Source organism: Paraburkholderia silviterrae, assembly GCF_004353915.1.
GTDB classification, from domain to species: Bacteria; Pseudomonadota; Gammaproteobacteria; order Burkholderiales; family Burkholderiaceae; genus Paraburkholderia; species Paraburkholderia silviterrae.
On record NZ_SMRP01000001.1, the window covers coordinates 408,039 to 465,709 of the forward strand.

The 57,671-nt window shown below is 66.4% G+C and carries 45 protein-coding genes (2 of these 45 cut by a window edge); 24 read left to right on the forward strand and 21 right to left on the reverse strand.

Annotated features, from left to right (window positions below; translation table 11 throughout):
• Together EYW47_RS01855 and EYW47_RS01860 are read left to right on the forward strand one after the other, a co-directional pair.
• Window positions 1-62: the 3' portion of a hypothetical protein gene (locus EYW47_RS01855; RefSeq protein WP_240763521.1), read on the forward strand. 706 nt of this gene lie to the left of the window's left edge; the window shows 62 of its 768 coding nt (coding positions 707-768); the start codon falls outside the window, past its left edge; the stop codon is at window positions 60-62.
• A gap of 34 nt (window positions 63-96) precedes the next feature.
• Entirely contained in the window at window positions 97-984 is an 888-nt protein-coding gene (locus tag EYW47_RS01860) for a PP2C family protein-serine/threonine phosphatase (protein ID WP_133193181.1), read from the forward strand.
• Between the two features lie 66 nt (window positions 985-1,050).
• On the opposite strand, the gene EYW47_RS01865 is transcribed toward EYW47_RS01860, so the two are convergent.
• The 6 genes from EYW47_RS01865 to EYW47_RS01890 form a co-directional block, all read right to left on the reverse strand.
• Complete coding sequence (locus tag EYW47_RS01865; protein ID WP_133193182.1) at window positions 1,051-1,827, reverse strand: glucose 1-dehydrogenase; 777 nt, start codon at window positions 1,825-1,827, stop codon at window positions 1,051-1,053.
• 80 nt (window positions 1,828-1,907) lie between these two features.
• Window positions 1,908-2,663, reverse strand: coding sequence for an SDR family NAD(P)-dependent oxidoreductase (locus EYW47_RS01870; protein WP_133193183.1), 756 nt, complete (start codon window positions 2,661-2,663; stop codon window positions 1,908-1,910).
• A gap of 239 nt (window positions 2,664-2,902) precedes the next feature.
• A complete protein-coding gene (locus tag EYW47_RS01875; RefSeq protein ID WP_133193184.1) occupies window positions 2,903-3,571 on the reverse strand; it encodes a hypothetical protein in 669 nt (222 codons plus the stop codon).
• 65 nt (window positions 3,572-3,636) lie between these two features.
• Window positions 3,637-10,689: a two-partner secretion domain-containing protein gene (locus tag EYW47_RS01880; protein ID WP_165976470.1), complete on the reverse strand. Its 7,053-nt coding sequence runs from the start codon at window positions 10,687-10,689 to the stop codon at window positions 3,637-3,639.
• Between the two features lie 94 nt (window positions 10,690-10,783).
• Complete coding sequence (locus EYW47_RS01885; protein ID WP_133193186.1) at window positions 10,784-12,463, reverse strand: ShlB/FhaC/HecB family hemolysin secretion/activation protein; 1,680 nt, start codon at window positions 12,461-12,463, stop codon at window positions 10,784-10,786.
• 1 nt (window position 12,464) lies between these two features.
• Entirely contained in the window at window positions 12,465-14,798 is a 2,334-nt protein-coding gene (locus tag EYW47_RS01890; protein ID WP_240763493.1) for a CHAT domain-containing protein, read from the reverse strand.
• Window positions 14,799-15,097: 299 nt separating this feature from the next.
• On the opposite strand from EYW47_RS01890, the gene EYW47_RS01895 reads away from it, so the two are divergent.
• Window positions 15,098-17,539 (forward strand): serine/threonine-protein kinase, encoded by a 2,442-nt coding sequence (locus EYW47_RS01895; protein WP_240763494.1) that lies wholly within the window; start codon window positions 15,098-15,100, stop codon window positions 17,537-17,539.
• Between the two features lie 76 nt (window positions 17,540-17,615).
• On the forward strand, window positions 17,616-19,619 hold the full coding sequence (gene mltA, locus EYW47_RS01900) for a murein transglycosylase A (RefSeq protein WP_240763495.1): 2,004 nt from the start codon (window positions 17,616-17,618) through the stop codon (window positions 19,617-19,619).
• Between the two features lie 125 nt (window positions 19,620-19,744).
• On the opposite strand, the gene EYW47_RS01905 is transcribed toward mltA, so the two are convergent.
• Window positions 19,745-20,902: a porin gene (locus tag EYW47_RS01905; RefSeq protein ID WP_133193188.1), complete on the reverse strand. Its 1,158-nt coding sequence runs from the start codon at window positions 20,900-20,902 to the stop codon at window positions 19,745-19,747.
• 145 nt (window positions 20,903-21,047) lie between these two features.
• On the opposite strand from EYW47_RS01905, the gene EYW47_RS01910 reads away from it, so the two are divergent.
• Complete coding sequence (locus tag EYW47_RS01910) at window positions 21,048-21,539, forward strand: hypothetical protein (protein WP_133193189.1); 492 nt, start codon at window positions 21,048-21,050, stop codon at window positions 21,537-21,539.
• 82 nt (window positions 21,540-21,621) lie between these two features.
• Here the strand turns inward: EYW47_RS01910 and EYW47_RS01915 are convergent, their stop codons facing one another.
• A complete protein-coding gene (locus EYW47_RS01915; RefSeq protein ID WP_133193190.1) occupies window positions 21,622-21,957 on the reverse strand; it encodes a helix-turn-helix domain-containing protein in 336 nt (111 codons plus the stop codon).
• Window positions 21,938-22,315 (reverse strand): type II toxin-antitoxin system RelE/ParE family toxin, encoded by a 378-nt coding sequence (locus tag EYW47_RS01920; RefSeq protein ID WP_133193191.1) that lies wholly within the window; start codon window positions 22,313-22,315, stop codon window positions 21,938-21,940. Before EYW47_RS01920 ends, EYW47_RS01915 begins: the two co-directional genes overlap by 20 nt.
• A 320-nt stretch (window positions 22,316-22,635) precedes the next feature.
• Between EYW47_RS01920 and EYW47_RS01925 the strand changes: the two genes are divergently transcribed.
• The 6 genes from EYW47_RS01925 to EYW47_RS01950 all read left to right on the forward strand — a co-directional run bounded on the left by EYW47_RS01925 (window position 22,636) and on the right by EYW47_RS01950 (window position 28,936).
• A complete protein-coding gene (locus EYW47_RS01925) occupies window positions 22,636-23,328 on the forward strand; it encodes an HAD family hydrolase (protein WP_133193192.1) in 693 nt (230 codons plus the stop codon).
• Window positions 23,329-23,545: 217 nt separating this feature from the next.
• Window positions 23,546-24,001, forward strand: coding sequence for a MarR family winged helix-turn-helix transcriptional regulator (locus EYW47_RS01930; protein WP_133193193.1), 456 nt, complete (start codon window positions 23,546-23,548; stop codon window positions 23,999-24,001).
• 17 nt (window positions 24,002-24,018) lie between these two features.
• Window positions 24,019-26,187: an FUSC family protein gene (locus EYW47_RS01935; RefSeq protein WP_133193194.1), complete on the forward strand. Its 2,169-nt coding sequence runs from the start codon at window positions 24,019-24,021 to the stop codon at window positions 26,185-26,187.
• A 37-nt stretch (window positions 26,188-26,224) separates the two neighbouring features.
• The gene (locus EYW47_RS01940; RefSeq protein WP_027818583.1) at window positions 26,225-26,434 is read left to right on the forward strand and encodes a DUF1656 domain-containing protein; all 210 of its coding nucleotides are present in this window, start codon (window positions 26,225-26,227) and stop codon (window positions 26,432-26,434) included.
• A gap of 7 nt (window positions 26,435-26,441) precedes the next feature.
• Entirely contained in the window at window positions 26,442-27,452 is a 1,011-nt protein-coding gene (locus tag EYW47_RS01945) for an efflux RND transporter periplasmic adaptor subunit (RefSeq protein ID WP_133193600.1), read from the forward strand.
• Window positions 27,449-28,936, forward strand: a complete 1,488-nt coding sequence (locus tag EYW47_RS01950) for an efflux transporter outer membrane subunit (protein WP_133193195.1) — start codon at window positions 27,449-27,451, stop codon at window positions 28,934-28,936. Before EYW47_RS01945 ends, EYW47_RS01950 begins: the two co-directional genes overlap by 4 nt.
• Before the next feature lie 119 nt (window positions 28,937-29,055).
• Here EYW47_RS01950 and EYW47_RS01955 read toward each other — a convergent pair whose 3' ends face one another.
• Window positions 29,056-30,849, reverse strand: a complete 1,794-nt coding sequence (locus tag EYW47_RS01955) for a sensor histidine kinase (protein ID WP_240763496.1) — start codon at window positions 30,847-30,849, stop codon at window positions 29,056-29,058.
• Between the two features lie 223 nt (window positions 30,850-31,072).
• Entirely contained in the window at window positions 31,073-31,375 is a 303-nt protein-coding gene (locus EYW47_RS01960) for a DUF4148 domain-containing protein (RefSeq protein ID WP_133193196.1), read from the reverse strand.
• Window positions 31,376-31,637: 262 nt separating this feature from the next.
• Here EYW47_RS01960 and EYW47_RS01965 point away from each other — a divergent pair, with 262 nt between their 5' ends.
• Both EYW47_RS01965 and EYW47_RS01970 read left to right on the forward strand, forming a co-directional pair.
• On the forward strand, window positions 31,638-33,032 hold the full coding sequence (locus tag EYW47_RS01965) for a selenium-binding protein SBP56-related protein (protein ID WP_133193197.1): 1,395 nt from the start codon (window positions 31,638-31,640) through the stop codon (window positions 33,030-33,032).
• A gap of 47 nt (window positions 33,033-33,079) precedes the next feature.
• On the forward strand, window positions 33,080-33,763 hold the full coding sequence (locus EYW47_RS01970; RefSeq protein WP_133193198.1) for a hypothetical protein: 684 nt from the start codon (window positions 33,080-33,082) through the stop codon (window positions 33,761-33,763).
• A 22-nt stretch (window positions 33,764-33,785) separates the two neighbouring features.
• Here EYW47_RS01970 and EYW47_RS01975 read toward each other — a convergent pair whose 3' ends face one another.
• Window positions 33,786-34,229: a Rossmann-fold NAD(P)-binding domain-containing protein gene (locus tag EYW47_RS01975; RefSeq protein WP_240763497.1), complete on the reverse strand. Its 444-nt coding sequence runs from the start codon at window positions 34,227-34,229 to the stop codon at window positions 33,786-33,788.
• A gap of 109 nt (window positions 34,230-34,338) precedes the next feature.
• On the opposite strand from EYW47_RS01975, the gene EYW47_RS01980 reads away from it, so the two are divergent.
• Both EYW47_RS01980 and EYW47_RS01985 read left to right on the forward strand, forming a co-directional pair.
• Window positions 34,339-35,145 carry an NADPH-dependent oxidoreductase gene (locus tag EYW47_RS01980; RefSeq protein ID WP_133193601.1) on the forward strand — a complete coding sequence of 269 codons (807 nt, stop codon included), beginning with the start codon at window positions 34,339-34,341 and terminating at the stop codon, window positions 35,143-35,145.
• Window positions 35,146-35,230: 85 nt separating this feature from the next.
• A complete protein-coding gene (locus EYW47_RS01985; protein WP_133193199.1) occupies window positions 35,231-36,142 on the forward strand; it encodes a ketopantoate reductase family protein in 912 nt (303 codons plus the stop codon).
• Window positions 36,143-36,225: 83 nt separating this feature from the next.
• Here EYW47_RS01985 and EYW47_RS01990 read toward each other — a convergent pair whose 3' ends face one another.
• From EYW47_RS01990 to EYW47_RS02010, 5 genes are all read right to left on the reverse strand, one after another.
• Window positions 36,226-36,690: a PaaI family thioesterase gene (locus EYW47_RS01990; protein ID WP_133193200.1), complete on the reverse strand. Its 465-nt coding sequence runs from the start codon at window positions 36,688-36,690 to the stop codon at window positions 36,226-36,228.
• Window positions 36,691-36,855: 165 nt separating this feature from the next.
• Window positions 36,856-38,121 carry a benzoyl-CoA 2,3-epoxidase subunit BoxA gene (boxA, locus tag EYW47_RS01995; RefSeq protein ID WP_133193201.1) on the reverse strand — a complete coding sequence of 422 codons (1,266 nt, stop codon included), beginning with the start codon at window positions 38,119-38,121 and terminating at the stop codon, window positions 36,856-36,858.
• Between the two features lie 15 nt (window positions 38,122-38,136).
• Window positions 38,137-39,564 (reverse strand): benzoyl-CoA 2,3-epoxidase subunit BoxB, encoded by a 1,428-nt coding sequence (gene boxB / locus EYW47_RS02000; RefSeq protein ID WP_133193202.1) that lies wholly within the window; start codon window positions 39,562-39,564, stop codon window positions 38,137-38,139.
• Between the two features lie 58 nt (window positions 39,565-39,622).
• Window positions 39,623-41,338, reverse strand: a complete 1,716-nt coding sequence (gene boxC, locus EYW47_RS02005) for a 2,3-epoxybenzoyl-CoA dihydrolase (RefSeq protein WP_133193203.1) — start codon at window positions 41,336-41,338, stop codon at window positions 39,623-39,625.
• Between the two features lie 139 nt (window positions 41,339-41,477).
• Window positions 41,478-42,443 (reverse strand): helix-turn-helix transcriptional regulator, encoded by a 966-nt coding sequence (locus tag EYW47_RS02010; RefSeq protein WP_133193204.1) that lies wholly within the window; start codon window positions 42,441-42,443, stop codon window positions 41,478-41,480.
• A gap of 109 nt (window positions 42,444-42,552) precedes the next feature.
• Between EYW47_RS02010 and EYW47_RS02015 the strand changes: the two genes are divergently transcribed.
• The 4 genes from EYW47_RS02015 to EYW47_RS02030 all read left to right on the forward strand — a co-directional run bounded on the left by EYW47_RS02015 (window position 42,553) and on the right by EYW47_RS02030 (window position 47,902).
• A complete protein-coding gene (locus tag EYW47_RS02015) occupies window positions 42,553-43,026 on the forward strand; it encodes a DUF4863 family protein (RefSeq protein WP_133193205.1) in 474 nt (157 codons plus the stop codon).
• Window positions 43,027-43,314: 288 nt separating this feature from the next.
• A complete protein-coding gene (locus EYW47_RS02020) occupies window positions 43,315-44,958 on the forward strand; it encodes a benzoate-CoA ligase family protein (protein ID WP_240763522.1) in 1,644 nt (547 codons plus the stop codon).
• Window positions 44,959-45,497: 539 nt separating this feature from the next.
• Entirely contained in the window at window positions 45,498-46,868 is a 1,371-nt protein-coding gene (locus tag EYW47_RS02025; RefSeq protein ID WP_240763499.1) for a sensor histidine kinase, read from the forward strand.
• Window positions 46,865-47,902, forward strand: coding sequence for a response regulator (locus EYW47_RS02030; protein WP_133193207.1), 1,038 nt, complete (start codon window positions 46,865-46,867; stop codon window positions 47,900-47,902). Before EYW47_RS02025 ends, EYW47_RS02030 begins: the two co-directional genes overlap by 4 nt.
• Window positions 47,903-47,966: 64 nt before the next feature.
• Here the strand turns inward: EYW47_RS02030 and cqsA are convergent, their stop codons facing one another.
• Entirely contained in the window at window positions 47,967-49,265 is a 1,299-nt protein-coding gene (gene cqsA, locus EYW47_RS02035; RefSeq protein WP_133193208.1) for an alpha-hydroxyketone-type quorum-sensing autoinducer synthase, read from the reverse strand.
• 931 nt (window positions 49,266-50,196) lie between these two features.
• Window positions 50,197-51,423: a GGDEF domain-containing protein gene (locus tag EYW47_RS02040; protein ID WP_133193209.1), complete on the reverse strand. Its 1,227-nt coding sequence runs from the start codon at window positions 51,421-51,423 to the stop codon at window positions 50,197-50,199.
• A 380-nt stretch (window positions 51,424-51,803) separates the two neighbouring features.
• On the opposite strand from EYW47_RS02040, the gene EYW47_RS02045 reads away from it, so the two are divergent.
• From EYW47_RS02045 to EYW47_RS02060, 4 genes are all read left to right on the forward strand, one after another.
• On the forward strand, window positions 51,804-52,154 hold the full coding sequence (locus EYW47_RS02045; RefSeq protein WP_133193603.1) for a response regulator: 351 nt from the start codon (window positions 51,804-51,806) through the stop codon (window positions 52,152-52,154).
• A 178-nt stretch (window positions 52,155-52,332) separates the two neighbouring features.
• Complete coding sequence (locus EYW47_RS02050; RefSeq protein WP_133193210.1) at window positions 52,333-53,250, forward strand: LysR substrate-binding domain-containing protein; 918 nt, start codon at window positions 52,333-52,335, stop codon at window positions 53,248-53,250.
• Between the two features lie 204 nt (window positions 53,251-53,454).
• Window positions 53,455-55,620 carry a phosphocholine-specific phospholipase C gene (locus EYW47_RS02055; protein WP_133193211.1) on the forward strand — a complete coding sequence of 722 codons (2,166 nt, stop codon included), beginning with the start codon at window positions 53,455-53,457 and terminating at the stop codon, window positions 55,618-55,620.
• 165 nt (window positions 55,621-55,785) lie between these two features.
• Window positions 55,786-56,580 carry an SDR family NAD(P)-dependent oxidoreductase gene (locus EYW47_RS02060; protein ID WP_133193212.1) on the forward strand — a complete coding sequence of 265 codons (795 nt, stop codon included), beginning with the start codon at window positions 55,786-55,788 and terminating at the stop codon, window positions 56,578-56,580.
• 129 nt (window positions 56,581-56,709) lie between these two features.
• On the opposite strand, the gene EYW47_RS40710 is transcribed toward EYW47_RS02060, so the two are convergent.
• Window positions 56,710-56,880, reverse strand: coding sequence for a hypothetical protein (locus tag EYW47_RS40710; RefSeq protein WP_165976471.1), 171 nt, complete (start codon window positions 56,878-56,880; stop codon window positions 56,710-56,712).
• Between EYW47_RS40710 and EYW47_RS40715 the strand changes: the two genes are divergently transcribed.
• Entirely contained in the window at window positions 56,872-57,036 is a 165-nt protein-coding gene (locus EYW47_RS40715; RefSeq protein WP_165976472.1) for a type 2 periplasmic-binding domain-containing protein, read from the forward strand. The genes EYW47_RS40710 and EYW47_RS40715 overlap by 9 nt on opposite strands.
• A 118-nt stretch (window positions 57,037-57,154) precedes the next feature.
• Here EYW47_RS40715 and EYW47_RS02065 read toward each other — a convergent pair whose 3' ends face one another.
• Window positions 57,155-57,671, reverse strand: partial view of an alpha/beta hydrolase gene (locus tag EYW47_RS02065; protein WP_133193213.1) — the 3' portion only. The gene runs 365 nt beyond the window's last position; only the last 517 of its 882 coding nucleotides appear in the window; the start codon falls outside the window, past its right edge — the gene reads right to left on this strand; its stop codon occupies window positions 57,155-57,157.

Sequence of the window (57,671 nt, forward strand, 5' to 3'; positions counted from 1 at the left end):
GCTCACGCGTCGCGAGCGCGCTACAGTGCACGCACGACAGCGGCCACGAGATTCACGAGTGAGCACGGGGAAGCCCGCAACAGGACAGGAGCGCGCGTGCAACTGGCCTTCGCAAGCCTGACCGATCAGGGCGGGCGGCAGCGCAACGAGGACTCGCTCGGCGACTGGTCGAGCGAGCGGCTCTTCTACTGCGTGGTCGCCGACGGCGCGGGCGGTCACGGCGGCGGCGACACGGCCTCGGCCATCGTGGTCGACACCGTGCTCGCCGATCTGCGCTATCTCACGCTGGCCGAACTGCCGCCCACGGGCGAGCGCCTCGCCAGTGCGCTCGCCCATGCGAACGACAACATCGTCGAGGAGCAGTCGCACGGCGGCCCCGCGTTGCGGGACATGCGCTCGACCGCGACGCTGCTGGCCATCGACCGCGAGCGGCGCACCGCCGCCTGGGCGCATTGTGGCGACACGCGGCTCTATTGCTTCCGCGCGGGCAAGATCGTTGTGCAAACGCGCGACCACAGCATGGTGCAGGACATGGTGGACGCGCGGCTCATCACCGCCGAAGCGGCGCGCCATCATCCGCGCCGCAACGTGCTGTTCTCGGCGCTCGGCACGCTCGAAGGACTGAGCATCGCGGCGCAGCCCGGCACGTTCGGGCTATGCGGGCGCGACGCGTTCCTGATCTGCACCGACGGCTTCTGGGAATACGTCGAGGAAGCCACCATGCTCGCGGCGCTCGCGCAGTCCGGGAGCCCGCGTGCGTGGCTGGAGGCGCTGGCCGCGCATGTCCGCGCTCACGCGAGAGCCGGCAACGACAACTTCAGTGCGAGCGCGGTTTGGGTGGGCGACGATGAGGATGGCAAGGCGGCGCGGGACGTGCCGGCCGCACAAGCCACGAACAGGCAGGAAATAAGGACTGCGGACGATGAAGCGACCGTCATGCGCCCTGTGAGGGGCGCCGATAATAAACCATCGAATAGAAGCTGATCACCCCTTGGGTAACGAGCGACCTGCCGTGCTCAGCGCACGGCACGCTCGAAGATCGGCTAACGCTCAGAAGGGCGCGCCGGGCAAGCCGGGATAATACGCACCGGCGGTCATGCCGCCATCCACCGCAAGCTCTGCGCCATTGCAGTACGAGGCTTCGTCGCTGGCGAGGAAAAGCGTTGCGCGCGCAACTTCTTCCGGCAGCCCGACACGCTGCAGCGGCACGTTCGCGTAATGCTTGTTGATCTCGTCGAGCGGCGCGCCCGTCGGATTCGACATGACCGTGTTCACGCCGCCCGGATGGACCGAATTGACGCGCACGCCCTGATGACCGAGTTCGAGCGCAGCAACCTTGGTGAGCCCTCGCACGCCCCATTTGCTCGCCACATAGGGGGCGAGCGCGTTGACGCCGCGCAGCCCGTCCACCGACGAGATGTTCACGATCGAGCCGGAACCTTGCGCCTTCATCAGCGGCGCGATCGTGCGGATGCCGGTGAACGTGCCCACCAGGTTGATCGACAGGACACGCTCGAAGTCCTGCTTCGTCAACTCCGTCACGCCGCCGAACATCAAGATGGCGGCGTTGTTCACCAGCACGTCGATCCGGCCGAACACCTCGGTCGTGAATGCCGCCACGTGCGCCCAATCTGCTTCGTCCGTCACGTCGAGGCGCACGAAGCGCGCGGCGTCACCCAGCTCGCGGGCCAGCGCCTGGCCCTCCGCTTCGAGCACGTCGGCGATCACGACGCGCGCGCCCTCTTCGACGAACAGACGGCAGGTCGCCGCGCCCATGCCGCGAGCGCCCCCCGTCACGATTGCGGTTTTTCCAGCCAGTCGAGCCATGTTTCGCTATCCTCTTCAATTGCATGGCGCGTTGCGCCACCTGTCGTTTTCCCAAGCGCGCCCACAACGGGCGCACGCCTTCAACCCCAATAAGCCTGGCCGCCGTCGAGCGGCAGCGTCGCACCGGTCAGATAGCCGGCATCCGCGCTCGCCAGCCACACGATCGCGCGGCCGATGTCGCGCTCGCAGTCGCCCACTCGCCCAAGCGGAATCGTCTTGAAGAATGCGGCGGCCTCCTGCGGATGCTCGTCCACCCAGCCTTGCAGGCCCGGCGACAACGCATGCGGCGCGACCGCATTCACACGGATCCCCTCCGAACCCCATTCGCACGCGGCCGCGCGCGTCAGTGACCGGATCGCCTCCTTGGTCGCCGCATAAGCGCCATAGCCCGAGGCGTCCCAGCGCACCGCCGCGGACGACGCGAAATTCACGATCACGCCGTCGCCTTTCAAATGCGGATGGCACGCGCGCATCATGCGCAAGGTCGCAAGCGGCCCCGAGTCGAAGCCCGCCACGAAGGCTTCGTCGGTCACGTCGAGCAGCCGGCCGAGCGGCACGACCTGCGCATTGTTGACGAGAATCTGCACGCCGCCGAAGCGTGCCACTACCGCCTCCACGCAGTGTGTGATCTGTGCGCCGTCCATTACGTCGCACAGGAACGGTTCGGCCACGCCGCCGCGCTGGCGTATCGTTTCGCAAGTGGCGAGCAACTTGTCCAGCGTGCGGCCGACTACGGCGACCGCTGCGCCCTCGGCGGCGAGGGCCAATGCCACGCCTTGACCCACGCCCTGGCCCGCGCCGGTGACCAGTGCGACCTTATTGCTTAGCAGTGCCATAGATAGTCTGTATTCGGTGATTTGCCGGTGCGAAGATGTGCCGGTGCGACGCCTCGCTGGTGCGATTACGTCGGATGCACACCACGCCGGATTACTGACCACTACGGTACAGGCGCGTTCGCGCCGGTCCATCGTCCACTTGGACGATGCGCCGGATTCGCGCTGTGCTCAGCTGGGCGGTGGAAGTTACGCTTGCGATGACCGTGGCAATGGATCACGCCGCGGGGCGTCGTGGCAGTTCAAGTGCGAGCGGCGTGATGACGGCCGCCTTCGTCATATGGCCAGGCACTTTTCCCAAGAAGCGAGTCATAAACCTGCTTGAGTTCCGCACCATTGCATACATATTCCGGATTGCCAATATTGAACACCATAAAGCGATCGATCAGATGCCCCAGCTCCGTTTTCATCTGTACGCCGGGATTCTTTGGCGAAAGATAATCGTCTTGTGCACCATGCTGAAACTCCGCCTGCAATCGCCATTGCACCTTGTCCAGCAAAGACTGCGCTTCCGGCGTCAGGATCTTCGGAAGGCGTTGATCGGGCGCGCTGAAGAATACTTTTTCATAGTCCCGGCCACCCAGAAAGCGCCAAACGCACATCAGATCGTAATCGGAGACATACTGGGCGCCGGTTGCAGTCGTGACAATCCCGGTCGACGGATCCGATTTGTCCTTTATATGAAGTGGCTTGGGCTCAGCTTTGCCTTGAAAATATCGCGCCGGCCTCTTTGGACAACGGATAACCAGCAAGAGGGCCTCTTCGCGGGTGAAGTCGCACAACACATCAACATCGCAGGGCGCCATTCCCGACAGCCGCGAATAGTGAATGTCAGTGTCGCTGACTTCATCTCGCTGCCAGGCGTCATGTTCGAATTGCGCTTTTAGCCGGCTATCCAGTTTCAGAACCATGATCGTTCCCGGTGCTGTGAACGCCTCTCAGGTTCAGACATCACACATCATCCTGAGATGACGCCTCAAAAATCTCCACACCCATGCTGCCCATTGATCAGCATGCAGCTGTTCAGATTAGGCTGCGAGCGCACGCGCTTCCATTCCACCGCGAGCAGGTCCTGATTGTCTCCGGGCGCGTTGGTCGTGAACAGCGGCTGATTCGACCCGACACAGATATTGGTGCCCTGCAGGTTGTTCTCGTACACGAAGGTCTTCTCGCTCATGCCGAAGAACGACTGCATCGCATTCACCGCCGACGGCAGATCGAGCGCGTACGGCAGCGTCACCGTCAGCGTGCCCGGCACGTTCTGCACGATATAGCCCACGTTCGAGAGGAACGACAGATCGATCGCGTACTGCCCCGGAAGCGAGCCCGTTGTCGCGCTGGTCGAGAGCGTGCCGCTCAGCGTGGAGGCGGGGTCGCCATTGATGAGGCCGGTCACGGTGAAGCCCAGGTTCGGATTCGGCGCACCATAGATTTTCGTCTCGCCATCGGCGGTGACGATCACCGTGGGCCGCGCGACGTACACGAAATGGTCGCCCGTGAGCGGCACGACGCCGCCCCAGCTGCATCCCGCACCGAAGGTACAGCCATAGAAGTTCGGTTGCGCCGTGTTGGGCTGCACGTTGCCGCGCGTCTCGCCGTTCCATGTCGAGGCCCAGATGCGCCAGCCGTTGGTCGCGCTCACCGTGCCGGTGCCGTTGTCGGTGAAAACGCCGTTCTCCATCACGAGATCGATCGTGCCGCCCGCGCTCAGGTTCGTGTTCTTGCCGCCCGTGGGGCCGTTCGGTGCAGCCGTGCCGCCGCCGAGGCCGATGCCGCCCGTCGCGGCCTGGGCCAGCAGGTTACCGGTGAGACTGGAGTTGGTCGCGTCGATGGTGGTGGCCACGTTCGACGCCGCGTCGAACGACTTGCTCACGATCGGGCCTATCACGAAGCTCGTCGAGTTCAGGAAATTCACGGTGCCCGCGTTGAGCATCGCGAGCACGCCAACGTCGTTTTGCGGATCGTTCAACGTGAAGTTGCCGGGCCCTTCGAGCAGCAGGCCGGCCGCCTGGATGCCGCCCGGGTCCGTGACCGCGCCCGCCGAGGCGAGCGTGAGCGTATTGCTGCCGAGCGAGATGCCGTAGAGCAACTGGATGCCCTTGCTGCCGCTGCCCGTGTTGATGAGCGTGAGGCTCTGGTTGGCGGTGGGCTTGCTCAGCGAGGTGCACGCGCCTTGCGAGGGACACACGCCGCTCACCTCGATGAGGCCCGTCTGCGTGCTCGAGCCCAGCACGAGCGTCGAGAAGCCGGAGAATAGCGAATACGTGGCCGCGTCGATGCTCAAGCCCGCCGCGCCGGTACCGAACAGCGTGATCGGCGTGCCGTCCAGGGCGGTGAAGTCGAAAGTCGTCGGGTTGATGCTCGCGGGCATGAACGCGAGCGTGCCGCCCGAGGACGTGATGGCTGCGCCGTCGTCGACGAAGCTCGTCGCGGTGCCGTCGTTGGCGGCGCGCACGACGAGCGTGCCGTTGACGCCAGCGTTCACCTGCACGGTGCCCGAGGTGTAGAAGAAGTTGCTGCTGGACACCGGCACAGCGCCCAGGGCGACGCCCGCATCTGACGTGTTGGTCGAGCCCGCGATCGAAATCGTGGTGTTGGGCGCTGTGGCTGTGATCGTGCCGTTGTAGATGAGCGTGCCGTAGTCATACTGGGTGTTGCCGCCGCTCGCGGTCGTGGTGGGACTCGTCACCACGCCGCGGATGTCGATGGCGCCGCCATTGTTCGAGGTGATCTGCGAGCCGTCGGCGATGAGCACGCCTTGGGCGTTGGAGCCGGAGCCGCTGCCGTGGATCGAGAGCGTGCCGCTGCCGGTGGTGATCGTGGTGGGCGGCGCAGAGACGGTTACGAAGGAGGATGAGCTGGAATCGGAGTTCGCCGCGCCAAGCACCACGCCGCTCGACGAGCGTCCGGTCGTGGGCGTACCCGTCGTAAGGCCCGTGAGTGCGATGGTGCCGCTAGTCGAGGTGATGTCCGCGCCGATGAGGTTCACTGCGATGCTGCCATTCGTCGTCGCGGGTACGCTGCCCTTCACCGCAATCGCGCCGCTGCCGGTCTGGATCGTCGGCTGTGCCGGGGTGCTGCCGTTCGCGGTGTAGCCGCCGGCGAGGAGCATGCCATAGGCAGAAGCCGTTGCGCCTGTCGTCGTGCCGTTCAATGTCACACTGCCGGTGGTGGTCTGGATCGAGCTGCTGGATGCCACGATGCCGACGCCGTCCGTTGGCGATTGGCTTTGTGCATCGTTCACCGTCCCGGTCACCAGCACATTGCCGGCCCCCGAACTGACCAGCGTATTGGAAATCCCGACACCACTCCCGCTCGAACCGACATTGGCCGTGCCGGTCAGTGTGACGGCGCCGCCAGCCGTCGTTAGTGCCGCATCGCCGATACTGACGCCTTCGCCGTAGTAGCTCGTCGCCGTACCCGTGATATCAATCACGCCACTACCGCCCGCCGAAAGCGCGGTGTTGGACGAACCCGCTACCGGGCCCTCGAGATGCACGCCGAATGTGAAAGTTTGCGCACTGCTCTGCGAGGTTCCGGTGAGCGCGATATTGCCGCCGCTCGTAGTGAGCGCGCCGCCCTGCATCAGGAGGCCGTCCGCAACAAAATAGCCCGCCACCGTGCCGGTCACCCCGATCGCCCCGGTGGTGGTCTGAATGCTCGTGCCCGTGAGCGATGTGCCGTACGCAAAATAGGAATCCGTCGTGCCGGACGGCGTCGTGACCGCCGGCACCGTTCCCGTCACCTGAATCTCACCCGCCTGGCCGGTGAGCGTCGCGCCGTTGAGCGACACGCCATATGCGATGCCGGCCGTGTTGGTCGCCGTGCCCGATAGGCCGATCGTCCCGGTACCGGTTGCACTGAACGCCGCGTTGCCGGTCGGGCTGGGCTGACTGCTCACATAATCGCCCTGCACATGGACGCCGTAATTCGTCCCATTTCCGGCCGCGTTCGAGGCGCCAGTCAGGCTGATCGAGCCGCCCGCCGCGTGGACACCGCTTTGGGACATATCAACGCCCGTGCCTGGGCCGGTCGCGGTTCCGTTCAGCGTCGCGTTTCCACTGCCAGTGGCAATCAGCGAATAGCTCAGCGCAATGCCGTCGCTGCTGCCGTTGCCAGTCAGCGTCACCGCGCCGCTGGTATTGCCGATGGTCGACGTATTGAGTTGAATGCCGGCCACGGCAGTCGACCCCGATGCCGTGCTGTACAACCCGATTGCTCCGCCGTTCGCAGCAATCGACGTATTCGATAGCCGGATCCCATCGCCCGGCCCGTTTTGCACGGTGCCCGTGAGCGTGACGGCACCGGTGCCGGTAACGTCGATGGCGGGCGTGCTGCCGGCGCCCAAGCCCGAGATCGAAATGCCGTCATAACTGGAAGACGAGGTGGTAAAACTGGCATCGCCGGTGCCTGTCAGCATGACCGTTCCGTTCGTACTCCCGATCGTGCTCTGATTCAATGAAATGCCGTTGCCGTCATAGAGCGACGTGCCCGTGACGGTCACGTTGCCGCCCGCCGCGCTGATCGCAGAATATCCGAGGGCAACGCCGTCGCCGAAACCGTTCGTGCCCGTGATGTTGACGGCGCCGCCCTGCGTGTTGATGGTCGAGTTCTGGATGTTGACCGCGCTGCTGCCCGTGTCGCCGATCGTGAACGTCCCGCCGTTGGTGTTGATGGTCGTGCCGGAAATCGTCACGCCATAAGCAGCCCCCTCTCCGCCCGCGTTGGCATCGAACGTGATGTTCAGCGGGCCGGCGCCTGCGGCTGTGTTGATCGTGGCGACGCCATTGTTGTAGATGTTATTGCTGGGGTTGACGTTGACGCTGCCGGCTGCGTTGAGAGACAACTTAGCCGCGCCACTCGCCGTGCTCACGATGGGCGTATAGACATTGATATCGCCCGAAGTCGTCGATGCAATGAAATTGCCGGCCAGCGAGATTGTGGTCAGCGGACCGAACGAACTGGTAGTATCCGCCCCCGTTGCGTAGCCGAGCACGAACGGTAGAGTGATCGTGAAGCCTTGCGAATCAACGAAATTCACGTTGCCCGTTCCAACGGCAGACAAGAAATTGATTGCGTTCTCCGCGTTGGTCAGCGTGAAAGTGCCCGGTCCCGCGAGCTCCAGATGGCCGGCCCGAATTGCACCGCCCTGTGTAACCGGCCCCGCCGAGGCCAGCGTCATGTAGCCCAGCGCCACCGCGCCCGATGGCAGCGAAATGCCCTGGCTACCCGAACCATTCGATTCGAGCGTGACGTAGGTCGAAAACGAGGTCGAAGGGTATACGGTGATGAGACCGGTTTGCGTCGAACTGCCGATCACCACGGTCCCGAAACCGGAGAACAGATTCAACGCGGCCGCGTTTATGCTGAAACCGGGAGCATTGCTATTCACATTAATCGGTGTGGCATCCGAATTACTGATGCTGAAGTCCGAGTTGACGACACCCGGCAGGAGCACGAGGCTACCCGTGCCAGGCGCGTTCTGCGCTGTCCCGTAGACCGCAAAGCTAGTGGCATTGCCGTTGTTGGCAGCCCGGATAATCACCGTGCCACCCGGGCCCGGCGAGAAATCCGGGGTGCCGGTCTGCTGACCATTCAGGATGCTCGACACCTCAACGCCAAGGCTCGCCGAGTTGGATGATCCCGCAATCGAGATCGTGCCGACATCCGCCAAGAGGCTTACCGAATTGCCGATCTCCACGCCCTGATCAGTCAAGAAGCTGTCGTCCGTGCGGCCACCAAGTAGCTGTCCGCGAATATCGATCGATCCGCGGCCAGCAGCCAGAATCACCGACGCATCGTCGATTGCGACACCCGAAACCTGGTAGTTCTCGTTGCCGACCGGATCCGACCCAATACCGTAGATACGGATCGAGCCACTGCCTGAGTTCACCGAAGAGCGATCGGCCGACGCCACCACGCCTCCCGGTTGAGGCTGCACTGCCGAACTGATATACACGCCGCCTATCGGCTTGTTCGTACCACTTCCCTGATTCCCCTCGATCTCGATATCGCCCGTAGACGACACGATGGTCGAACTGAAGATGCCGACTGCGTCCAGATTGCTCTGCCCGCTGACGGGAACGGCGCCGGGTGCCTGTCCGTGTATCGTGATCGAGCCGCTTGACAGCGTCGATGACAGTCCCACTGTCGCGTTGATGTCCGCATACGAGAGCAGCACAGCCGCACCATCGAACGTCCCCGGCTTTCCCGCTTGCTCGCCAATCGTGATGTCACCGCCATTCGAGAACAGCGTGACCGGCGAACCCGATAGGCCATTCAACGAAATGACATTGCCGCTCGTCGTGTTGCCTGCGTTGGCGTCGAGCACGATGCCAAGCGCGCCCGACGACGACTCGATGCTCACCGAGGAGCCCAGCGAGATCGAGCCCCCCGCGCTCAACGTGAGCGTGGCGTCACCGCCTGTCGTCTTCGCGATGGAGACGCCCGAGTTGACGTTGATGTTGCCGTCCGGCGTGGCCAGGGTCACTGAGGTGCCGCTGTTCAGCGACGTCTGGATCTGCTGCTGGTAGACGTACGTGTCGTTGGCAGGACCACTGACCGGGCCGAACACGATGGAGGAGCCGCTCGTGGTACCGGTCGACCCCAGGCATTCCACGCAAACGACGATGTTGTCCGGATCGAGCAGCCATTGGCCGGCCTTGCCGCGTGCGGCGGAAGCATCGATCGTCGCGCCGTTCACGTCGAGCGCCGCACCCGAGGTTTCGATCAACCCACCATCACCGCCCTGCGGCCCACCACGCGCCGTAAGCGTGCCGTACAGTCGCGCCGCCGTGAGGCCATACGCCACGATATGCCCACCATTGCCATTCGTGATCGCATCCGCACGAATCTGCGCGTTCGGATCCATCCACACCGCGTTTGCATCGCGTATCGTCGGATCCGCTCCCGCGGCACCGCCGCCAAACCGCACGCTGCCCCCACCTGCCGCGCCGCTCGCATTCACATTCGCGCCCGCCAGCAACGCGACGTTATACCCCGTCACATCCACCTGCCCGCCCGTAAGCCCCGCACCGCCCGTCGCATCGAGCGTGCCGGAAACAAGCGTCTCTCCATTCATCCCGCCATCGAGCACGATATGCCCGTCACGCTCTGCAAGACTCTGTGCGCGCACGATGCCCTGCTGGTTGATGACCGTGCCCGCCAGCGCGTCGGCGGTCTGCGCGCTCATCACCACAGTGCCGCCGTCGGCGGCGAGCGTGCCTGTATTGCCAAGGAACGCGTTGGCCGTACCCGAATTGACCTTCAGCGTGGTGAGCCCGTCCCCCGCGAAGTCGAGCGTGACATCACTGCCTGCGCCCACCGCCACGGTACCGAGCTTAGCCGCCACCATGCCGCTGTTGGTGACCGAGCCGCCGAGCAGCGCGATGGTGCCGCCATCGCCCGCCGTGATCGACCCGGCATTGACCACGGCGCCAGGCGAGTTGCCGACGAAATGGAAATTGCCCGCAAGAAAATCCGCATTCGAAATACCGAGCGTGGACGCCACGAGCGAGCCCACGTTCACCGAAGACCCCGGTGCAAAGATCACGCCCGCCGGATTGACGAGAAAGACGCGGCCGTTCGCGCTCAAGCGTCCGGCGATGCTGCTCGGGTCGTTGCCCACCACGCGGTTGAGCAGCGCGGCCGTGACCGAGGGCTGCGCGATATTCACGGCCTCGCCCGCGCCGATCGAGAACGTGTTCCAGTTCACGATGGCGTTCGGCGTGCTCTGCGTGATGTTCATCTGCGAGGAACTGGGCGAGCTCACCGTCACGCCGCCCGCCACCACTTGCGCGCCCGTGGGGTTGGCCAGCACCGACGAAGCCCAGATGGCCTCGAACAGCGCCACCACGACGCTCGCGATCGCCTTCGCCTGGAGCGGGTGCGCGTGCCTTGTCGCCGCCCGCGCATGGGCACGGCGCCGGAGGTTCGCCGTATCCGAGTGTCCCTTGCGTCCCGTCTCACACGCGCGCTCAGTGGCCCGTTCAGTGGCCGCACCGGGCCGATTGCCGCCACGCTCGTTCATCGCACACCTCACGAACCGGGCCGCACCCGGCACTGTCCCTGTCTCGTCCCACCGCGGCGTTGCGCGGCTCATCGGCCCAACCCGGCCGGCCGCTTCAAAACGTCTTGCTCAACTGCATATAGAACGTCGGCAGCTTGTCGTTGCCGGTCGTGTCGGGCGAGGTCGTGCGCCACGCCACAGTGCCCTGCCACGAGAACCCATACGGCAGCGCGAGGTACGCGCCAATGCCCGCGCCGCTGCGCGTGATGTTGTTCGGCCCCTGGTTCGGGCGCGGGTTCGCGTTGTACCAGCCGGTGCCGAAGTCGAAGAACGTGAACGCCGTGATCTTCGAGTTCACCGCGTAACGCACTTCGGCGGTCGCAACGAACCCTTCGTCGACAAGTCCTTCGGAGGCCGAATAAGCGCGCACCGCGTGCGGCCCGCCCAGCAGGAAGCGCGACGAGTTGTCGAGCGTGGTGCCCGCCCATTGCCCCGAGAAGCCGACGAAGACGCTCACCTTCTCGGTCACCGCGTTCAGCCGGTTGGCGAAGAAGGTCGCGCGCACTTCATTGCCCGCGGTATTGCGCCCGAACGCCGACTGGTCGATGGCGTAGTTGGCGGCGTCCTTGAAATGCAGGCTGCCGATCAGCAGCTCGACGTCGGCACTGTTGAAGCCGCCGCCGAACAGCGCGTCGCGGCTTTCATAGGTGAGCCCCACGCTACCTTCGACCATCGAGCGACGGTTGTGGTCGTCGACGATGCCGATGTTGTCCGAGAGATCGCGGTACTCGAAATTCGCGCGCGCGAGCAGGTTCTGGTTGCGTGTGCGCAGCAGCGGATGCGTGACCGTGAGGTCGACCACGGTGGCGTCGCCGGTGGCGTCGAGCGAGGAAAACTCCTTGCCGAGCGTGTAGTTCAGGCGCGCCACCGCCACGCCCACGCGCGTGCCGTATGCGTTCACGGGCGCCTCGTAGCCGACGCGGCCATACACGGTGTCCAGACGCTCGGCGCCGAGGATGCGCAAATCGAGGTTGTCGCCGATGCCGAACGGCGAGTTCAGCCGCGCGAGCGCGCCCAGGCGCCAGGTGCCGCTCGTGGAGGCGCCGTAGTTGTCGAGGTCGACGGCGAAGGTCCAGCGCTTCGCGGGCGCGACGCTGATCGTGAGATCGACGGTGCCCGGCTCGCTGCCCGCCTCGATGGCCGAGGTCACGGTGATGCCCGGCAAGTCGGAGAGCAGCAGCATGGTGCGCTCGAGCGCCTGCTGCTGCAGCGGCGCGCCCACCGGAATCTGCTCCACGCGCTCGCGCAGCAGCGACTCCTTGATCGGCGTGCCAGCGGCCACGTTCAGGCGCACGTGCCCCACGCGCCCTTCGAGCACGCTCATCGTCACGTAGCCCGAGGTCACGTCCTGCGGCGGGATCACGACTTGTGCGAGCACATAGCCGCGCGCGCGATAGATCTGCGTGATCTGGGCGGCAATGGCCTGCAGGTCGGCGAAGCTCACCTCGCTGCCGATCTTGCCCTGCACGGGTGCCAGCAGCTCATCGCTCGGAATGGTGTCGTTGCCCTTGAGCGCGATGCCCTTGAGCACGAAGCTCGCCCCGCCCGGCTGCGCGGGCGCCGCGTTCTCCTGCGGCACCGCGGGCAGCGCGCCCGCGCCGCCCGGGGGCGCTGGGCGCGTCTCGCGCGGCTGCGTCTGGTTCAGGATCGTGCCAGTGTTAGGCAGCGTCTGTCCCCAGGCGAAAGCGCTGCTCGAGCAAGCGAGTGCGGCAATCGTTCGGATTCCTTTTTTCATGTCATGATCCGCGCGCGATGGAAAGACGCCAGCCGCCCATCAGGTCGAACGGCGCCCAGAAGAACGGATGCGCGAAACGCGGCTCCTTCATGACGGCGAGCTGCGCGGCGCGCATGGCGTCGATCGCTTCCTTGCCTTGGGCAAGCTGCGAATAGAACGTGCGCATCGTGATTGCCGTGGATTCGTCGGCCACCGGCCACATCGAGACGATCAGGCTCGTCGCGCCCGCGTAGAAGAACGCGCGCGTGAAGCCGAGGATTTCGTCGCCGCGCGCGATGCGCCCAAGCCCGGTTTCGCAGGCCGAGAGCGTGACGAGCGCGACGTTGTTGAGCTTGAGGTTGTAGACGTCGAGCGCGAGCAGCGAGTCGGGGCCGTCGGCGGGCTGCGCGGCGGGCGCGAGCAGGATGCGCGAGTGCAGCGGGTCGATGGTGTCGGCCTGGGCGTGCGTGGCGACGTGCAGCACGCGTCCGCCCGGCGCGCTCTCGCGGAACTGCGCGCGCGTGGCGGCGCTTTGCAGGAACAGCTCCTTGGTCGCGAAGAGCGGCGCGATGCCCTCCACTTCGGCCTGCGCGCCGGGCAGCGCATAGGCGGGCGCGATCTGCGGATTGCCGAACGCCACGAGGTTGCTCGCCACCTTCTGGCGGCGCGCTTCGAGCTGCATCGCAATGCTCGCCGACGGCTCGAGCGCAATGGGATGCTGCTCGATCAGGAATCCGCCCGGGCCATGCAGTGCCTGGAACGGCAAGTAGTGCAGCGCCCCGTGCGGCACGATGATGAGGCGTTCCTCGGGCTGCAGCGCGAGCGGCGCGATGAGCAGCGCGTAAAGCTTGTCGCCGTAGGTGATCGCGTTCTTGCTCCGGTGCACGATGGCGTTGCGCACGTCGGTCACGGCCGTGTCGATGTCGGCGCGCTTGATCGGCAGCGTGTGGCCCGAGAGGCCGCTCTTGCGGATCACCCACACCACGAGCGTGTCCTTCAGGCTGTGGTATTCGACGATGGCCTCGTCTGGCCGCAGCGCGTCGCGCACCGCCTGGAGCGTCGGCACGGTGCCGTTGAGCTGCTGGTCGTCCACGCCCGCGTCGACGCGGTTGCGCACCACGTCGAGCAGCGCGCGCGCCCGGCTGCGCTCGGAGAGATTCCAGGCGCCCTCGTAGTCGCCCGCATCGACGGTCAGCTTGATCGCCTCTTCGAATACCGACTGCGTGTCGCCGAAGAGGCCCGTCTTGAACTCGTCGCTGCGAAAGCGCGCGCGGATCTTTTCGGAGTCGTCCACGGCCTGCAGGTAGGCTTCGCGCGCGTGGTCCTTGTCGCCGAGCGCGAGGTACGCACGGCCGATGCCTTCGTGCACCCAGAGGTTGTCGTAGCTGGCTTCGCTCGTGCCCGCGCTTGCGAGCTGCGCCTGAAAGACCTTGAGCGCGTCGGCGGGCTTGCCTTCGGCGAGCAGCAGCCTGCCCTCGATGCGGCCGTAGGCGGGCGCGAGCTCGGCGCTCGCGGGCGGGCCGGCCGAATCGAGCGTCTTGCGCGCGGCGGCCGTGTCGCCCGTGGCGATCTGCGCGTTGGTGATGGACAGCAGCACGAGCGGCTTGAAGCGCGGCGAGGCCGTTTGCAGCGCGTCGTCGTAAGCCGCGAGCGCCGCTTGTGCGTTGCCGCGGCGCAGGGCCACGTCGCCGAGCACCTTGTTGGCCGGCGCGAACACCTGGTCGGGCTGCTTCGGATGCGAGTCGAGCGCTTCGCGCGCGTATTTGTCGGCGTCGTCGAGATCGCCCGCGTAGCTGTAGGCGATCGCCAGATCGCGCTTGGAGAGCGCGACGAGGTCGGCATTGTCGGTGCGCTCGGCCACCACGAGCGCGCGCGCCGCCGCGTTGATGCTGTCGCGGAAGTCGCCCCGCTCCGCCGCCGCCACCGACATGCTGCAGTAGTCGTAGGCCGGCAGCGCAACGTGGTCGCGCGAGAGCAGGAGGCGCCCTTCGTCGGTCAGCGACTTGAGCGTTTCCGCATCGCGCTCGCGCTCGGCGGCCTCGCGAAAGCCCTGGGACTCGGGCGCGAGTCCGGCGGCGGGGGCGTCCGCGCTGGACCGGATTGCACCGGTGGCCGCGCTGGTCGTTGCGCCGTTCACGGTCTTTTTGGCGGCAGCAGGCGCGGCCGCGTTTGCCCCGTTTGCCCCGCTGGTTCCGCTGTCGGCGGCGTTGGCGCCGGGCGGCACGGCAATGCCGAGCAGCAACGCGCACAGCGCCGCGACCGTGACCTTTGCGAGCGGCGCGTGCGCCGTCCGCGCGCGCGATGTGCTCCCTGCGGCAGCCTGCTCTGCGGCCAATAGATGTTCGAGTTCGTTCACTTCGCTTTCCTGCAGGAAAGAAACATCACGCGACCGGGCCCTGAGCGCGCAGCCGGAGCAGGTCCGGCGGGCCATTTCATATGTGTTAAACGAACCGGGTCCAGGCTTTTTGAAAGCACGAGGAGAATTTCGTGTGAGGTGCGCACACACGCAAGCGCCCCCGGCCCGCGCGCGCAGCCACTACACTTTCAAAAACGGCCGTGTCGAATCGTCTAGAAGTTGGATGGGCGAGCGCCCAGCCTGCGCGGCCGCGCGGCCATTTCATGCGCACAGCCTCGCCTGCCAGGGAGCTTCGCCAGATGAGCAGCAGCAGCACTGACGACAAGACGGTCATCGTGTCCGCTTCCAGCGGGCAGGACGCGCCACGCGTGGACGACGCAACGGGCGCGACGGTGATTCAGGACGCATCGCGGCACGCGCCGCCAGTCGATGAGGCGGCGGCGAAGGACAGCGGCGCGGACCCGGAGCAGGCGCCGGAGCAAGCGCAGACGCCGGAGCAAGCGCAGACGCCGGAGCAATCGCAGACGCCGGAGCAATCGCAGACGCCAGAGCAATCGCAGACGCCGGAGCAAGCGCAGACGCAAGCACCGGCCAGCGCGCAAACGCAGCCGGCCGAGGCGGGTTCGGCGGGTTCGGCGGGTTCGGCGGGTTCGGCGAGTTCGACCAGCGCCACCACCGCCACGGCCGCGCCCGAAGCGAGCCATCAGGCGCTGCCCTTCAACACGCGTATCTCCGAGTTCGAGATCGTCGGGCTGATCGGCGAAGGCGGCTTCGGCATCGTCTACCTCGCCTGGGACACGCTGCTGCGTCGCCACGTGGCGCTCAAGGAGTACATTCCGGCCGCGCTCGCCGCGCGCGTGGCGGGCAGCGCCGAGGTCACGGTGCGCTCGCAGCGCCACGAGGACACCTTCCGCGCGGGGCTCAAGAGCTTCATCAACGAAGCGCAGCTCCTCGCGCAGTTCGATCATCACTCGCTCGTCAAGGTCTACCGCTTCTGGGAGGCCAACGGCACCGCCTATATGGTGATGCCGTACTACGAAGGCGTGACGCTCAAGGAGACGCTGCGCCAGCTCGACGCGCCGCCCACGGAAGCCTGGCTGCGCACGCTGCTCGCGCCGCTCATCGACGCGCTCGCCGTACTGCACGCCGCACAGTGCTTCCACCGCGACATCGCGCCCGACAACATCATGCTGCTCAAGGGCAGCCAGCGTCCGCTGCTGCTCGACTTCGGCGCGGCGCGGCGCGTGATCGGCGACATGACCCAGGCGCTCACGGTGATCCTCAAGCCCGGCTATGCGCCCGTCGAGCAGTACGCCGAAGTCCCGTCGATGAAGCAAGGCCCGTGGACCGACATCTACGCGCTCGCCGCCGTGGTCTATTACGCCATCGAGGGCAAGACGCCGCCCGCCTCCGTGGGCCGGCTGATGGGAGACACCTATGCGCCGCTCGCGACCACGGCGGCTGGGCGCTACAGCGACGCGTTCCTGCGCGCCATCGACCATGCGCTCGCGGTGCGGCCCGAGGACCGCCCGCAGGACGTGCGCGCGCTCGCGGCGGAGCTGGGCATCGCACCCGGCGGCGATGGCGCGGCGGGGCACGCGGGCGCGGGAATCGAATTCCTTCAGCCCTACACCCTGCGTGAAGGGGAGACGGCGCTGCCGCTGCCGGGGGCCGGGGCCGCGGCGGGTTCGCAGGGATCGGCGCAGTCGTCTGGATCGTCTGTTGGGTCGCCTGCTTCGTCTGCCAAGGCGGCAGGATCGGCGGCAGCGGGACCAGCGGCAGCGGGATCGGCAGCAGCGGGATCGGCGCCGGCACGCGCCGCTGCCGGCGCGACGCCGCCAGCCCCCCGCAAACGCCGCACGCCGCTCGCGGCACTCGGCGCCGGCGTGGCCATCGTCGCAGCCGTGGCTGCCTGGTTGGCGCTACGCCCCACGGGCGCTCCGCCGCTCGTGGCCCGGCACGTCAACGCGCCGGCTGCCCAGCCGGCTGCACCCGCCACCGCGCAGACCACCGCACCGGCCACGACGCCGACGCCCGCTAGCGCCGCAGCCAGCCTGCCGCCCGTGCCGCCGGCGGCCACGACGGCTTCACCGGCTCCCGAGACGACCGCGTCGGCCAGCCCAACCGCAGCGCCGCCCACTGCACCCACTGCACCCACTGCGCCCGCGAACGCCGCGCCGCAAGCCGCCGCGCTGGCGCCTTACACGCCGGCCAGCGAGTTCGAGCGCATCGTGACGCTCGCCGACCCGTCCATCGATGTGCGCACGACGTTGCGCAGCACCACCGCGCGCATCAAGAAGGACTTCCTGCAGTTCAAGGTGACGAGCAGCCGCGCGGGCCGCGTCTACGTGTTCATGGTCGATCCTCAGGGCAACTATTTGATGCTGCTGCCCAACGAGCGCGACAAGGCCAACACGATCGCCGCCGGACAGACGCTCACGCTGCCGCGTCCGAGCTGGCCGATGCTCGCCGACGCGCCCGCCGGGCCGATCCACTTTCTCGTGATCGTGTCGCCCGAGCAGCGCGACTTCTGGGACACCGGACTGCACCCCGGCGACGTCTTCGCCGATTTCCCCGGACACGCGCAACGCGCCGCCGCCGCGCAGCGCGCGGCGGATTACTCGCCGTTCGCGGGCAAGGCGCGCTGCGCGAAGCCGGCTGCGGGCCAGCCCGCGAGCTGCAATAAAGCGTTCGGTGCGGCGACGTTCGAAATCGACGTGGTCGGCGGCAACGGCAGTTAACCTGCCGGCCGCAGCGTTCCCGAGGGCGGGCCGCGTGGCGGGATTCGGCGTTGCATACGAGACACAGGAGACCGTCATGGACCGTTCGCTCTTTCTGCTCGCGGCGGCAGCAGCCGCGCTCGCCGGCTGCGCGAGCGACAATCCGGCCAGCTCGGTGGTGATCGGGCCGGCAACGCAAACGCAGGCCGCAAAGGCACAAGCAGCAACGCCGGCGCAGGCCGCAATGGCACAAACAGTAACGCCGGCGCAACCCGCAGTCATGGCGCCGAGCGCGAACGCACCTCCATCGCCATCGGCGCCAGGCGTGGCCGTGAGCCCAGCTGCGATGGCCGCACCGGCAATTCCGGCGATGCCGTCGGCAAGCGCCACGTCATCCGCCACATCATCCGCCACACCATCCGCCACCCAGGCCGCCACATCGACCGCACCGGCCGCTTCCGCACCGGCGCCAGCCACCACGCCCGCAGCCGCCTTCGCCACCCGCCACGCGTGGTACCAGGCCGCGCGCTTCTCCGACCTGCCCGGCTGGAGCACCGACGACTTCGGCGGCTCGCTCGACGCCTTCAAGCGCAGTTGCGGCGTGCTCGGCGCGCGCAATGGCTGGGCCGCTCCCTGCGCCGCCGCGCGCAGCGTGGACGCCGCCAGCGCCGCCGCCATCCGCCGCTTCTTCGAGACGTATTTCGACGTCTACCAGATCCGCAACACCGACCGCAGCAGCGACGGCACCATGACCGGCTATTACGAGCCGCTCCTGAACGGCAGCCGTCAGTCCGGCGGCGCCTACGTCTACCCGGTCTACGGCGTGCCCGAAGACATGCTCTACCTCGACTCGCGCCGGCTCGGCGGCGCGGCGCGCGGCAGCATCACGGCGGCGCGCGTCGAAGGGCGCACCGTGGTCCCGCTGCCGGGCGCCGTGCCGGGCAGCGCGAAGGGCGTCTACGCGCTCGACCTGCGCGACAGCGTGCCCGATATCCGCGACAAGAAAATGCGTTTGCGTCTGGACGGCGAGCGCATCGTGCCGTACTACGCGCGCGCCGAGATCGAGCGCGGCGCCGCGCGCGCGCCGGTGCTCGCGTGGGTGGACGACCCCGTGCTGCTCTATTCGATGCAGATGCAGGGCTCGGGCAAGATCCGCATGCGCGACGGCACGATCCGCCGCGTGGCCTATGCCGAGCAGAACGGCCGGCCCTTCGTGCCGCCCGTCGCGCGTGCGGGCGCGAGCGGACGCAAGCTCAAGGTGCGCGGCATCGAGATGGACATCGACGTCGCCGATGACGACAGCAGCAGCGGCTCCGATCTCGTCGCCGACGCCAATGGGCCGCAGGGCGCGCCGGGCGCGTCGGATAGCGGCGCGTCGTCGACGGGCGCGAACGAAGGCGAGGACGACCAGCCCGTTTCGCCGCTGCTGCGCGGCTTCAAGCTCGCCAATGCCGGCCCGGCGGCGAGCGGCACGGCCCGTCCCGCCGTAGCGAACGCGCAGCAGAGCGCGAAGAGCGCGAGCGTAGGCGCGGGAGGCTCCGGTGGCTCGGGTGGCAAGGCCGCGAGCGGCAGCGCGGGCACGAACGGTGGTGCGGGGGCGAGCATCGCCACAGCGCTCGGCGCGAACGCGTATCCGCAGCACGCCTTCGCGACCTCCGACCCGAGCTACGTGTTCTTCCGGCCCATCCCCGACTCGCCGAACGGGCCGATCGGCGCGCTCGGCGTGCCGCTTTCGGCCGGGCGCTCGGTGGCCGTGGATCCGCGCACGACGCCGCTCGGTGCGCCCGTGTTCGTCGCCACGGGCGACGCCCCGCAAACACCCGGCACCGTGAATCGTTTGATGATGGCGCAGGACTCGGGCGGCGCGATCCAGGGCGCGGTGCGCGCCGATTATTTCTACGGCTTCGGCCAGTTCGCGCAAGCCGAGGCGAGCCGCACGAAGGAGCGCCTGCGCATGTGGTTGCTGTTGCCGAAGGGCTTGCACGTGGCCGCGCAGGAGACGGCCACGAAGACGCGCGGGCTGTCCAGTCAGTCGAACGCGGACTGCCTGGTGGAGGACCCGCAATTGTGCGTGGACGACGATAAGGGGACCGGACAGTAGGTGGTGATCAAATGCGCGCCGGGCCCGCCTGGGCCGCGACGCGCAAAGCGCCTTGTGCAAGGGCGCATCTCGCGCTCCGGTGAACGCGCGATCCGGCGCATTGCACGCCGGATCGTCCAGCGACATCAGAAGGTGTGACGCAGACCCGCCGAGACGGCAACCTGATCCTGCGTGGACGAAGCCGAGCTCAAGCCGTTCAAGTGGGCGCCGAAGCCGTACGGATTGGCGCTCACGTGCTGCCAGTCGCCCTGCATGTACAGGCTGGTCCGCTTGGACATCGCGTACTGGGCCTGCAGGTTGACCTGGTTGTAATTGGGGTTCTCGCCCGCGCCGAAATTCGTGCGCGTGTAGGTGTACGAACCGGCCAGCGTCACCGTGGGGGTCAGCGCGTAGCGCACATTGCCCTCGATGTTTTGCAGATGGGCACTGTTCGCCTTGAGGCGGATCGGCGCCGCGGTACCGGCCTGCGCCGCCGAAACCATGCCGCCTTGCGCATTGCTCAGATTCGTCTGCGTATAGACGGCGCCTGCCGTCACCGGGCCAAACGTATAGCTGAGGCCGCCGCCGGCCGTGCGTTGCGTGCCCACAGCGAAGGTATCGGTGCCCGTGACCGCGCCGGGGTTGCCGGCCGCGATCGCCAGATTATTGATGTCGTTGTTCAGTTGCAGATAGCCCACCGCGACATTCAGGCCGCCATAGCGATAGCTGGCGCCCAAGCTGTATGCGCGGTTATTGGCAAACGCGCCCGCCGTATTGGAAAAGCCGTACAGACCACCGAACTTGAAGCCGCCGTAATTCACGCTCGTGTATTTGACCGAATTGTTGATGCGGTCCGAGCTGTTCAGGTTGTCGTTATCGAAGGGGTGTGCGGCAATCGTGCCGCCATAGGGCGAAGCCGTGAGCGAGAGCGGAGCGACGAAGTCGATGACGCTGTCGTACTGGCGGCCGAGCGTAAGCGAGCCGAACTGGTCGCTGGCCAGACCGACGAATGCCTGGCGACCGAACAAGCGGTTGTTTTGCAGGGAATTGCCGTTGCTGATACTGAAACCGCTTTCCAGCGTGAAGATCGCCTTGAGGCCGCCACCGAGGTCCTCGCCGCCGCGCAGGCCCCAGCGGTTGCCGTTGACCGTGCCGCTCGTCTGCTGCCAGTTGCTATGGCCGGCCTGGTTGTTCGTGTAGGTAATGCCCGCGTCGATCAGCCCGTAGAGGGTGACGCTGCTTTGCGCGTGTGCAGCCGTCGCGAATACGCCGGTCAGAGCGACAGCGATAATGGTCTTTTTCATGAGTTAACCCGTACTATTACGATTATTCTGAATTTATTTAGAATAATTCGAAATTCTAAATAAATATCAACTCGCGTCTTTTGCAAACGCTTTACAGCCGCAATAGAATGCGGTGCTCTCACGATCTCGAAAGGCTGTTGTTGCGGTGAAAAGACATGAAGCATTGGCGCCGGTCAAGAATCCGGCCGAGAAAGCGCTAATACCCCGCCGGGCCCAATGCGAAGGCGAACTTGTGCGCCAGCCCGACACCGCCTTCGACACCATGCTCTTCGAACGCGTACTCCAGCAAGCAAGTCGCGATGCCCCGAAAATCAAAACGCTTCGCTGGCACGATCTTGCGCACGTGGCGACATCCCGGCTTATTGATAAAGGCTTGCACCCCACGAAGGTCGCGTCGATAACGAGGCCACCGCAGCATGCAAATGTTGAAGCGATATACCCGCCTCAAACCAGAAAGCCTGTTGCCTCGCCTGGCCTGGAAGAGCTGCGCAACGAGCGGCTGCGCCGCTCCAGCCCAGCGAACGATCGCCAAATGGAACCCCTAAGTCGATCGGCTTTGGATCTCGAACGAAAGGCGCATCCGAGCCCCAAATCGATCATTCGTGGCGTCGCACACGCCGCAGTCGTGTCTCGATGAAGCTTTGCGGTAGCGAAGAAGGACGTTGCACAACGACAAGCAGCCTGAACCCGCAAGTTAAAGGCAAGTAGAACACGAAGGATTACGCCACCGCCAACGTCAATTGCCCGACAGGTTCAGCCGCGGGCTTAACCGTGATCTCGATGTCGTAGCCGAGCAGGTTCAGGCAGTCCATCAGCTTACGTTCGGACAGGTTGGAAAAGTCCCCCCGCAGCAGGCCCGATACCTTGGGCTGGGAGATACCCGTGCGGCGAGCGGCTTCCTCCTGCGTCAACCCGAGCTTGCGCACGGCCTTTGTAATTTCGATCACCAAGCCAGACTTGATCTTCAATTTGTCCGCATCGGCAAAGCCCAGGTCGGCAAAGACGTTGCCGGAGCCTGACTCGACTTCGATGCCTTCAACGACCCGCTTTTTCATCTCGTAACTCCTGCGCCAGCGCTTGGGCAACCTTCAGCCTCGCGCGAATGATGTCCATGTCTTCCTTTGGCGTGGCAATTCCACTCTTGCTCTTCTTCTGGAAGCAGTGCAGCACAAAGATTGCCTCCTGAAACTTCACGGTGTAGACGGCGCGATACGTACCGCCAACGTCGTCTTCGACGACCTCAAGGACTCCTGCCCCGCCGAAGCCTTTGAGAACCTTGGCGGCGTCATGCTGGCTACCCCGCTGGGCAAAATCCAGTGCGTGTCCGAAGAACTTGCGCACTTCAATCGGGAACGCGATCAAGTCTTTCTTGCTGCTGCCGATCCAGAGGAGTAACTTTTCCCGGGTTGTCATGCTCACTTTATACTATAAATGGTATAGACGCAAATCACGAGGCAAGCGGGGAGCGGCGGGCGTCAGGTAGTGGCTACGTCGATCGCACGGTCGCCCCCGCGACTCTGTGCAATGTCAGAGCGCGACGTGTTGCGTCCACGGAAATCGGGTCATTGGGTGATACAGGTCAGACGCAACCCCAAGCGGATTGCCGCTGCCGGCTCCCTGGCCTTTGTGCGCCAGTCCGACACTCCCGCGGCATCCTGGTTATCATCGCGCGCTTGTGTCCGCCTCGCGCCCACCGCGCGGCGGAGCCAATTCCGCAGACGATCCATCCAGCCATGCCCCACTCCCCCTTCGACGCCGTGCTCTTCGACTGCGACGGCGTACTCGTCGATTCAGAGCGCATCACGCATATCGTGCTGGTCCAGATGCTGGACGAACTCGGCTGGACACTCTCCGTCGACGAGGCAATGGGCATTTTCGTCGGCAAGATGGTGAAGGACGAGGCGGCGCGCATCGAGCGGCACACCGGCTTTCGCGTCTCGGAGGCGTGGCTCGAAGACTTTCGCGCGCGCCGCAACGCGGCGCTGGAACGCGATCTCGTCGAAATACCGGGCGCGCCGGTCGCGGTGCGCGCCGTGCACGCGGCGTTTGACGGGCGTATTGCGGTGGCCTCGGGCGCGGACCGCCGCAAGGTCGAGCTGCAACTGCGCAAGGTGGATCTGCTCGACTGCTTCGAAGGGCGCATCTTCAGCGGCCACGAAACGCCGCGCAGCAAGCCCCATCCCGACGTCTACCTCGCGGCAGCCGCGGGCCTGAACGCCGCGCCGCAGCGCTGCGCCGTGATTGAAGACACCGTGACGGGCGCGCGCGCCGGTCTCGCCGCGGGCGCCACCGTGTTCGGCTACAGCCCCGGGACGCCGGGCCACAGCAGCGCGCAGGCGCTGCGGGACGCGGGCGTTGCGCACGTGTTCACGGACATGGCGCAACTGCCCGCCCTGCTCGCGGGCTGGGGCGCGCACCAAGCCTGATCGGCAGACCGGCGCCCGGCAGCGCCGTGAATCTCTCGTGAAAATCGCCCGCCGGCGTCGCGTCCGCGTCACACGGGCAGCAAAAATGCAGCATCCAGAACGCACGCTTGCGCCCATTCCACTACCATCCGCAGATAGCGTTACAGGCTGGAAAATAGTAAAAGGCAGCCGAGAAAGATAGTTTGCTACCGAATCGCTTTACGCTATCATCCCGCCGATGTCGAATCTTCATACCTTACGCCTTGCCGTCAGCAGCACGCTCGTCGTGGCTGCGCGCAAGTGGCGGCGCACGAGTCACGGCGCGCTGACCGCCTACAACGTCTCCGAAGCCTGCGCCGCGCCGCTGCTCACCGCCGGGCGTCTTGGCGAGGCCGTGCGCCAGGTGACGCTCGCCGAGCACGTGGGCATCGAAGGCCCCTCGCTCGTGCGCCTGCTCGACCAGCTCTGCGCCGCGGGCCTCGTGCGCCGCGACGAAGACCCGGACGACCGCCGCGCCAAAACGATCTCGCTCACCGACGAAGGCCGCGCCGTCACCGCGAAGATGGAGGAAGACCTGCGTGCGCTGCGCGCGCGCGTGCTCAAGGGCGTGAGCCGCGCCGAGCTCGAAACCACGCTGCGCGTGCTCAACGCCTTCAACGCGCCGGACCCGGCCGACGCAACCCTTCATGACTGAAAGCTGAAAGCGGCCTCATGACTTACCCATCCATGCGCGACTGGCTGTTCTCGGTCAAGACGTTTGCCGCGTCGATGCTCGCGCTCTATATCGCGCTGGTGTTCCAGCTGCCGCGCCCGTACTGGGCAATGGCGAGCGTCTATATCGTCTCGAATCCGTTCGTGGGCGCCACGCGCTCGAAGGCGCTCTACCGCGCGCTCGGCACCGCGCTCGGCGCGGCCGCCGCCATCACGCTCGTGCCGCCGTTCGTCGAGACGCCGCTGCTGTTCAGCGTGATCGTGGCGTTGTGGACCGGCACGATGCTCTATCTCGCGATCTCGGACCGCACCGCGCGCAGCTACGTGTTCATGCTCGCGGGCTACACCATGCCGCTCATTGCGCTGCCCACCGTCACCGATCCCACCACGATCTTCGACGTGGCCATCGCGCGCACCCAGGAGATCACGCTCGGCATCATCTGCGCGAGCGTGGTGGGCAGCAACTTCCTGCCGAGCCGGATCGCGCCCACGCTCATCGAGCGCGCCGATGCCTGGTTTCGCGACGCCGCCTTCTATGGCCGCGAAACACTCTCCGGCCAAATCACGGGCAAGGCGCTTTCGGCCTGCCGCCAGCGGCTCGCCGCGACCGTGAACCAGCTCGAATTCCTGCTGAGCCAGCTGAGCTACGACCACGCGCACCCGGAACTCCTCGCGCGCGCCCAGGACCTGCGCGGGCGCATGCAGCTCTTTCTGCCGATCATTTCCGCGCTCGCCGACCCGCTCGTCGCCTTGCGGCGCGATCTGCACACGTGGCCCGCGGGCCTCGATGCGTTGCTCACCGATGCGGCCAAATGGTTCGACGCCCCACTGCCCACGCGCGCCGCCGATATCCACGACGACGCGGGCGACCCCGTTGCCGAGAGCCTGCGCGCGCGCGTGGCCGCGCTGCAGCCTCCGCACGACGCGCTCACGAGCTGGGAAGGCGCGCTGCTGTCGAACGCGTTGTGGCGTCTGGGCCAGGTGATCGACGTCTGGCAGGACTGCCGGACGCTGCGTGCGCTAATCGCGCACGAAGCGGGCGCGTGGCGGCCGCGCTACCGGCACTGGCGCCTGGGCGGCACCGAACGCTTCTATGACCGCGGCCTCATGCTGTTCTCGTGCCTCGTGCCGATGGGCGCGATTCTCGTGGCGTGCTGGCTGTGGGTCAGCTCCGGCTGGCACGACGGCGCGGCCGCCGTGACGCTCGCGGCCATCGCCTGCTGCTTCTTCGCCGCGCTCGACGAGCCCGCGCCCTTGGTGTTCCGCTTCTTCCTCGCGACGACCGCGAGCGTGGTGTTCGCGGGCCTCTATCTGTTCGTGGTGCTGCCCAAGGTGCATGACTTCGCGATGCTCGTGCTGCTGTTCGCGGGACCGTTCATCCTGATCGGCACCTTGATTCCGCGCCCCGCGTTCAACATGGTGACGATGCTCGTGGCCGTGAACACGGCCACCTTCATCAGCATTCAGAGTGCCTACGAGGCTGATTTCTTCGTCTTCCTGAACAGTAATATCGCGGGCGTCGCGGGCCTGCTGTTCGCCTATGTGTGGACGCGCGCCACGCGCCCGTTCGGCGCGGAGCTCGCGGCCAAGCGCCTGCTGCGCTCGAGCTGGTCGGACGTGGCGCTCTCCGCCGGCGCCGGGCCGATCGACGACCAGCGCAATCTGGCCTCGCGCATGGTCGACCGCCTGATGCAGCTGATCCCGCGGCTCGCGGCGTCCGACGAGCACCGCCATCCTTCGATCGAGAGCTTCCGCGACCTGCGCATCGCGCTCAACGCGCTTGACCTGCGCCGCTCGCGCCGCAAGCTCGACGGCGAGTTACCCGCCGCCATCGACCGCGTACTCGCGGGCGTGAGCGATCATTACGCGCGCTGCGCCGAGGCGAGCGCGCGACAGGACGCCCCGTCCGCGCTGCTCGCCACCATCGACGACGCGCTGCACCGGGTGGCCACGCGCAGCCTCGCTCAGGAAGCCGCCGATTCCGCCGACGCCGCCGATACGGGCCCCGCAGGCGCTACAGGCGCAGGCGCCCAAACGCCGCCGCCAGCGCGCTTCTCGCAGCGCTGGCTGCGCGACACGCTGCACGCGCTCGTGGGCCTGCGCCTCTCGCTCTACCCCGCGCTGGCCGGCCAGCGCCCGGGCGCCAACCCAACCGGGGCCAATGGATGAGCGCACAACCTTTTTATCTACTTTCGACCACCGCACCATGATCGGCGAAATCGACATCTTCGGCGTGTTCGTGCCCGCCGTGCTCGTGCTGATGCTGATCGCGTACCTCATTAATGTCGTGATCGGCAAGGTGCTCACCCGCGTCGGCTTTTACCGGCTCGTGTGGCATCGTTCCATTTTCGATCTCGGCATTTATGTCTTCGTGCTGGCCGCCGTCATCATCGTGTCGCATCGCTTCGTGAACTAACGTGAACGTGAAAAAAACCTGGTTCTCCGCAGGACAGATCCTGCTGACGCTCATCGTCGTCGTCGTCGCCGCAGTCGTGCTGTGGCGCATCGTCAACTACTACATGTTCTCGCCGTGGACGCGCGACGGCCGCGTGCGCGCCGACGTGATCCAGGTCGCGCCCGACGTGGGCGGCCTCATCACCAATGTCGAGGTGGTCGACAACCAGCCGGTCAAGAAAGGCCAGGTGCTGTTCGTGATCGACCAGGCGCGCTACTCGCTCGCGCTGCGCCTCGCGCAGGCCGCGCTGGAGAATCGCCAGGCCTCGCTCGCGCAGGCCAGGCGCGAATACGCGCGCAATCTCGCGCTCGGCAACCTCGTCGCCAGCGAAACGCTCGAGGAAAGCCGCACCAAAGTGGACCAGGGCGAGGCCGCCGTGGCCGACGCCCAGGTGCAGGTGGACACCGCCAAACTGAACCTCCAGCGCACGACCATCGTGAGCCCCGTGGACGGCTATCTGAACGACCGCGCGCCGCGCGTGGGCGAGTACGTCACGGCGGGCCGCGCCGAGCTCTCCGTGGTCGACATGCATTCGTTCCGCGTGGACGGCTACTTCGAGGAAACGCGCCTGCACGGCATCCATATCGGCCAGCCGGTGGAGATCACCGTGATGGGCGAGCCGAAGCCGCTGCGCGGCCACGTGCAGAGCATCGTCGCCGCCATCGAGGACCGCGACCGCCAGCAAAGCCCGAACCTGCTGCCGAACGTGAACCCCGCGTTCAGCTGGGTGCGCCTCGCGCAGCGCGTGCCGGTGCGCGTCGCGCTCGACGAGGTGCCCGACGACTTCCGCATGATCGCGGGCCGCACGGCCACCGTCGCGGTGCGCACCGAAGAGCACGACAAGCAGAAGACCCAGGCCGGCGCAGCGGCGGGCGCAAACAGCGCAAACAGCGCAAGCAACTCGATCAGCGCCAGCGGCGCAGTCGCCGCAACGAACGCGGGCGTCGCGCCCGGGATGGCGAGCGGAGCTTCGCAATGACGCGCCGCGGTCTCTGGCGCACCTTCGCGCTCGCGCCGCTCACGCTTGCGCTGGGCGCGTGCATGAACCTCGGCCCCAACTACACCGTGCCGAAGGACGCGCTCGTGAACGCCCCGCTCGCGCAAGGGCCGATCGCAGGCGCCGACCATGCGCCCGTTTCGCAGAGCGAAGTACCCAACGACTGGTGGCGTCTCTACAACGACCCGACGCTCGATCAGCTCGTCCAGCAAGCGCTGCAGTCGAACACGAGCCTGCGCGTGGCCGCCGCGAATCTCGCACGCTCGCGCGCCGCCGTGGAAGTCGCCAACCAGCAAGGCGGCTTCTCGGGTAACGCGAGCGCCGGGGTCCAGCGCGCCCAGGTATCGGCAGAGCAATATCTTCAGTTCAGCAAAGTGCCGGTGGGGAACCTCGGCGATCTCGGCGTCAACGTATCCTATGAGTTCGACCTGTTCGGCAAGCTGCGCCGCGGTGTGGAGGCAGCGCAAGCGGATGACGAAGCCGTGCTCGCCGCCGCCGATCTCGCGCGCATCAGCGTGGTCGCCGGCGTCGTGCAGGCCTACGTCGAATCGTGCTCGGCCGGCGAGGAACTGGCCATCGCGCAGGAGTCGCTCAAGCTCCAGCAGCAGCGCGTGGCGCTCACGAAACGCCTGCGCGATGCGGGCCGCGGCAACCAGCCCGACGTGACGCGCGGCCAGACCCAGGTTCAAACGCTCGCCGCCGACATTCCGCGCTTCGAGGGCCGCCGCCGCGTCGCGCAGTATCAACTCGCCATGCTGCTCGCGCGCGCGCCGTCCGACCTGCCGCCCGCCGTGCTTGCCTGCAACCGCCTGCCGAAGCTGACCCAACCGATCCCGGTTGGCGACGGCGCGGCGCTCTTGCGACGCCGCCCCGATGTGCGCGAGGCCGAGCGCCAGCTCGCCTCGTCCACGGCACGCATTGGTGTCGCGATGGCGGAAATGTATCCATCGGTCAGCATCGGCGCGGGCGTGGGCTCGATCGGCCTCACCGACGATCTGTTTTCGTCGAAGACCAACAGCTGGTCGTTCGGACCCCTGATCAGCTGGACCTTCCCCGTGAACGGCCAGCGCGCGCGCGTGCAAGGCGCACAAGCGGCTACGGCGGGCGCGCTCGCGCAGTTCGACGGCGTGGTGCTCAACGCGCTGCGCGAGACGCAAACGAGCCTCGCCACCTATGCCGCCGACGACCAGCGCGCCGACGCGCTGCGCACGGCCTATGCCTCGGCGCAGCAGTCCGCCGACGAAACGCACCGCCTCTACGCGGCGGGCCGCGAGCCGTTCCTCTCCGACCTCGACGCCACGCGCACGCTCACGAGCGTGCATGCGCAGGTCGCGTCGGCTGAAGGCCAGGTGGCGCTCGATCAGGTGAAGCTGTTCCTCGCGCTCGGCGGGGGATGGCAGCCGGATCAGGAGAAGCCGGCGCCGGCCGTGCCGGGGCAGGCGGATCAGGCTGATCAGGCGAAATAGGCGAAGCAGGTCAGTCAATAAGCCGGGCTGAGGCACGCGGCAGCGAATCAATGCCGACGCTCCAGCCGGTAAGCGCCTGGAGCGCCGTCAAGCCAGCGCCGCTCTTGCCGGCGCTGGGCTCATGCCTGTGCGATCGCCTGTGCACTCACCCCTGCGGCCCGAGCGGCATGTCTAGCTTCACACGCGTGCGCCCCGGCGCCGACTCGATGCTGAACGCGGCGCCCAGGCGCGCCGCGCGCGCGCATGCTGCGCATGCCCGCGCCGCCCGGCGCTGTTTCGCCGGCGTCGAACCCCACGCCATCGTCCTCAATCGCGAGACTGAGCGCGCCGCCTTCGCGGCGCAGCGTCACTTGCGCGCGCGTGGCGCGGCTATGCTTGAGCACATTGGTGAGCGCTTCCTGCACGATGCGCATGAGATCGAGCCCGTGCGCGCCGGAAACGCGGCAGGCGTCGAGGCCATCGAGCGTCCAGCTGCACGCCATGCCCTGCTGCTCGAAGCGCCGCATGAGCCGGTGCCTGAGCGCGCCGATCTGCGCGGTGAACGCATCGTCGCCGAGTTCGTGGCTCGACGCCGCGTCGACGATGATGCGCAGGTCGTCGCGCAATTCCTTGAGTATCGATAGCGAGCGCCCCGCCGGCAGCACGGGATTGCCGTACTCGTGCTCCGCAATCGCGCTCACGAGCGTGCCGCCAAGCCCGTCGTGCAGATCGTGCGCGAGTTGCACGCGCTCGGCGAGGCGCGCATTCGCGATCTCCAGTTCGTGCTGGCGCGCGAGCGTCTGCGCGAGCTCGCCGCGCGCCTGCGCGATGCCCTGGCTCAGGTCGTCGTTGTAGCGCTCCACGCGGCGCAGCGCGGTCACGAAGCGCCACGCGAGCATGAGCGCCATCGAGATCATCTGCAATTGCGCGGTCAGCGCACCGTAATAGAAGTTGTCGTCGAGCACGCCGAAGAACGAGAGCAGATCGTGCGCGCCCGCCGCAAAGAATACGGCCACGCTCGCCGCCACGATGCGTTGGTCCGCACGCCCATGGCGCCACACGAACGCGAGAAATGCGCCGCACGTCATGAAGAAAACGACGGCCTGCGCGATCGTGGTCACCGCGCGCGCGACGACAATGCCCGGTTCCGGCACGACCACGAGCGCCAGCACACCGACCGCGACGAGCGACCAGAGCAGGCGCTCGATGCGCGGCAAGCGCCGGTCGCTGTAGCGCACGATAAACATCGTGAACGACGCGGTATAGACGAGCAGCGCCGCCGAATTCGCCCGCTCCCAACCGTGCGTGCCAGCGAATGGCCAGGGCGACCTGGCCACCTGATTGAGCGCCTCCCACCACCACGCGAGCGACATCACGCTAAACCAGCCGTAAGCCGATTCGCCGGGGCGCATGAGCCACAGCGAAAGAAAGAAGCAGCCGAGCGTGGCCGTGACCGCGAGGCTCACGAGTTGCAGGTCGTAGCGCATCGTGCGCGCGTGCGCCCAGGCGGCGGCCAGCGCGGGCGGATCGCCGATCGTGACCGTGCCCAGTCCCGGCTGGTACGCCGAGAGACCCGAGACGCGCACGAGCAGCACGTTCTCGCCCGCATGCCGGAGCGCAGCAGGCAGGAGCAGGTAACGCGGCGTGTTCCATGCGCGGGTGAGCGGCTCCACAAGCGAGGCATCGCGCTGCAGCAGCGTGCCGTTCAGATAGATGGCGCCCGCCATGTTCAGATAGTCGACCAGCACCGCGAGAGCGCGCGCGTCGGCATCTTCGGCACTGGCGGCGCGTTGTTGCCAGCTCAGCCGATACCACACCACGCCGTCGAACCGTGGCCAGCGCGTGGCCCAGACATCGGGCAGCGTCACGCTCACCCAGCCCGTTGCAGGCGCGCTCGTGGCGTCCCAGCGGCGCTGACGCGCGCGCTCAGTCACCGCATGTGCAGCGCGCGCGGCAGCTCGCTTCGACTCAGCGAGCTGCCGCACAAGACCTTGTCAATGCTGAGGATTCCAACACATCGCGTCCGCAGCATTTCATACGAAAACGCCGCACGAACGCTTCCGTTCGTGCGGCGCAACGCGCTCGCGCACGTCATACCCGCGCGTATCAGCGCGGCTTCATTGCCTCATCGTGCCATGAAGCAGCGCTCACGCGAGCTCAATGCACCATGCGCACCGGCGCCGAGTAGCTGCTCGCCTCACCGCTTTGCGACGTGCCTTCCATCGAAGATCCATAGCCGCTGCTGTCACGGGCGTCCAGACGCGCCTTGGCAGCCTGGTAGTCCGAGGGATAGAACGGAGACGCCACGTTCGGCCGCCAGCCCACCGACTCGAGCGCCTTGAGTTCGTTACGCACCTGGTCGCGCGTGACAGGGCCATTTTCGGGTTGCGACTGAGCGAAAGAGACGGCCGGCACCGCGAGCACGGCGGCAAGCGCAACAGCCTTGATAAGCGACTTCATGACAGTACCTCCGGTAACTTGATGTATCGGTCGGGCCCAAGCCGCAAACCGTTAGATACAGTGTAGAAACCCCGGAGCGCGGGATAAATGGTGGCGCGGCGAATTCACTGTTTTCGCAGAACGTATAATCGCGCGCCTCATCACCGTGGCTCATAAGCTTCTTTGCGCCAGGAATAAAGCGCCGCAACGCGGAGCCCGGCCTGCAAGCACGCGCGCACGGGTGCAAGATAGGTGTTTCGGCACCCCCGAAAAGGAGCTTGCGATGGCGACATGGAAGCCTGATCCCAGCTTTTACCCTTCCGCACGCCTGGCGGCCATGGCGACACCTGAAACGCTCGCATGGGTCGCGAGTTTCGATCCCACCAGCCGCGTGCCCGACTCGCTCGACGTGGTCGATCTCGATCCTGGCTCGCACGAGTACGGCCAGATCGTGCATCGCCTTGCGATGCCCAACAGCGGCGACGAACTCCATCACTTCGGCTGGAACGCGTGCAGCTCGTGCCTGTGCCCCAACGCCCCGCACGCGCATACCGAGCGGCGCTACCTGATCGTGCCCGGAATACGCTCGTCGCGCATTCATGTCGTCGATACGAAGCCCGACGCGCGCCGCCCGAAAATCGTGCGCGTACACGAGCCGGAGAGCGTCGCCCAGCGCGCCGGTTACACACGCCCCCATACGGTGCATTGCGGGCCGGACGGCATTTATGTGACAGCGCTCGCCAACGCCGAAGGCGAAGCGCCCGGCGGCATCTTCCTGATGGACCACGAAAGCTTCGACATCCTCGGCCAATGGGAAATCGAGCGCGGCCCGCAGCAGCTTGCCTACGACGGCTGGTGGCATCTCGGCTATGACACGCTCGTGACTAGCGAATGGGGCCTGCCCGCGACCTTCGAGAACGGCCTCGTGCCCGAAGTGCTGCTTGGGGGCCAGTACGGCCATCGGCTGCACTTCTGGGACCTGCACACACGCCAGCATAAACAGGTGCTCGACTTCGGCGCGGAAAACCAGCTCGTGTTCGAGTTGCGGCCCGCGCACGATCCCACCAAGCCCTACGGCTTCGTGAATTCCGTCATCAGCCTGAAAGATCTCTCGGCCTCGATCTGGCAGTGGTACCGCGACGGCGACCAATGGGCGGCGCGCAAGATCATCGAGATTCCCGCCGAGCCCGCCGACCCGGAGAGGCTCCCGCCCCTGCTCAAGGGCTTCGCCGCGGTGCCGCCGCTCGTCACCGACATCGCGCTCTCGCTCGACGACCGCTTTGTCTATGCCGCATGCTGGGGCACGGGTGAACTGCGCCAGTACGATGTTTCGGACCCCGAAGATCCAACCTTGACGGGGAGCGTGCGTATCGGCGGAATCGTGTCGCGCGCCACGCACCCGCGCGCGCAAGGCCGCGCGCTGAACGGCGGCCCGCAAATGGTGGAGGTGAGCCGCGACGGCCTGCGCGTGTATTTCACGAATTCGCTGTACGGCGTGATCGACGGGCAGTTCTACCCCGATGGCATCGACGGCTGGATGGTGAAGCTCGACGCCGGCCCTGATGGCGGACTCAGTTTCGACGAACGTTTTTTCGTGGAGTGGCCCAAGACGCATCGCCCGCATCAGGTCCGGCTGGAAGGCGGCGACTGCTCGTCCGATTCGTACTGCTATCCCTGAGTGCGCGCGAAACGCGCCAAGCAAGCGAAGGCACGAGGCGACGCGGCATGAGCGGCCTGTTTGAGACATTCGGGACATTCGGCACATTCGGCGCGCACTGGGCCGCCTGGAGCGCCGTGATCGCCAGCGGCGTTTTTCACGGTGCGAATCCCGCAATGGGCTGGCTCTTCGCCACCGCGCTCGGACTGCAGCGCGGCAGCCGCACGGCCCTGCTGCTGGCGCTGCCGCCCATCGCGCTCGGCCATGCCGCGTCCATTCTGCTGTTCACGGGCTCGGTTGCGATGCTGGGCGCGTGGCTGCCTGTGCTTATGCACAGCGGCTTGCGCTGGGTGCTTGGCGCCCTGCTGATTGGCTGGGCCGCCTGGCAGCATGCCTGGGGGCACCGCCATCGCGTGCGCGTGGGGATGACGGCTGGCTTTTGTGGGCTCGCGGCATGGTCCGCGCTGATGGCCACGCTTCATGGTGCCGGCCTCATGCTCATGCCCGCGTTGCTGCCGATGTGCGGCGGCGCGGCGGCGAGCGGCGGCGCTGGGGCTGCCGGGCCGCTTGCGATGTCCGTGGCGGTTACCGTGCTGCACACGGTCGTTACGCTTGCCACCACCGCAGTCATTGCGTTCGTTGCCTATGAATATGTGGGACTGGGCATGCTTCGGCGTGGCTGGATCAACTTCGACTGGCTCTGGCGCGTTGCGCTGGTAGCCACCGGGACGCTGATGATTGCGACGGCGTGAGTGGTGCGCATCGCGCTTCCAATCACGTCCCAGCCGGGAAATCCGTCCCAAGGCTAGTTTCGCGCCACGCCTCGGTATCGGCCAGCGCCGCCCGCAGGCGCTGCGAGACCGCGTCCACACCAAACGCGCCCAATACCAGATGGCGAGGCGGTTTCCCCACTTCGGTGATGCGTATCATCGCCTGGGCGGCACGCGCAAGGTCGCCCGCCTGCTTGCCTCTGCCCTCAGCCGTGCGCTTCATGCGCGCGCCCGCCGTATCGGCATCGTCGGCGATCCGGTTCGGCGTCTGCACGAGCGAGCGGCCCGCCCGGTCCGTGCGGAACGGTCCAGGCTCCACGCAGGTCACCTTGATGCCGAGCGGCCAAGCCTGCGCGAGCAGCGCGACGCGCGCGGGCCATGTACCATACGGCGCTCGCGCTCGTGCGCAACGCATCGAACTGTATTTGCCGGAGAAGAACCCAATCATGTCCACCGTCACCACGCCCGAAACGCCCGGCGCGGCCACGCTCAGCACCGAAAACACCGCAAGCCGCGCACGTACAGCTCACGCGGACCACGCGGACCACGCAACCGCCATGCGCGCCCTCGAAGCGCGCTACGGCGCGCCCTGGAGCGCGCCGCTGCCCGCCTGGAACGCGACGCTCGACTCGCTGCTCGCGCATCGCTCGGTGCGCAATTACACGAATCAGCCCTTGCCCGCCGGCACGCTCGAAACGCTGATCGCCGCCGCGCAATCGGCTTCGACCTCCTCGAATCTGCAGACGTGGAGCGTGGTCGCCATCGAGGACCCCGAGCGCAAGGCGCGGCTCTCGAAGCTCGCCGCCGACCAGTCGCAGATTCGCGAGGCGCCGCTCTTTCTCGTCTGGCTCGCCGACCTCAACCGGCTCGAAGCCGCCGCGCAGCGCACCGGCGCGAGCGCGGAGGGCCTCCACTATCTGGAGACGCTGTTCGTCGGCGTGATCGACGCGGCGCTGGCCGCGCAGAATGCCGTGGTGGCGCTCGAGTCGCTCGGCATGAGCGCGGTCTATATCGGCGCGATCCGCAATCAGCCGGAACAGGTGGCCGCCGAGTTGGGCCTGCCGCCGCGCGTGCTGCCCGTGTTCGGCCTGTGCGTGGGTTACGCCGATGAGTCGCGGCCCACGCAGGTAAAGCCGCGCCTGCCGCAGCCCGTTGTCCTGCATCGCGAGCAGTACGACGCGCCTTCGCAGCACGATGGCATCGCGCAATACGACGACGTGATGGGCGCATTCCAGAGCGCGCAGGGCTTGAGCGCGGCGGGCTGGACCTCGCGCTCGCTCGCGCGCTGGCGCAGCCGCGAATCGCTGCATGGCCGCGACCGCCTGCGCGATGCCCTCCAGGCGCTCGGCTTCGAGCTGCGTTGAGACGGTTCGCGCCAGTCGATACGATCCAGTTAGTTGAGCACACAACCAATCGGCAAGTGAACAGGCAACCGAAGGAGCAACGCAGATGAAGATCGCCATCATGGGCGCGGGCGCAGTGGGCTGCTTTTACGGCGCCATGCTCGCGCGCGCGGAACACGACGTCGTCCTGATCGGGCGCGCGCAGCACGTCGAGGCCATCGAGCGCGAGGGCCTGCGCCTCGAAGCGCTGACGTTCGACGAGCGCATCGGCCGCCCGCATCTCACCGCGAGCACCGAAGCAGCCGCCGTGGCCGGCGCCGATCTCGTGCTGTTCTGCGTGAAGTCGACCGACACGGAAAGCGCGGGCGCCTCGATCGCGCCCCACCTGCGCGCCGATGCGCTCGTGCTCACGCTGCAAAACGGCGTGGATAACGCCGAACGCCTGCGCACGGTGATCCCGCACGACGTGGCGGCCGCCGTCGTGTATGTGGCGACGGAGATGGCGGGCCCGGGCCACGTGCGGCATCACGGTCGCGGCGAACTGGTGATCGAGCCCGCGCGCGGCAGTCTGGCCGCCGCGCAAGCCCTGAACGACGCGGGCGTGCCCACCCAGATCTCCGCGAACGTGCGTGGCGCGCTCTGGGCGAAGCTCATCGTGAACTGCGCGTACAACGCGCTTTCGGCGATTTCGCAGTTGCCTTATGGGCGGCTCGTGGAAGGCGCCGGCATACTCGACACGATGCAGGACGTGGTCGCCGAATGCGTGGCCGTGGCGCGCGCCGACGGCGTGACGCTGCCGCCCGACGTGGAAGCCGGCGTGCGCCGCATCGCCGAAACCATGCCGGGGCAGTACTCGTCCACGGCGCAGGACCTCGCGCGCGGCAAGCGCAGCGAAATCGATCATTTGAACGGCTTCGTCGTGCGGCGCGGCGCGGCGCTAGGCGTGGCCACGCCGGCCAACCGCCTGCTGCATGCGCTCGTGAAGCTCATCGAGGACAAGGCGCACGGGGCAATCTGAAGCGTGCACCTTAGTGCACTTTGAGTGCACTTTCGTCATGAAGCCGCCTGCGCCCCGCTGCACGCGGGGGCGCAAGCGGTGCGTCATGCGCCGGACGCTGCGCGTTCGAAGACGAGCAGCGTCGAAGTCGCCGATGCGTAGAGCTTGCCGGCGGCGTCCGTGATCGTCGCCTCGGTGAAGGCCGCACGGCGGCCGATGCTCAACACGCGGCCTTCGGCGCGCACGGGGCCGGTGCTCGCGGTCATGGGCCGGTGATAGGCCACCTTGAGCTCGAGCGTCGTGTAGGCCTGATGCGCGGCGAGACGCGAGTGCGCCGCGCAACCACAGGCGGAATCGAGCAGCGTGGCCGCATAGCCGCCGTGCACCGTGCCAATGGGGTTGTACGCGTGCAGTCCCGGCACACCTTCGAAGACCACGCGGCCCTCCTCCACTTCTGCAAGGTTGAAGCCCAGCGTTTCGCCTATGGGCGCGATGCGGCCGCTCGCGAGCATGCGCTGCAGTTGTTCAAGGCCGGTGAGGCCGGCGGGCAATTCGGCAACGAGGTTCATTTGAAACGTGTCTCCGTCGGGTAGAGTGCGCGGCGCGCCTGGATGCACCCGAATGCAGCCGGCGCGCCAACGTCCCGACATGGTAACGCCTTACGAACGATCGTGCTGAAACAACCCGGCGAACCGAGGAGGCACTCTTTTGCTGCATGTGGCCCCGATACGGCCTCAATAAGTTTCGAGGTGCAGCCGCCCTTCGCGCTTGAGCCGCTCCCACAGCGCGTCCCACGCCATGCCATGCGCTTGCGCGATCTCGCCGAGCGCCTGCAGCACGCCGTCTTCCATGCCCTTGAGCCCGCACACGTAAATATGCGTGTTGCTGTCTTTGAGCAGTTGCGCCACGTCCACGGCGCGCTCGCGCATCGCATCCTGCACGTAGCGTTTGGGCTGCTCCGGCGTGCGCGAGAACGCGAGATTCGTGTCGATGAAGTCCTTCGGCAGATTCATCAGCGGTCCGAAGTAAGGTAATTCCTGCTGCGTGCGCGCGCCAAAGAACAGCATGAGCTTGCCCGTCGCGCCCTTGAGCCTGCGCCGGCGCCGGTATTCGGTCATTGCGCGCATGGGTGCGGAGCCCGTGCCCGTGCAGATCATCAGCAGATGCGAGTTCGGATGGTTCGGCATCAGGAAGGTGTTGCCGAACGGACCGATCACGCTCACCACGTCGCCCTTCTTCAGGTCGCACAGATAGTTCGAGCACACGCCATCCGCGGCGTTGCCGCTATGGTCGCGCGTCACGCGTTTCACGGTGAGCGAGACGTTGTTGTAGCCGGGCCGCTCGCCGTCGCGCGGGCTCGCAACCGAGTACTGGCGCGCGTGATGCGCGCGGCCGTCTGCGCTCGTGCCGGGCGCCAGGATGCCGATCGACTGCCCTTCGAGCACCGGAAACGGCATCGAGCCGAAATCGAGCACGATGTGGTGAATGTCGCTTTCCGTGGAGTCGTCCGTGAGCCGGTAGTTGCCCACCACGGTGGCCGTCGTGGGCGCCTTGTGCGTGTACAGATGCACATAGGGCCGTGCCGCCGACCACGGCGGCACGGTTGCGCCGCGCACCATGTCGGAGCCGGAGCCGGGCGCTTCGTCGCTGTCGCTTTGCGTTGCGCCGGCCTGCGACGCGTTGGAAGCGTTGGACCCAGCCGATCCATCAGGAGCGCTCACGGTCGGATTCTGCGTGGGCAGTTCGTCCCAGCCGAACTGCTCTTCGATGCTGTACGCCTCGGCCTTGAGCACGTTGCGCCAGTTGTCGATCGCGCCGGTCGGGCACGGCGGCACGCAGGCCATGCAGGCGTTGCAGACGTCGGACTTGACGACGTAATTGACACCGTCGTGCGTGATCGCATCGACCGGACAGGTCTCTTCGCAGGTATTGCAGCGAATGCAGATCTCAGGATCGATCAGGTGCTGCCTGAGAATCTCCACGGGAACCGGACCGCTCATGATTGCCTCTGCCGTTCAATTGAAGCGCACATACTCGAAATCGACGGGCTGACGATTGATGCCCATTGCCGGCGGCGCGATCCAGTTCGCGAACTTGCCCGGCTCCACCACGCGGCCCATGAGCGACGCGACATAGGCGCGGTCCTCGGGCGTCGGCAGCCACTTCGCTTCGTTCGCGGCCCATTGCGCCTCGTCGATCACGCGGCCGTCCGGCGCGACGCGCACGCCCGCGAAGGTGCCGATGCGGCGATTGAATGCCTTGTGCGGCACACTCAGGCGAAACTCGATGCCGGCCTTCTCCAGCACCTTGTTCCAGCGGTTCACGCCCGCCACCGAGTCCTTGATGTAGTCGTCGCGCAGCACTTCGTTCATGGCGTTGAGCATCGGCACGTCGCGCTCGACGAGCTTGCCGTCCTGCACGTCGAGCAGGCGATACGTCTGGCCTTCGAGCCGATGGTCGTCGTCGCGCTTCGTTTCCTCGTAGCGGCCCTTCAGGCCCGCGCTGTAGAACGTGGCCGCGTTCGACGAGTGGTCGGCGCCGAACAGGTCGATCGTCACCGCATAGTGGAAGTTAAGGTAGCGCTGGATCGTTTCGAGGTCGATCACGCCCGCGGCACGCAAGCTGGCCACGTCGTCGGTCTTGAGCTCATTCATCGCCTGCGCGGTGCGCTGCACCACGCGCGAGACACCCGACTCGCCCACGAACATGTGATGCGCCTCTTCGGTCAGCATGAACTTCGTGGTGCGCGCGAGTGGGTCGAAGCCCGATTCGGCGAGCGCCGAAAGCTGAAACTTGCCGTCGCGGTCGGTAAAGTAGGTGAACATGAAGAACGCCAGCCAGTCGGGCGTTCTCTCGTTGAAGGCGCCCAGGATGCGCGGGTTGTCGTCATCGCCCGAGCGCCGCTCGAGCAATGCTTCGGCTTCCTCACGACCGTCTCGACCGAAGTGGCGATGCAGCAGATAGACCATCGCCCACAAATGCCGCCCCTCTTCCACGTTCACCTGGAAGAGGTTGCGCAGGTCGTAGAGCGAGGGCGCCGTGAGGCCCAGATGGCGCTGCTGCTCGACCGAGGCGGGCTCGGTGTCGCCTTGCGTGACGATGATGCGGCGCAGGTTCGCGCGGTGCTCGCCCGGCACGTCCTGCCAGGCTGCCTCGCCCTTGTGCGCGCCGAAATGGATCTTGCGGTCCGCCTCGCCGGGCGCGAGGAAGATGCCCCAGCGATAGTCGGGCATTTTCACGTGATCGAAATGTGCCCAGCCGCCGGCGTCCACGCTCACCGCGGTGCGCAGATAGACGTCGAAGCCATGCGAGCCCTCGGGCCCCATGTCGCCCCACCACGAGAGAAAATTCGGTTGCCACTGCTCCAGAGCCCGCTGCAGGGTACGGTCGCCGGCGAGATTGACGTTGTTGGGGATTTTTTCACTGTAGTTGATGGTGGACATCTCGGTTCCTTGCGGCTATGACGGAGCGGGCGGGAATCTGGCTGCGGCCAGGCTGCAATCACACGCGAGCGGGGTCGAACTGCGCCTTGCTGCCCTTGCCGTACACCTTGAGGGCGCCCTTCTCGCCTACCGCGTTGGGGCGATTGAAGATCCAGTTCTGCCACGCGGAGAGCCGGCCGAAAATGCGCGTTTCCATGGTCTCGGGCCCGTTGAAGCGCAAATTCGCTTCGAGGCCCGTGAGCGCGTCGGGCGACATGGCCGCGCGCTCTTCCAGCGCGATGCGGATCTCGTCGGCCCAGTCGATGTCGTCGGGCGCGGCGGTCACGAGGCCCAGCTGCTCCGCCTCGAGCGGCTTGAGCGGCTGGCCGATCCGTGCACGCGCGGCGTCGAGCGGCTCGGCCTCTTCATAGAAGCGCCGCGCGAGACGCGACTGATGCGTGACCATTGGATACAGCCAGAAATTCGCTTCGGATAACGTAATATCAGGCTCTTCGTCCTGGTTCGAAGGCAGCGCCGCCATATAGCTGCGGTCGGCGGCAAATGCGAGCTCAGCGAATGTGCCTGCGAAGCACGAGCCCGGTTCGATCAGCGCGAAAAGCGAGCGCGACGAGACGTCGATACGCGCGAGCGTGCGGCGCAACATGCCGATGGTCTCGCGCACGAACCAGTGGTCGCGGTGTTCGATGAGCGCGGCGTCGGCGGCCAGCACGCCGCGTGCGTCGCCCTCCGTCTTGAAGATCCACGTGCCGATGTCGAGCTCGTTGGTGCGCATCGTGAGAATCGCATCGTCCAGTTCGCGGGCGAACTGCAGCGGCCACCATGCCGCGCCGGCCGCGACGATCGCGTCGATGCCTTCGGGCAGCGGCGCTTTCGCGGTGTCGGGCGCCTTCGCCGTGAAGGTGGCCGTGCGCTTCGCGCGGTCGATCGACACCTCGACGCTCGCGTAGCTCAAACCGTTCGCGTGTTCGATGCGCTCGATGCGCGTGAGCGCGATGCCCTGCGCGCCCCGAGCAACGTCGGGCCGGTCGCTCAGCGCGGCGAGTTCGAGCGCGCGCGCCTGCACCGCCTGGCTGAAGCGGTTGGGCTTGACCACGTCGTCCACGAGGCGCCACGCCTTCGCGCGCTCGCCGCGGATGCCCTCCGCCACGGTGCAGAAAATATCGGCGCGGTCGTGACGGACGCGGCGCTTGTCGGTGAGGCGCGTGAGGCCGCCGGTGCCGGGCAGCACGCCGAGCAGCGGCACTTCGGGCAGCGCCACCGTGGACGAGCGGTCGTCCACCAGCAGGATTTCGTCGCAGGCGAGCGCCAGTTCATAGCCGCCGCCGGCGCAGGCCCCGTTCACCGCGGCAATGAATTTCAGGCCCGAGTGCCGCGACGAATCCTCGATGCCGTTGCGCGTCTCGTTGGTGAACTTGCAGAAGTTCACCTTCCACGCGTGGGTGGAGAGGCCCAGCATGAAGATATTGGCGCCTGAGCAGAACACCCGGTCCTTCAGACTCGTGAGCACCACCGTGCGCACCTCGGGGTGCTCGAAGCGGATGCGCTGGAGGGCATCGTGCAGTTCGATGTCGACGCCGAGATCGTATGAATTCAGCTTCAGCTTGTAGCCTTCGCGAATGCCGCCATCTTCGGCAATATCGATGCCGAGCGTGGCGACGGCGCCGTCGAAGCTGAGCTTCCAGTGCCGATACTGCGAGGGGTCGGTACGGTAGTCGACACGCGGGACGGTCGGTTCAACGACCGGCTGGGCGACGGCGCTATCTACTGCGGCCATGGGGCGTCTCCTTATGCACTTCGTTTCAATGAACGATAGTGCAACGTCAACCCCGTGTAAAGCACTTTAGTGCATATTCAAACTACAGCGGGTAAACCATGAAATACAATGCATCACCTGCCAAACCACCCAGTGCGCCTCAGTCGATGCGCACCGGCTCCGCGCCCAGACGCGCCGCAAGACGATCGCGCAATTGCAGATAGGCGTCGGCGAGCGTCTTCTCGCTGGTGTCGAAGCGCATGTCCGCACGGCTGTACAGCTCGCTGCGGCCTGCCAGAATGCGCTTGAGGTCATCCATGGCCTCGCGGTTGCCCGACATGGGCCTAAAGTCGCCTTGCGCGACCACCCGGCGCATGTGCTCCTCGGGCGCGGCTTGCAGCCAGACCGTGAAGCAGTGCGCAAGCAGCGTGTTGAAGGTGGCCGGCTCGGACACGAGCCCGCCCGGCGAGGCAATCACGGCGCGCGGGTGCTCGGCGATCACGGCCTCCAGCGCGCGCTGCTCGTAGCGGCGGTATGCACTCGCGCCGTAGAGCGAGTGAATCTCCGAGGGCGGGCAGCCGGCCAGTTGCTCGATCACGCGCGTGAGCTCGACGAACGGCACCTTGAGCTCCTGCGCGAGCATGCGCCCGAGCGTGGACTTGCCTGCGCCACGCAGGCCGATGAGCGCAATGCGCTCGTTGCGGTGCGGATCGGCGCTCGCCTGCGAGAACATTTCCGCAAGCGCGATGCGTGCGCGCTGCAGCGCGGCCGGGTCGCGCCCCTGCAGCAACTCGCGGATCAACAGCCATTCGGCCGACGAAGTGGTGACGTCGCCGATCACCTCCGCCAGAGGGCAGCTGAGCGTGGCCGCGATCTGCCGCAGCACCAGTACGGAGGCGTTGCCCACGCCCGATTCCAGATTCGCCAAATGGCGCTCGGACAGCCCGGTTTCCGCCGCCAGCGTCTTGCGCGTCATGCCGCGGCGCGCGCGCAACATGCGTACGCGCTCGCCCATCGCGGTCAGGAACGGGTCGCGTTCGCTGCGCTCGCCGCGCACCGCGTCAGTGGCTTCGTGGGCGTCCGTCGACTCATCAGGCTGCGGCTCGGCAATGTAAGTTTGCTTCATCTTGAGTGACCTCCCAAACCGGCTTTATGTACTATAGTGCTTGACACGCATTTTACTAACCGCTAATTTTCGCCAAAAGACGGGCCGCAGACAAACACAGGAGACACGCATGTCCCCGCAAGACTTCGAACACCTGATTGCAGGTGTCACGAACCAGATTGCCGGCCGTCCATTGGATGATGCACTCGACGCCTGGCTCAACGCTACCTGGCCAAATGGCAGCCCGACCTTCGCGGCGCTCGAAAACGCTTGCCGCCAGGGCGTCGCGGACGGCTGGATGTGTCAGCGCGAGGCCGGTGGGCTGCGCTACGGACGCGTCATCAAGCCGCTGCCGGCCACGCACGGCTTTTCGGTCGATGTCGTGCAGATGAAAGATCTTGCCGGTCCGCATCATACGCACCCTCACGGCGAAATCGATCTCCTCATGCCGATCACGCCCGGCGCGACGTTCGACGGCCGGCCCGCGGGCTGGTGCGTGTACGGTCCAGGCAGTGCACACCACCCAACCGTCGCCAACGGCGAGGCGCTCGTGCTCTATTTGTTGCCGCAAGGCGCGATCGAGTTCACGCCGGCGCCGGCCTGAGCGGCTGCGCCGCCCCACGCACGCGAATCGGGCTTCGTGTCGCCGCCGGCACACCGTTTCCTGGTAGCCAGCGGTATGGCGAATGACGTGCTGCGTGACGTGGTGCATAACGTATTGCCAGGCAATCCGAATCGAACGGCGCAGCAGCTTCATGGCGACCGAAGATCGACGGCGCAGCGCGCATGCAAGGCCATTTCACGCAAGGCAGCGCGGTCGCGGCAGATCGAGACAGATCGAAGCACACCAAGCGGAGACAGCATCGTGGATACCCAAGCAGCGTCGCTGGCCGTGGCCCCTGCGGCACCGCAGATATCGAGCGCGCCGGCCCCCGTGCCGCCACCCGCGCAACTGAACTTTGCAGCGCACCTGTTCGCCCTGAACGCGGCGCGCAGCGCCAAACCCGCCTATATCGACGACACCCGCACGCTCGCCTATGGCGAGCTCGAAACGCGCGCGCGCCAATTCTCCGCGGCGTTGCGCGAGCTGGGCGTGCACGCCGAAGAGCGCATCCTGCTCGTGATACTCGACAGCATCGAGCTGCCGGTCGTCTTTCTCGGCGCGTTGCATGCGGGCGTCGTGCCCGTCATCGTCAACACCCAGCTCACCGCCGCCGACTATGCCTACATGCTCGCGCACAGCCGAGCGCGGCTCGTGATTGCGTCGGGCGCGGTGCTGCCGGTCGTGAGCGCCGCGCTCGCACAAGCCAATTCCCAGGGCGATGGCGAAGACTGCGCGCTCGTGGTCTCGCAGCCACTCGCCGGCGCGCCGGCCTGCCCGCGCGGCACAATCGTGCTCCATGAGCTGATCGAACGCGCCCAGCCTGCTGCGCACGCGGCTCGAACGAGCGGCGACGACATCGCGCTCTGGCTCTATTCGTCGGGTTCCACGGGCAAGCCCAAGGGAACTGTGCATACGCACGCCAACCTCTACTGGACCGTGGAGACTTATGCCAAGTCCGTTCTCGGCATCCGCGAAAGCGACGTGGTGTTTTCCGCGGCCAAGCTGTTTTTCGCGTACGGGCTCGGCAATGCCCTCTCGTTTCCGCTCTCGGTAGGCGCGACCACGGTGCTGATGGCCGAGCGCCCCACCGCCAGCGCCGTCTTCACACGCCTCGTCAAGCACCGCCCGACTATCTTCTACGGCGTGCCCACGCTGTACGCGAGCATGATGGCCTCGCCCAACCTGCCCGCACGCGCGGAGCTCGCGCTGCGCATTTGCGCCTCGGCGGGCGAGGCGTTGCCGCGCGAAACCGGCGAGCGCTTCAGCCGCCACTTCGGCAGCGACATCCTCGACGGCATCGGCTCCACGGAAATGCTGCACATCTTTCTCTCGAACCGCCCGGGCGAAGTCGAATACGGCACCACGGGGCGCCCCGTGCCCGGCTACGAAATCGAGCTGCGCGACGAGTCGGGCCGGCCCGTGCCCGACGGGGAAATGGGCGAGCTCTATATTCGCGGCCCGAGCGCCGCCTTGATGTACTGGAGCAATCGCGAGAAGTCGCGCGCGACCTTTCTGGGCGAGTGGGTCAAGAGCGGCGACAAGTACCGGCGCCTGCCCAGTGGCTGCTACGTCTATGCGGGCCGCAGCGACGACATGCTCAAGGTGAGCGGCCAGTATGTCTCGCCCATCGAGGTGGAGATGGTGCTCGTGCAGCACGAAGCCGTGCTCGAGGCGGCCGTGATCGGCGTGGATCAGGACGGGCTCGTAAAGACCTGTGCATTCGTCGTGCTCAAGCAGGAGGCGAATGCGCAAGCGCTCGCCACCCAGGACGGGCATGCCGCGCTCGTCGACACGCTGAAGGCCTTCGTCAAGGCGCGGCTCGCGCCGCACAAGTACCCACGCGACATTGTTTTCGTCGACGATCTGCCGAAGACCGCAACGGGCAAGATCCAGCGCTTTCGTCTGCGCGAACAGTATCGGCCCCGCTCGTGAGGCGATCGTGAGGCCCTGATAAAGCCGCCGGGCGGCCATTCTCCGCATCGCCACGCCCAGGCGGCGCTCGACGCAGCCATCCCGCCATTCGCTCTCGCGGTTCTCGCGGTTCTCGCGGTTCTCGCGGTTCTCGCGGTTCTCGCGGCTCTCGCGGCTCTCGCGGCTCTCGCGCCGCGCGCCCGCACGGTCACGGCCTGAGCCTCACGCCAGGAGCCGTTCGCACGCCTGCCGATTCATCCACCCGCCCCTTCAGGCCGTCACGCGCCATCCACCGCCTGCTCCGTGCACACGCGGCATCGTTCGTCGATGCTGCTTGAGCGCGGTGCGCTCCGATGTGACGCCCGAGGCCCCTGCAGCCCGCATCGGCGCCCCACAATGATGTTATTGTCTGCAATGGCCACAGCAGTCCGACCCCACCTGCCCTGAGACCGCTTTGCATCGGTGCTTTGCATGGGACCGGAGTAAGCGCAAAAGCGCTAATACCGGTCGACAAGAGACACACGCGCAGCCAGGGCCGGCGGCGAATCCGGCATCGAACCATGAGCGATTCCACCCTGATGAACGTATCGAGTATCACGATGCGCGCGCGCCGCGGCTGGGCGGCGCTCAAGCCGCGCATGGTACGCGCGTTCGCGCCCGCCATGCGCAACCTCCAGTATGTGAAGCGCCGCATGCGCCCGCTCGCCGTGGTCGCGAGCATCGGCTTTCCGCTTTACTACTACGTCTGGAAAGACCTTTTTCCGCAGCCCTACGAAAATCTCACGCTGCGCCTGATCGGCGCCGCGCTGTTCGTGCCGATTCTCGCCTTCGAGCGCTGGCCCGCCGCGGCCAAAAAACTGCTGCCCTGGTACTGGTATACCGCCACGCTCTACGCGCTGCCGTTCTTCTTCACCTTCATGCTGCTCAAGAACAACGGCAACGAGGTCTGGGTCGAAAGCGCACTGATCGCCGCCTTCGTCATGGTGCTGCTGCTCGACTGGCTCATGCTCGTGCTGCAGTTTGTCGTAGGCATCGGGCTCGCGCTCGTCGCCTATGTGCTCACTACCGACCCGATCGTCCTCAACTCCATCTATCTCACCCACCTGGCGATCTTCTCGTTCGCCGTTGCCATCGGCGCGGTGGCGAACTACGACCAGGACCGCATCCAGATCGAACAGGAGCGCGCCATGCTGGCCACGGCGGGCAGCGTCGCGCACGAGCTGCGCACGCCGCTCGTCGCCATCCGCGTGGGGGCGGCGGGCCTCATGCGCTATCTGCCCGCACTGCTCGACACCTATGCGCTCGCCCAGCGCAACCGCCTGCCGGTGCCGAAAATACGCGTGGCGCATCTTCATTCGATGCAGGGCGTGGTGAGCCGCATCGAGCAGGAAGCGCTGCATTCGAACGCGATCATCGACATGCTGCTCGCCACCGCGCGCTTCTCCGGCACGAACATGCAAAACGCAACAACGTGCTCGATTGCGCATTGCGTCGAAACCGCGCTTGCGCGCTATCCGTTTCGCGAAGGCGAGCGCGCGCGCGTGCATTGCAATCTGCGGCCCGATTTCGAGTTCGCCGGCTCTGAAATGCTCACCGTGCACGTGCTGTTCAATCTGCTCAAAAATGCGTTTCGGCACATGGGCAGCATCGACGGCGCGCATATTTCGATCCGGCTCGAAGCGGCCGATCGCGGCAATCGCGCCAACCGGCTGATTTTCAGCGATACCGGCTCCGGTATTTCGTCTGAAGTCTTGCCGCACATCTTTACCCGCTTTTATACTTCTTCCACCACCACCGATGACGTGTCGCTCGGAGCAGGAATTGGGCTGGCATTTTGCCGCGATGTCATGCAAGCGATGGGGGGAGCCATTGCCTGCTCTTCGGTGAAAGGCAAGTACACCGAGTTTGTTTTGACATTCCCATCGCCATGACGAAAGCCACTCCGAAAGCCATTCAGCCGTTCTCCTGGCCGACCACCGCCGCCTTCGTCGACGACAGTGCGGCGTTTCTCTCGAATCTGAGCCTGCAGCTCGACCCGGAGCTGGCGTTCCGGCTGTTCAGCTCGCCCGCTGAAGCCCTGAAGTTCCTGAACGGCCGCGCGGCGCAAGACCAGCCGGCCTCGCCCATTTTCAGTCCCTATCTCGACCGCACCGAGGAAAACGATGCGCATCAGGTCATTGCCATGCGCGTGGACGCGATCCGCTCGCTCGTGCACCGGCCGGAGCGCTTCGAGTCCGTGTCGGTCGTGGTGGTCGACTACGACATGCCCGAGCTGAACGGCATCGAATTCTGCCGCCGCCTTACCAATCCGGCGCTCAAGAAAATCGTGCTCACCGGCAAGGCCGACGAGCACGTGGCCGTCAAGAGCTTCAACGAAGGCCTGATCGACCGCTTCATCCGCAAGCACGAAGTCGACGCAGTAGAAACCCTGAATCAGGCGATCCGCGACATGCAGGCCGCGTATTTCAACAAGGCCTGCGGCACGGTGCTCGACGCGCTCGCCGTTTCCGAATACGCGTTTCTCAAGGATGGCGCGCTCGCCGCGCACGTGCAGGGCATTTTCGACTCGCTCGGCATCGTCGAGCACTATCTCTCGTATCAGCCGCACGGCCTGCTCATGTTCGATGCCCAGGGCACGCCCTCGCTGCTCATCCTCCACACCGAGCAATCGCTGCGCGGCGTGCACGAGATCGCCGTCGAGCAAAACGCGCCCGCATCGTTTCTGGCCGAGCTCGACAGCCAGCGCAGCGTGCCCTACTTCTGGCGCACCGAAGGCTACTATCCGGCGCAATGCGAGCAATGGCAGCCGTACATGCATCCCGCATCGGTGTTCGAAGGCGAGCGCCGCTATATCTATGCCGTCGTGAAGAACCCCGCGGGCCTCGCGCTCGAGAACGTGCTGCCCTATGAAGCCTGGCTGCAGCATCTCGACCGCGAAATCCAGGCGGCGTGGGACTCGCGCTGAGCCGCTCACGCCGCCTGCCTGTCATGCCCGTGTCACGCTCGCGCCACCTCTGCGCATGCCGGCCTCACGCGGCCACCGACAGTTCGGCCAGCGCACGCGGCTGACGCACGCGCGCACGCCCGGCGCCGCGCTCCACCAGGCGGCGCGTCGAAGGCCAGTTCCACATTTGCACTTCGTCGCGTATCGCTTCGCACACTTGCACGATACGCTCGAGCTCCGCCTCGGAGAGCGCCGCACTGATCGACAGGCGCACGAGCGAGCGGTTCTGCGCCGTGGCCGGCGCGCAGAACACCGAGCCGAAGATGCCGTGCGCCTCGAGCGCATCGCGCAGCACGATGGTCTGCGGTTCCGGGCCGGCCTCGAGCGCGATGATCTGCGTTTCGCTACCGTTGAGGTTGTACCCAAGCTCTGCGAGGCGCATGCGCAGATAGCGCGCGTTCGCGGCCACGCGCGTGCGGCGCCAGTCGTCGCGCTCGATCACGTCGAGCGTGGCCGCCAGACCCGCGCTTTCGTGCGGCAGCAGCGTCGAGCTGAAAATGGCCGGCAACGCCTCGCACTTGAAGTATTCCTGGAAGCGCCGCGAGCAGCTGATGATGCCCGCGCGGCCCGCGAACGCCTTCGCGAGACTCGCCGTGCGAAAGTGCACGCGATCGGTCAAGCCCAATTGCGCCACCATCCCCGCGCCATGCGGACCGTGCGTGCCGAGCGAATGCGACTCGTCCACCACGAATACGCAATCGTGCTCGGCGCACACGTCCGCGAAGGCCTGCAGCGGGCACACGCTGCCATTCGTGCTGTACACCGAATCGACGATCACGATGCCCGGCCCGTAGCGCTGGATGCGTTGCTCGAGATGCTCGACATCGTTGTGGAAGAAACTGATGGCCTTCGCCCCCGCGCTGCGAATGCCTTCCCAGAGTGACATATGCGCCATCATGTCGACGTACACCGGCGTCTGCGCATTCGCGATCGACTGGATCAGCCCCGTGTTGGCCGCGAACCCCGACTGGCACAGCACGCTCGCCTCGGCGCCCATGAAGCGCGCGAAACGGTCTTCGAGATTGAGCTGAGGGCAATCGTCGCCATGCAGGAACACACCCGACATCAGAAGGCCGTTGCCCTCGGAGCGGATGCTCATGCACATCGCATCGAGTATCTCGGGATGGCGAGCGATCGACAGATAGTCGTTGCTCGAAAGATGCAAAGCGTCGGCATGCGCAACGCGCCCCTTCATGATGTGTCCCCCCGACCAGCTCTGCTGCACGCGTTCCGTGTAATAGCGGTCAACGCGTGCGGCAAGAAAGGCCGGCAGTGCCGCGTCGTTGTTATGTGCATTCCGCCAATTGTTATTGCCAACTTTCATCTCAGGCTCCTTGTGGTTGATGGCCACCCACCCAAGCTGATGCGCGACTTCCCCCGGAAATCCTGTTGGACGGCTGGCCAGTAGTTGGCCCGCGCCGGAGCGCCATGCGCGAAACGCATGGCGAGGGAATTCCGGTTGCGGGCTTATAAATGCGGTGACGAATGCGAGCGGAGCAACGCCTCGCGCGCGTGCGCAGGGCGCGTGGGGCGAGACGCGCGGCGCGCACCGGCTGCGCCTGCGTGCACATGCACGTGTCGCGCTACAGTGCGAGCGGCCCGGACCTGTGTCGGGCAGCCGGCGTCTTGCGGTGCGTTTGCTCCTGCGCGGACTGGCGTCGACGCGTCTGGCATGCGCTTCTACGCGCACGAGAGGCAGCGGATTCGAAGGCAAATAAAGGTGCGTGACGCCGCAAGCGGGCGTCTCGATATCCGCACGAAATCCGCCTGGAGTGATCGCCACGGGTTACCAAGAAAGAGACGCCTGCCCCGGAAAAAGCGGTGCCTGTTTCCGGCGGCGAGAACAAGGCAACGCGCGGCCGGCTGGAACGAACGTTGTTGAACGTCATCCCTGGCTGGGATTGATTATCCTTTAAAAACAGCGAGGTGGCTTATCTGAATTGCATTAGCATGCGCTATGCATACCGAAATGACTGCATAGGTTTAACGCCCCTCAACGATCCGTTGTCGAGGCATTCAATTCGCATAATCTCACGAGAAGAGACAGGATGACGAAATAAGTCCATTGCGCAAAGAGGGGAAACACCAAGGTGCAATGGATTACCGGCCTGTTTTAAGGGCCGGTTTTAAGGGCCTGTCCGGCACGGCCGGTAGGGTGGGAGCCGCGTGTGGCAATGCGGATGTAAAAATCGCCTGGCATTATTTGAATTTTTTATGACGCCGTCGGCGCATCCGCGCGCAATTGCGCTTTGTCTTTATTGCGCCGTTGCGCTCACCACCCGGTCGCGGCCGCGCGTCTTCGCCTCATAAAGCGCCGCGTCCGCACGCGCCATCAGGCTCGCCAATGTGTCGCCGTCCTGATAGACGTCCACGCCGGCGCTGAACGTCAGGCCCGCGTGCGCCGCCGGGGCATCGTCCCCGGCGCCCTCCCCGTCGTCCTGCGCGCTGCCCGACGGCGAGGCCTCGTGCGCTGTGGCGCAGCCTCCGCGCCGCACCGCGAGCGCGGCCACGCGCAGGGCGTCGAGCCGCATCACCGCGTCCTCGCGCACCATCGCCGGAAAAAGCAGTGCGAACTCCTCGCCGCCCAGCCTGCCGAACAGGTCCGACTCGCGCATGCCGGCAGCAATCACGCGGCCGAACTGGGAGAGCGCGCGATCGCCGGCCGCGTGGCCGTAGCGGTCGTTGATGCCCTTGAAGTGATCGATATCGACGATGGCGAGCGCATGCGGCGTGCCCGCGGCGCGCGCGGCGTCGAGCGCCGCGGTGGCCTGCGTGAGGAAGGCGCGGCGCGTGAGCGCGCCGGTCAGCTCGTCGCGGCTCGCGAGGTGTTCGAGCCGCTCGGCCATGCGGTCGTGCGCGAGCAGCACCATGCCGATCGAGAGCGCCGGCAGCACCAGAATCCCCAGCGCCAGATACGCGACGTTAAAGGGCGTGAAGTCGAGCATGGTGCTCTGATGGATCAGCCCCGTGCCGTAAATGATGCCCCGCAGGCCATGCGCGAACGCGCCAAGCCAGGCGGCGCAGGTGACGAAGCGATAGCTATAGGCCGGCCGTCCCGCCGGGCGATGGCGCAGCGCCAGCCAACCGATGGCGCTATAAACCGAGCCATGAAACACGGAAACGAGCGCGATGCGCGCGGCCAGATCCGGCGTTATCCAGTACCACCAGGCAATCCCCGCGCCCACCGCCGCACAGCCCGCCCGGGCGAGCGGCGCGCGCGGGCTCAGCCCGAAGAACTCGCGGCAACCCTCGAGCACCCGCGTAATGGCGCACGCAAGCAGCGTGTTCGAAACGAAGATCGTGAGGAGCGGCACGCCCATGCGCTGCATGCCCGCGAGCACGAGCGCGCCGCTCGCCATCACGTAGGCGCCCATCCAGCGGCTCACCCCGGGAATGCCCGCGGGCCGCAATGAGCCGAGGATGGCGAGACTCATGATGCTCGATAGCACCGTGACGAGGAGGATATTGACCGGATCTAACATGGGCGGCGCATGACGCAGGGTCGTTCGGATGGCGGCCGGCTAACGCGCTGTGTACGTGCGGGCTGGGCCTTGCGTAAGTTAACGGCAGAAAATAAAACGACTTGAGCCGGCCCGGGAAACACGACGTCGCCACGGGAACGCCGTCTGCTATGTCATGCATGCGTCATTTCAGTGACTCGCCCGCGCCACGCCGCCGATCGAGGGCATGGCCGCTCCGAGCGCATCGGGCATGGAAAATGCGGCAGAGCCAGTAAGCTCCGACACCTGCAAGCGCCGGAGCAAGCCTGCCCGGACGAAGTTGGGCCATGGCGAAGAACACACTCGCACGGCGTAGCAGCCGTGCAAGAACGGCGGGCGCGCGCCGCACAGGTAAACCACGTATGGCTACCGTATTACTCGTCGACGACGACATCAACGCGCTGAACGCCCTGAAAGAGCTGGTCGGTCAGGAAGGTTATCGGGTCAGAACCGCTGAGGACGGGACAGACGCGCTCAGGGCCGCGCTCGCCGACCCGCCCGATGTCGTGATCTCCGATTGCATGATGCCGCACATGGACGGTCTCGCGCTGATGCGCGAAATGCGCCGCAACAGCGTGCTCGCGCGGGTACCGCTGGTGCTCGTCTCCGCGCTCGTCACGCCGCCCGCCGATGCGGATCTGATCGGCTTCCTGCGCAAGCCCTTTGCCGTCACGCAGTTGCTCGACATTCTGCACCGCGTGGCGATGCCTTGAGGTCTTGAGCGCGCGGCACGCCGCAGCGGCTCGGGGCGCCCGTGGTTGCGGCGCGCGCCCTGGCTGGCCGCGCCAATCGTTGTGATGCGTTGCGAATCGTTGTGATGCGTTGTGTTGCGTCGTAACGAATCTGACGCGAAGCTGCAGTAAAGTCGAGGTCATTTGCCGCAACGAGACCATGCTCGTCCCACCACTCGCGCCGCTCGTCGCCGCGTTCTACGAAACCGTCCGGCAAGGCAGCATCGTCGCCGCTGCACGGCATCTCTCGGTCAGCCAGCCCACCATCACGGCGCGCATCCAGCAGCTCGAAAAGCACTACGGTGTGGAGTTATTTCATCGCCGCGGCAACCGCGTCGAGCTCACGCAAACGGGCGCCGCGCTCATGCCGCTGATCGACCGGCTGATGCTGAGCGAACGCGAAATCGACGCCGCCCTGCGCCACGAACGCGAGTGCTACACCGGCAGCTTTCGGTTGGGGACGACCGGCCCCTACTACATCCTCCCCGCCGTTGCGGCATTCCGGCGCCGCTATCCGAACGTGCAGATCGGCATGGAGGTGGGCAATTCGAAGGAGGTGCTCGACGCGCTCGTGGAGTATCGCGTGGACGTGGCCGTTTCGTCGAACCGCGTGGACGACCCCGCGCTCGCGCGCCACCGCATCGCCGGCGATCTGCTCGTGCTGGTGGTCGATCCCGCGCACGCGCTCGCTCAGCGGCGCGGCACCGACCTCGGCGTGCTCGCCAGCGAAACGCTATTGCTGCGCGAGCCCGGCTCGCGCACGCGCGAGGCCACCGAGACCGCACTCAAGCGGCGCGGCGTCGAGCCCGCCGCCGTCATCGAAATCGGCAGCCGGGAGGCCATCTGCGAGGCGATCCGCCAGGGGCTCGGCTGCTCGCTGATGCCCGCTGGCGAAGTGCCGCGCGGCGCCTCGCTCGTGAGCGTGCCCATCGAGCCCGACGGCCCCGTGATGCATGAATATCTCTATCATCTGAAGAGCCGCGCGAATGGGCATCTCATCGCGGCGTTCATGGGCACGCTCGAAGCGCTGCGCGCCGCACACGGCGAGGCCAGCGAAGCCGCCTCATTTAATTCGTAAAACGAAATAATTCAGGCACGCCTCGCACACCAACAATCCTCGCGCCTCTCATGCCTCGCGCGCGCACCGAAGCGCGCAAACTGGCCTTCGACCACACCGCGCGAGTACGTGCGAGGCCGCCTCACGCGCAGCAAGCGCCATTGCCCCCAACGTGTCATGCTCGCGGGTACGAACCCAGAACAACCCCGCACGACCTTTGGCACCATGACCTCGAAGGACCGCCGCCAATTTCTGCGCAGCGCCGGCGCGCTCGCCGCGCTCAGCCTCTTTCCGCCGGCCATCCGGCGCGCGCTCGCGATACCTGCGCACAACGCCACCGGTACGATCCGGGACGTCCAGCATGTCGTGATCCTCATGCAGGAAAACCGCTCGTTCGACCACTATCTCGGCACACTGCCTGGCGTGCGCGGCTTCGGCGACCGCATGACGATCCCGCAGCCACAAGGCGCAAGCGTCTGGCAACAGAGCGACGGCACGCGCAGCGTGCTGCCCTTTCACCTCGACAAGACCAAGGGCAATGCGCTGCTCGCGGGCGGCGCGCACGAATGGGCCGACGCACACGCCGCGTGGGACAACGGCCGCATGACGCAATGGCCACAATCGAAAGGCGATATTTCGATGGGCTATCTGCGCGAAGCCGACCTGCCGTTTCACTTCGCGCTCGCGAATGCGTTCACGGTTTGCGACGCCTACTTTTGCTCGCTGCTGGCCGGCACCAATTCGAACCGCCTGTTCCTGTGGACCGGCACGAACGGTCCGGGCGGCGGCGGGCCCTCCCCGCATGCCGTGGTGAACAACAACGGCTGGGACTGGCTCGGGCCCTCCGGCAATGGGCTCCAGTGGACCACTTATGTCGAGCGCCTGCACAAAGCGGGCGTGAGCTGGAAAGTCTACGAAAACCAGCCCGATAACTACAACGACAACCCGCTCGCGGGCTTCGCCACGTTCCGCAAGATCCACGAGGCGCTTCCCGGCTCGCCCAATTTACCATGGACGGCCGGGCTGGATGCGCGCGAGCCGCTCTACAAGGGCATTGGCAACACGATGCCCGATGGCGGCTTCCTGCAGGCGCTCAAGGACGACATCGCCGCCGGCCGGCTGCCGCAGGTGAGCTGGATCATCGCGCCGCAAGCCTCGTGCGAGCATCCCGCCGCCTCGACGCCGGGCCAGGGGGCGTGGTACATGCAACAGTTGCTCGATGCGCTCACGGCGAACCCGGAGGTCTGGAGCCAGACCGTGCTCTTCGTGAGCTACGACGAGAACGACTGCTTCTTCGATCACGTGCCGCCGCCCGCCGCGCCCTCGCCCATCGGCGACGGCGCCTGGGCGGGAAAATCCACGGTCGGCACGCAGCACGAGTACTTCACCGTGCCGAACCCGCCCGGCGAAGAAACCCCGCACGCGCCGGACGGGCAGCCCTACGGCCCCGGCCCGCGCGTGCCGATGTTCGTGGTCTCGCCCTGGAGCACGGGCGGCTTCGTCAACTCCCAGGTGTTCGATCACACCTCGGTGCTGCGCTTTCTGGAACTGCGCTTCGGCGTAAAGGAGCCCAATATCAGCGCATGGCGGCGCGCCGTGTTCGGCGATCTGACCTCGACCCTGAACTTCAGCACCCCGAATGAAATACCGGTCGCGTCCTTCCCTGCCCCGAGCAAAGCCGCAGCCGATGCCCAGAATGCACAGCAGCATGCGCTAAAGGCCGTCTTGCCGCCTCCTGTTGCCGAGCAGTCGATGCCGGGCCAGGCGCGCTTCGCGCGGCCTTCGCGCGCCTTGCCGTACCGCCTGCATACGGAGGCGAGCGTGGCGGCGAAGCGCCACGCGGTGCGCCTCGTCTTCAGAAACGAAGGCAGCGCCGGCGCGGTCTTTCACGTCTACGACATCTTGCATCTCGATCGCGCGCCGCGCCGCTATACCGTCGAAGCGGGCAAGCGGCTCGACGACACGTGGACACCCGAAACGGCGGACGCCAGCGCGTACGATCTCTGGGTGCTTGGGCCCAACGGCTATCACCGTGGCTTCTCGGGCAACGTGAGCGCCACGCCGCGCGGCCCCCACCCCGAAACGCGCCTGCGCTACGACGAGGCCCGCAACGCCCTCACGCTCACGGTCGCCAACGCGGGCCCCGTGCCGGCCGTTTGCACCGTGCAAGCGAACGCCTATCGCACGGACGGGCCGTGGACGCTCGCTGTCCCCGCGCACGGCCGGGCAGAACAGACCTGGCCGCTCGACGCATCGGGCGGCTGGTACGACTTCACGCTGCGCGCCGCCAATGGGGCAAACAGCGCAGGCGAGGTCATACGCCGCTTCGCCGGCCGCATGGAGACCGGCAAGGACAGCATCAGCGATCCGGAAATGGGGGGCGCGCACTGAGCGGCGTGCGGCTGTGCCGCGTGCGTCGCGCGATTGCCGCACGACGGCTGCGCGACGGCTACGAGCAATGGAAGAACGCCCGCAGTACACTGCCGGTTCCCCTCACGCCGGCCGTTCGCACGGCGGCGCGTCTCACCCAGGCAACGCACGCAACCGGAGTAAACGATGAAGATCGATTTGTCAGGAAAACTCGCGCTCGTCACTGGCTCGGCGGCGGGCATCGGGCTCGCCACCGCCAAGGGACTCGCTGGCACAGGCGCCACTGTGATCGTCAACAGCCGTCACGAAGGCAGCGTGCGCGACGCCGAAGCCGCCGTGCGCAAGGCCGTGCCCGGCGCGCAGGTGCAGGGTTTCGCCGGCGACCTCTCGAACGCCGCGGGCTGCGACGCGCTCGTAAAGGCATATCCGCAGGTCGACATCCTCGTGAACAATCTCGGCATCTTCGCCCAGCAGGACTTCTTCGCGATCCCCGACAGCGAATGGCTGCGCTTTTTCGAAACCAACGTGATGTCCGGCGTGCGGCTCTCGCGTGCCTACGCGGACGCGATGGTCAAGGCGGGCTGGGGCCGCATCGTGTTCATCTCCTCGGAGTCGGGGCTGAACATTCCCGCCGACATGATCCACTACGGCATGACCAAGACGGCGCAGATCGCGGTGGCGCGCGGCCTCGCCAAGCGGCTCGCCGGCACCGGCGTGACGGTGAACTCGGTGCTGCCTGGCCCGACGCTCTCGGAAGGCGTGGAAGCCATGCTCAAGGACGAAGTCGCGAGGACGGGCAAGCCCGTGGAGGAAGTGGCGGCGGCGTTCGTGCAGCAACACCGGGCCTCGTCCATCATCCGCCGCGCGGCGAGCGTGGAGGAAGTGGCGAACATGGTGGTCTACGCGTGCTCCCAGCAGGCGTCCGCGACCACCGGGGCGGCATTGCGCGTGGACGGCGGCGTGGTCGACACGATTGCCTGATATTGATACGGCATCCTGATCGAATTATCAGCCTCATGCAGCCTCCCGCATCCGGATGCGCGCCCGATTGCGATGCATTTGGTCCGCAGTGCGCCGGCCTCAGCGTGCGCGGGCCAGCACGCGGCTCTCCTAGTCGACTTCGAGGGAGACCGTCTCGCCTTTGCGTGCCGCAACGTCGAGTCGCGCGATGACGACCGGCCCCGCATCGGTCCGAACGCTCGCGAGGTGAACGGCGCCCGGCTCGCTCGCACCCACGCGGTGGCTCACCACGGTCGCCGCGAGCACCGTGCCGTGCGCCACCGCCTGCTTCGTCCATTGCGCGCCGCCGCCATCTACGAGCTGCCGGTGGAAATGCCGAGCGTGGAAGTCACCGTGCACTGGCACGAAACCTTCGACAACGACGAAGGCAACCGCTGGTTTCGCGAACTGACGATCGAGACATTGCGCCGGGTGTGAGGCGGAATGTGAAGCGCGCTGTCACGCGCTCAGCCTTTTTCGGCGAGGCCGTTCACTGCGGGATTGGACGTCGTTCTCCGGCGCCGCTTATCGATCAGTCATCCGAATCGAATCGCCATCAGGCCTGCTGCGCATGCGGGTGCCAGCCGCTCTGCCGGAACGACGTGGCGAAGAACAGGACCTGGTAGCGAATGGCATTCGACCAGTACGACCATGTATGCCCGCCGGGGCGCTCGGCATAGTCGTGCGGCACGCCCAGCGCAATGAGCTTGTCGTGCAGCACGCGGTTCGACTGCACGAAAGAGTCGTTCACGCCGCAGTCGATCGTGAGCGCGATATGCGCATGCTCGAAGCTGTCCGCGCCCTCCACGATCGCGTTGTGCGTCCAGAAGTCGGCATGGCGCGTGGGATTGCCGAACACGCGGTCGATGCCGGGCTCGTCCTCGCAGTTGCGCGGATCGACCGCGCCGCTGATGCTGCCGGCCGCGCCGAACGCCCCCGGATGATCGAGCGCGATGCGCAGCGCGCCAAAGCCGCCCATGCTCAGGCCCGTGATCGCGCGCGTCTCGCGCGAGGCCAGCGTGCGGAAATGCGCGTCGATATACGACACCACTTCAGTGCCCACATAGGTTTCG

Coding starts and splice junctions, on each gene's coding strand:
- EYW47_RS01865 (WP_133193182.1), bottom strand. CDS start 1,827: ATGGCTCGACTGGCTGGAAAAACCGCAATCGTGACGGGGGGCGCTCGC.
- EYW47_RS01870 (WP_133193183.1), bottom strand. CDS start 2,663: ATGGCACTGCTAAGCAATAAGGTCGCACTGGTCACCGGCGCGGGCCAG.
- EYW47_RS01875 (WP_133193184.1), bottom strand. CDS start 3,571: ATGGTTCTGAAACTGGATAGCCGGCTAAAAGCGCAATTCGAACATGAC.
- EYW47_RS01880 (WP_165976470.1), bottom strand. CDS start 10,689: ATGAACGAGCGTGGCGGCAATCGGCCCGGTGCGGCCACTGAACGGGCC.
- EYW47_RS01885 (WP_133193186.1), bottom strand. CDS start 12,463: ATGAAAAAAGGAATCCGAACGATTGCCGCACTCGCTTGCTCGAGCAGC.
- EYW47_RS01895 (WP_240763494.1), top strand. CDS start 15,098: ATGAGCAGCAGCAGCACTGACGACAAGACGGTCATCGTGTCCGCTTCC.
- mltA (WP_240763495.1), top strand. CDS start 17,616: ATGGACCGTTCGCTCTTTCTGCTCGCGGCGGCAGCAGCCGCGCTCGCC.
- EYW47_RS01905 (WP_133193188.1), bottom strand. CDS start 20,902: ATGAAAAAGACCATTATCGCTGTCGCTCTGACCGGCGTATTCGCGACG.
- EYW47_RS01915 (WP_133193190.1), bottom strand. CDS start 21,957: ATGAAAAAGCGGGTCGTTGAAGGCATCGAAGTCGAGTCAGGCTCCGGC.
- EYW47_RS01920 (WP_133193191.1), bottom strand. CDS start 22,315: ATGACAACCCGGGAAAAGTTACTCCTCTGGATCGGCAGCAGCAAGAAA.
- EYW47_RS01925 (WP_133193192.1), top strand. CDS start 22,636: ATGCCCCACTCCCCCTTCGACGCCGTGCTCTTCGACTGCGACGGCGTA.
- EYW47_RS01930 (WP_133193193.1), top strand. CDS start 23,546: ATGTCGAATCTTCATACCTTACGCCTTGCCGTCAGCAGCACGCTCGTC.
- EYW47_RS01935 (WP_133193194.1), top strand. CDS start 24,019: ATGACTTACCCATCCATGCGCGACTGGCTGTTCTCGGTCAAGACGTTT.
- EYW47_RS01940 (WP_027818583.1), top strand. CDS start 26,225: ATGATCGGCGAAATCGACATCTTCGGCGTGTTCGTGCCCGCCGTGCTC.
- EYW47_RS01950 (WP_133193195.1), top strand. CDS start 27,449: ATGACGCGCCGCGGTCTCTGGCGCACCTTCGCGCTCGCGCCGCTCACG.
- EYW47_RS01960 (WP_133193196.1), bottom strand. CDS start 31,375: ATGAAGTCGCTTATCAAGGCTGTTGCGCTTGCCGCCGTGCTCGCGGTG.
- EYW47_RS01965 (WP_133193197.1), top strand. CDS start 31,638: ATGGCGACATGGAAGCCTGATCCCAGCTTTTACCCTTCCGCACGCCTG.
- EYW47_RS01970 (WP_133193198.1), top strand. CDS start 33,080: ATGAGCGGCCTGTTTGAGACATTCGGGACATTCGGCACATTCGGCGCG.
- EYW47_RS01975 (WP_240763497.1), bottom strand. CDS start 34,229: ATGATTGGGTTCTTCTCCGGCAAATACAGTTCGATGCGTTGCGCACGA.
- EYW47_RS01980 (WP_133193601.1), top strand. CDS start 34,339: ATGCGCGCCCTCGAAGCGCGCTACGGCGCGCCCTGGAGCGCGCCGCTG.
- EYW47_RS01985 (WP_133193199.1), top strand. CDS start 35,231: ATGAAGATCGCCATCATGGGCGCGGGCGCAGTGGGCTGCTTTTACGGC.
- EYW47_RS01990 (WP_133193200.1), bottom strand. CDS start 36,690: ATGAACCTCGTTGCCGAATTGCCCGCCGGCCTCACCGGCCTTGAACAA.
- boxA (WP_133193201.1), bottom strand. CDS start 38,121: ATGAGCGGTCCGGTTCCCGTGGAGATTCTCAGGCAGCACCTGATCGAT.
- boxB (WP_133193202.1), bottom strand. CDS start 39,564: ATGTCCACCATCAACTACAGTGAAAAAATCCCCAACAACGTCAATCTC.
- boxC (WP_133193203.1), bottom strand. CDS start 41,338: ATGGCCGCAGTAGATAGCGCCGTCGCCCAGCCGGTCGTTGAACCGACC.
- EYW47_RS02010 (WP_133193204.1), bottom strand. CDS start 42,443: ATGAAGCAAACTTACATTGCCGAGCCGCAGCCTGATGAGTCGACGGAC.
- EYW47_RS02015 (WP_133193205.1), top strand. CDS start 42,553: ATGTCCCCGCAAGACTTCGAACACCTGATTGCAGGTGTCACGAACCAG.
- EYW47_RS02025 (WP_240763499.1), top strand. CDS start 45,498: ATGAGCGATTCCACCCTGATGAACGTATCGAGTATCACGATGCGCGCG.
- EYW47_RS02030 (WP_133193207.1), top strand. CDS start 46,865: ATGACGAAAGCCACTCCGAAAGCCATTCAGCCGTTCTCCTGGCCGACC.
- cqsA (WP_133193208.1), bottom strand. CDS start 49,265: ATGAAAGTTGGCAATAACAATTGGCGGAATGCACATAACAACGACGCG.
- EYW47_RS02040 (WP_133193209.1), bottom strand. CDS start 51,423: ATGTTAGATCCGGTCAATATCCTCCTCGTCACGGTGCTATCGAGCATC.
- EYW47_RS02045 (WP_133193603.1), top strand. CDS start 51,804: ATGGCTACCGTATTACTCGTCGACGACGACATCAACGCGCTGAACGCC.
- EYW47_RS02050 (WP_133193210.1), top strand. CDS start 52,333: ATGCTCGTCCCACCACTCGCGCCGCTCGTCGCCGCGTTCTACGAAACC.
- EYW47_RS02055 (WP_133193211.1), top strand. CDS start 53,455: ATGACCTCGAAGGACCGCCGCCAATTTCTGCGCAGCGCCGGCGCGCTC.
- EYW47_RS02060 (WP_133193212.1), top strand. CDS start 55,786: ATGAAGATCGATTTGTCAGGAAAACTCGCGCTCGTCACTGGCTCGGCG.